This window comes from Phaeobacter sp. JH20_26, assembly GCF_048056275.1.
Classification (GTDB): Bacteria; Pseudomonadota; Alphaproteobacteria; order Rhodobacterales; family Rhodobacteraceae; genus Phaeobacter; species Phaeobacter bryozoorum.
Genome location: NZ_JAYMWL010000013.1, coordinates 169,626 through 227,296, shown reverse-complemented (window position 1 = coordinate 227,296; position 57,671 = coordinate 169,626). Strand labels below are relative to the sequence as shown.

General features: G+C 61.9%; 50 protein-coding genes and 1 tRNA gene (2 of these 51 cut by a window edge). 26 read left to right on the top strand and 25 right to left on the bottom strand.

The genetic code is table 11. The features are described 5' to 3' along the window. The 5 genes in view from VWY60_RS06895 to VWY60_RS06875 are tightly spaced (at most 41 nt apart) and all read right to left on the bottom strand, a layout consistent with a single transcriptional unit that may run on beyond the window. A protein-coding gene (locus VWY60_RS06895) for a carbohydrate ABC transporter permease (RefSeq protein ID WP_416534881.1) crosses the window boundary here: on the bottom strand, positions 1-687 show its 5' portion. It extends 165 nt beyond the left edge of the window; 687 of the gene's 852 nt are visible here — the first part of the coding sequence; it begins with the start codon at positions 685-687; the stop codon falls past the left edge of the window. 8 nt (positions 688-695) lie between these two features. After that, positions 696-1,646 (bottom strand): carbohydrate ABC transporter permease, encoded by a 951-nt coding sequence (locus VWY60_RS06890; RefSeq protein ID WP_416540132.1) that lies wholly within the window; start codon positions 1,644-1,646, stop codon positions 696-698. Beyond that, on the bottom strand, positions 1,628-2,884 hold the full coding sequence (locus tag VWY60_RS06885; RefSeq protein ID WP_416540131.1) for an ABC transporter substrate-binding protein: 1,257 nt from the start codon (positions 2,882-2,884) through the stop codon (positions 1,628-1,630). Before VWY60_RS06885 ends, VWY60_RS06890 begins: the two co-directional genes overlap by 19 nt. A 41-nt stretch (positions 2,885-2,925) precedes the next feature. Further along, positions 2,926-4,080 (bottom strand): aminotransferase class I/II-fold pyridoxal phosphate-dependent enzyme, encoded by a 1,155-nt coding sequence (locus VWY60_RS06880; RefSeq protein ID WP_416538800.1) that lies wholly within the window; start codon positions 4,078-4,080, stop codon positions 2,926-2,928. Then, the gene (locus VWY60_RS06875; RefSeq protein WP_416538801.1) at positions 4,070-4,816 is read right to left on the bottom strand and encodes a FadR/GntR family transcriptional regulator; all 747 of its coding nucleotides are present in this window, start codon (positions 4,814-4,816) and stop codon (positions 4,070-4,072) included. The genes VWY60_RS06880 and VWY60_RS06875 overlap by 11 nt, the downstream gene beginning before the upstream one ends. A gap of 424 nt (positions 4,817-5,240) precedes the next feature. Between VWY60_RS06875 and VWY60_RS06870 the strand changes: the two genes are divergently transcribed. Further along, positions 5,241-6,416 carry an MFS transporter gene (locus tag VWY60_RS06870; protein WP_416540129.1) on the top strand — a complete coding sequence of 392 codons (1,176 nt, stop codon included), beginning with the start codon at positions 5,241-5,243 and terminating at the stop codon, positions 6,414-6,416. A 196-nt stretch (positions 6,417-6,612) separates the two neighbouring features. Here VWY60_RS06870 and VWY60_RS06865 read toward each other — a convergent pair whose 3' ends face one another. The 5 genes from VWY60_RS06865 to pdxH all read right to left on the bottom strand — a co-directional run bounded on the left by VWY60_RS06865 (position 6,613) and on the right by pdxH (position 12,970). Continuing rightward, positions 6,613-10,257, bottom strand: coding sequence for a vitamin B12-dependent ribonucleotide reductase (locus tag VWY60_RS06865; protein ID WP_340545680.1), 3,645 nt, complete (start codon positions 10,255-10,257; stop codon positions 6,613-6,615). Between the two features lie 806 nt (positions 10,258-11,063). Further along, positions 11,064-11,140, bottom strand: a tRNA-Pro gene (locus VWY60_RS06860). Between the two features lie 43 nt (positions 11,141-11,183). Next, positions 11,184-11,705: a DUF192 domain-containing protein gene (locus VWY60_RS06855; protein ID WP_416540128.1), complete on the bottom strand. Its 522-nt coding sequence runs from the start codon at positions 11,703-11,705 to the stop codon at positions 11,184-11,186. Positions 11,706-11,709: 4 nt separating this feature from the next. Next, entirely contained in the window at positions 11,710-12,246 is a 537-nt protein-coding gene (locus tag VWY60_RS06850) for a cold-shock protein (protein ID WP_340545682.1), read from the bottom strand. 118 nt (positions 12,247-12,364) lie between these two features. Continuing rightward, positions 12,365-12,970, bottom strand: a complete 606-nt coding sequence (gene pdxH / locus VWY60_RS06845; protein WP_416534875.1) for a pyridoxamine 5'-phosphate oxidase — start codon at positions 12,968-12,970, stop codon at positions 12,365-12,367. Between the two features lie 169 nt (positions 12,971-13,139). Here pdxH and fabI point away from each other — a divergent pair, with 169 nt between their 5' ends. The 6 genes from fabI to trpE all read left to right on the top strand — a co-directional run bounded on the left by fabI (position 13,140) and on the right by trpE (position 20,149). Continuing rightward, a complete protein-coding gene (gene fabI, locus VWY60_RS06840) occupies positions 13,140-13,958 on the top strand; it encodes an enoyl-ACP reductase FabI (protein WP_340545684.1) in 819 nt (272 codons plus the stop codon). Between the two features lie 97 nt (positions 13,959-14,055). After that, positions 14,056-14,670: a LysE family translocator gene (locus VWY60_RS06835; RefSeq protein WP_340545685.1), complete on the top strand. Its 615-nt coding sequence runs from the start codon at positions 14,056-14,058 to the stop codon at positions 14,668-14,670. 50 nt (positions 14,671-14,720) lie between these two features. Further along, entirely contained in the window at positions 14,721-15,224 is a 504-nt protein-coding gene (gene gpt, locus VWY60_RS06830; RefSeq protein ID WP_340545686.1) for a xanthine phosphoribosyltransferase, read from the top strand. A gap of 207 nt (positions 15,225-15,431) precedes the next feature. Next, on the top strand, positions 15,432-16,622 hold the full coding sequence (locus VWY60_RS06825) for an aminotransferase (RefSeq protein ID WP_416540127.1): 1,191 nt from the start codon (positions 15,432-15,434) through the stop codon (positions 16,620-16,622). Between the two features lie 158 nt (positions 16,623-16,780). Then, positions 16,781-18,622 (top strand): SurA N-terminal domain-containing protein, encoded by a 1,842-nt coding sequence (locus VWY60_RS06820; RefSeq protein WP_416540126.1) that lies wholly within the window; start codon positions 16,781-16,783, stop codon positions 18,620-18,622. Positions 18,623-18,637: 15 nt separating this feature from the next. Continuing rightward, on the top strand, positions 18,638-20,149 hold the full coding sequence (gene trpE / locus VWY60_RS06815) for an anthranilate synthase component I (protein WP_416534872.1): 1,512 nt from the start codon (positions 18,638-18,640) through the stop codon (positions 20,147-20,149). Positions 20,150-20,314: 165 nt separating this feature from the next. Here the strand turns inward: trpE and VWY60_RS06810 are convergent, their stop codons facing one another. After that, positions 20,315-22,018 (bottom strand): divergent polysaccharide deacetylase family protein, encoded by a 1,704-nt coding sequence (locus VWY60_RS06810; protein WP_416540125.1) that lies wholly within the window; start codon positions 22,016-22,018, stop codon positions 20,315-20,317. A gap of 199 nt (positions 22,019-22,217) precedes the next feature. On the opposite strand from VWY60_RS06810, the gene VWY60_RS06805 reads away from it, so the two are divergent. The 7 genes from VWY60_RS06805 to lexA all read left to right on the top strand — a co-directional run bounded on the left by VWY60_RS06805 (position 22,218) and on the right by lexA (position 27,781). Next, positions 22,218-22,799: an anthranilate synthase component II gene (locus VWY60_RS06805; protein ID WP_416534870.1), complete on the top strand. Its 582-nt coding sequence runs from the start codon at positions 22,218-22,220 to the stop codon at positions 22,797-22,799. Beyond that, a complete protein-coding gene (gene trpD / locus VWY60_RS06800; protein ID WP_340545692.1) occupies positions 22,796-23,827 on the top strand; it encodes an anthranilate phosphoribosyltransferase in 1,032 nt (343 codons plus the stop codon). Before VWY60_RS06805 ends, trpD begins: the two co-directional genes overlap by 4 nt. After that, complete coding sequence (locus VWY60_RS06795) at positions 23,824-24,477, top strand: uracil-DNA glycosylase (RefSeq protein WP_416540124.1); 654 nt, start codon at positions 23,824-23,826, stop codon at positions 24,475-24,477. Before trpD ends, VWY60_RS06795 begins: the two co-directional genes overlap by 4 nt. A 14-nt stretch (positions 24,478-24,491) precedes the next feature. Beyond that, positions 24,492-25,304 (top strand): indole-3-glycerol phosphate synthase TrpC, encoded by an 813-nt coding sequence (gene trpC, locus VWY60_RS06790; RefSeq protein WP_416540123.1) that lies wholly within the window; start codon positions 24,492-24,494, stop codon positions 25,302-25,304. Next, the gene (gene moaC / locus VWY60_RS06785) at positions 25,304-25,777 is read left to right on the top strand and encodes a cyclic pyranopterin monophosphate synthase MoaC (RefSeq protein WP_416538810.1); all 474 of its coding nucleotides are present in this window, start codon (positions 25,304-25,306) and stop codon (positions 25,775-25,777) included. The genes trpC and moaC overlap by 1 nt, the downstream gene beginning before the upstream one ends. Beyond that, the gene (gene glp, locus VWY60_RS06780; protein WP_416540122.1) at positions 25,778-26,950 is read left to right on the top strand and encodes a gephyrin-like molybdotransferase Glp; all 1,173 of its coding nucleotides are present in this window, start codon (positions 25,778-25,780) and stop codon (positions 26,948-26,950) included. A gap of 153 nt (positions 26,951-27,103) precedes the next feature. Further along, positions 27,104-27,781: a transcriptional repressor LexA gene (gene lexA / locus VWY60_RS06775; protein ID WP_416540121.1), complete on the top strand. Its 678-nt coding sequence runs from the start codon at positions 27,104-27,106 to the stop codon at positions 27,779-27,781. Positions 27,782-27,849: 68 nt separating this feature from the next. Here lexA and VWY60_RS06770 read toward each other — a convergent pair whose 3' ends face one another. Beyond that, on the bottom strand, positions 27,850-29,910 hold the full coding sequence (locus tag VWY60_RS06770; protein WP_416540120.1) for a ComEC/Rec2 family competence protein: 2,061 nt from the start codon (positions 29,908-29,910) through the stop codon (positions 27,850-27,852). Between the two features lie 79 nt (positions 29,911-29,989). Between VWY60_RS06770 and gltX the strand changes: the two genes are divergently transcribed. The 3 genes from gltX to VWY60_RS06755 all read left to right on the top strand — a co-directional run bounded on the left by gltX (position 29,990) and on the right by VWY60_RS06755 (position 34,031). Next, on the top strand, positions 29,990-31,390 hold the full coding sequence (gltX, locus tag VWY60_RS06765) for a glutamate--tRNA ligase (protein ID WP_416540119.1): 1,401 nt from the start codon (positions 29,990-29,992) through the stop codon (positions 31,388-31,390). Positions 31,391-31,516: 126 nt separating this feature from the next. After that, entirely contained in the window at positions 31,517-32,812 is a 1,296-nt protein-coding gene (locus VWY60_RS06760; protein ID WP_340545700.1) for a citrate synthase, read from the top strand. A 331-nt stretch (positions 32,813-33,143) separates the two neighbouring features. Then, positions 33,144-34,031 (top strand): calcium-binding protein, encoded by an 888-nt coding sequence (locus tag VWY60_RS06755; RefSeq protein ID WP_416540118.1) that lies wholly within the window; start codon positions 33,144-33,146, stop codon positions 34,029-34,031. 151 nt (positions 34,032-34,182) lie between these two features. On the opposite strand, the gene VWY60_RS06750 is transcribed toward VWY60_RS06755, so the two are convergent. From VWY60_RS06750 to VWY60_RS06705, 10 genes are all read right to left on the bottom strand, one after another. Then, complete coding sequence (locus VWY60_RS06750; protein ID WP_340545702.1) at positions 34,183-34,959, bottom strand: enoyl-CoA hydratase-related protein; 777 nt, start codon at positions 34,957-34,959, stop codon at positions 34,183-34,185. 181 nt (positions 34,960-35,140) lie between these two features. Beyond that, on the bottom strand, positions 35,141-35,635 hold the full coding sequence (locus tag VWY60_RS06745) for a cytochrome c-type biogenesis protein (RefSeq protein WP_416540117.1): 495 nt from the start codon (positions 35,633-35,635) through the stop codon (positions 35,141-35,143). After that, positions 35,632-37,596 carry a heme lyase CcmF/NrfE family subunit gene (locus VWY60_RS06740; protein ID WP_416538815.1) on the bottom strand — a complete coding sequence of 655 codons (1,965 nt, stop codon included), beginning with the start codon at positions 37,594-37,596 and terminating at the stop codon, positions 35,632-35,634. The genes VWY60_RS06745 and VWY60_RS06740 overlap by 4 nt, the downstream gene beginning before the upstream one ends. A 107-nt stretch (positions 37,597-37,703) precedes the next feature. Next, the gene (locus VWY60_RS06735; protein WP_416540116.1) at positions 37,704-38,312 is read right to left on the bottom strand and encodes a holin family protein; all 609 of its coding nucleotides are present in this window, start codon (positions 38,310-38,312) and stop codon (positions 37,704-37,706) included. After that, positions 38,303-38,914, bottom strand: a complete 612-nt coding sequence (locus tag VWY60_RS06730; RefSeq protein ID WP_416540115.1) for a holin-associated N-acetylmuramidase — start codon at positions 38,912-38,914, stop codon at positions 38,303-38,305. The genes VWY60_RS06735 and VWY60_RS06730 overlap by 10 nt, the downstream gene beginning before the upstream one ends. Before the next feature lie 130 nt (positions 38,915-39,044). Next, the gene (gene ccmE, locus VWY60_RS06725; RefSeq protein ID WP_340545707.1) at positions 39,045-39,488 is read right to left on the bottom strand and encodes a cytochrome c maturation protein CcmE; all 444 of its coding nucleotides are present in this window, start codon (positions 39,486-39,488) and stop codon (positions 39,045-39,047) included. Between the two features lie 51 nt (positions 39,489-39,539). Further along, on the bottom strand, positions 39,540-40,568 hold the full coding sequence (gene argC, locus VWY60_RS06720; RefSeq protein ID WP_416540114.1) for an N-acetyl-gamma-glutamyl-phosphate reductase: 1,029 nt from the start codon (positions 40,566-40,568) through the stop codon (positions 39,540-39,542). Positions 40,569-40,695: 127 nt separating this feature from the next. Further along, positions 40,696-41,505, bottom strand: coding sequence for a glutamate racemase (locus tag VWY60_RS06715; RefSeq protein WP_416540113.1), 810 nt, complete (start codon positions 41,503-41,505; stop codon positions 40,696-40,698). Between the two features lie 20 nt (positions 41,506-41,525). Further along, complete coding sequence (locus tag VWY60_RS06710; RefSeq protein WP_416540780.1) at positions 41,526-42,446, bottom strand: lysophospholipid acyltransferase family protein; 921 nt, start codon at positions 42,444-42,446, stop codon at positions 41,526-41,528. 280 nt (positions 42,447-42,726) lie between these two features. Beyond that, positions 42,727-46,146, bottom strand: a complete 3,420-nt coding sequence (locus tag VWY60_RS06705) for an indolepyruvate ferredoxin oxidoreductase family protein (RefSeq protein WP_416534857.1) — start codon at positions 46,144-46,146, stop codon at positions 42,727-42,729. A 169-nt stretch (positions 46,147-46,315) separates the two neighbouring features. Here VWY60_RS06705 and VWY60_RS06700 point away from each other — a divergent pair, with 169 nt between their 5' ends. The 7 genes from VWY60_RS06700 to grxD all read left to right on the top strand — a co-directional run bounded on the left by VWY60_RS06700 (position 46,316) and on the right by grxD (position 52,230). Further along, positions 46,316-47,221, top strand: a complete 906-nt coding sequence (locus VWY60_RS06700; RefSeq protein ID WP_340545711.1) for a LysR family transcriptional regulator — start codon at positions 46,316-46,318, stop codon at positions 47,219-47,221. Between the two features lie 532 nt (positions 47,222-47,753). Continuing rightward, a complete protein-coding gene (locus tag VWY60_RS06695; RefSeq protein WP_340545712.1) occupies positions 47,754-48,149 on the top strand; it encodes a hypothetical protein in 396 nt (131 codons plus the stop codon). Between the two features lie 255 nt (positions 48,150-48,404). Next, complete coding sequence (gene purL, locus VWY60_RS06690; protein WP_416540112.1) at positions 48,405-50,570, top strand: phosphoribosylformylglycinamidine synthase subunit PurL; 2,166 nt, start codon at positions 48,405-48,407, stop codon at positions 50,568-50,570. Positions 50,571-50,667: 97 nt separating this feature from the next. Further along, the gene (locus tag VWY60_RS06685) at positions 50,668-51,216 is read left to right on the top strand and encodes a hypothetical protein (protein ID WP_416540111.1); all 549 of its coding nucleotides are present in this window, start codon (positions 50,668-50,670) and stop codon (positions 51,214-51,216) included. A 66-nt stretch (positions 51,217-51,282) separates the two neighbouring features. Beyond that, positions 51,283-51,519 (top strand): BolA/IbaG family iron-sulfur metabolism protein, encoded by a 237-nt coding sequence (locus VWY60_RS06680; protein WP_340545715.1) that lies wholly within the window; start codon positions 51,283-51,285, stop codon positions 51,517-51,519. An 18-nt stretch (positions 51,520-51,537) separates the two neighbouring features. Beyond that, positions 51,538-51,756 carry a hypothetical protein gene (locus VWY60_RS06675; protein WP_340545716.1) on the top strand — a complete coding sequence of 73 codons (219 nt, stop codon included), beginning with the start codon at positions 51,538-51,540 and terminating at the stop codon, positions 51,754-51,756. A gap of 111 nt (positions 51,757-51,867) precedes the next feature. Next, entirely contained in the window at positions 51,868-52,230 is a 363-nt protein-coding gene (gene grxD, locus VWY60_RS06670; protein WP_340545717.1) for a Grx4 family monothiol glutaredoxin, read from the top strand. A 172-nt stretch (positions 52,231-52,402) separates the two neighbouring features. Here grxD and VWY60_RS06665 read toward each other — a convergent pair whose 3' ends face one another. Both VWY60_RS06665 and VWY60_RS06660 read right to left on the bottom strand, forming a co-directional pair. Continuing rightward, positions 52,403-52,801, bottom strand: a complete 399-nt coding sequence (locus tag VWY60_RS06665; RefSeq protein ID WP_416534854.1) for a cell division protein ZapA — start codon at positions 52,799-52,801, stop codon at positions 52,403-52,405. Then, complete coding sequence (locus tag VWY60_RS06660; RefSeq protein WP_416540110.1) at positions 52,801-53,856, bottom strand: hypothetical protein; 1,056 nt, start codon at positions 53,854-53,856, stop codon at positions 52,801-52,803. The genes VWY60_RS06665 and VWY60_RS06660 overlap by 1 nt, the downstream gene beginning before the upstream one ends. 282 nt (positions 53,857-54,138) lie before the next feature. Here VWY60_RS06660 and tkt point away from each other — a divergent pair, with 282 nt between their 5' ends. Beyond that, positions 54,139-56,160, top strand: coding sequence for a transketolase (gene tkt, locus VWY60_RS06655; protein WP_416540109.1), 2,022 nt, complete (start codon positions 54,139-54,141; stop codon positions 56,158-56,160). A 68-nt stretch (positions 56,161-56,228) separates the two neighbouring features. Beyond that, complete coding sequence (locus VWY60_RS06650) at positions 56,229-57,017, top strand: transglycosylase domain-containing protein (protein ID WP_416540108.1); 789 nt, start codon at positions 56,229-56,231, stop codon at positions 57,015-57,017. Positions 57,018-57,091: 74 nt separating this feature from the next. Here the strand turns inward: VWY60_RS06650 and VWY60_RS06645 are convergent, their stop codons facing one another. Continuing rightward, on the bottom strand, positions 57,092-57,671 hold the 3' portion of the coding sequence (locus VWY60_RS06645; RefSeq protein WP_416540107.1) for a DUF808 domain-containing protein. Its footprint extends 392 nt past the window's final position; only the last 580 of its 972 coding nucleotides appear in the window; the start codon falls outside the window, past its right edge; it ends in the stop codon at positions 57,092-57,094.

The following is a 57,671-nucleotide window of genomic DNA, read 5'->3' as shown; positions in this document are numbered from 1 at the left end:
CGCGTCATTTTTGGAAATCAGCATCAGTGCAAACAGCAGCTCGGACCAGGCGGCGGTAAAGACAAACCCAAGCGTCGCCCCCAGCCCCGGCAGGGTCAGCGGAAACACCACCGTGCGCAGCGCCTGAAACCGGGTGCAGCCATCCATCATCGCGGCCTCTTCCAGATCCTTTGGGATCCCGTCAAAGAAGGATTGCATGAGGAAGGTCGCAAATGGGATGTTGAAGGCGGTGTAGACCACGATCAGCGAGGTGAGCGAGTTCAGCAGGCCCAGATCAGCCACGATCTTGTAGATCGGCGCGATGATCATCAGCAGCGGGAACATCTGGGTGATCAGCATCACACCGATGATGATCCGCTTGCCCGCAAAGACAAATCGCGAGAAGGCATAGCCCGCCCCGGCCGCAATCAGCGTGGTGAAGAACGCCGTGCCGAGCGAGACTGTCAGAGAGTTGCGGAAATAGGCCAGGAACTCGGTCTCAAACAGCACGGTGGCGAAATTCTCGAACGTCACTGCACTGGGCAGCATCCGCGTGCCCTCGGAGAAGATCAGCGCATCGGGCGTAACGGCGATTTTCATCAGCCAGTAGAGCGGAAACAGCGCAAAGCCGAGATAGAATGCGATGGCGGCATATTTCCCAAGCGCCAGCGCTGGATGACGTCTGGATGAACGCGCGATATTAGCCATGGTGATCCTCAGATCTTGACCAGCCGTCTGCGCATCCACAGCAGGATGACAGCATAGGCCAGAAGGATGATCAGCAGCGCCACCGCAATGGTCGAGGCATAGCCGAAATCCAGTTTGCGGAACGCGGTGGTAAAGATGTAGGTGGACAGGATCTGCGTTGAATTGGCCGGACCACCCCCGGTCATCACAAAGATCAGATCGGCAAAATTGGCGATCCAGATGGTGCGCAGCATCACCGTGATGGCAATCATCGGCGCCAGGAACGGCAGGGTGATCTTGGTAAAGCTCTGCCACGCGCTGGCGCCGTCGATTTCGGCAGCCTCGTACAGCTCACCCGGAATGGACTGCAGCGCAGCCAGCAGCGTGATGGCGAAAAACGGCACGCCAAACCAGATATTGGCGGTGATCGGCCCCCAGATCGCCAGATCGGGATCACCCAGGATATTGTAGGGCTCCGAAAGCACCCCAAGCGCGGCCAGCCAGTGCGGGATCGGTCCGATCACCGGGTTGAACAGCCAGGCCCATGTCAGGGCTGACAGAAAGGTCGGCACCGCCCAGGGCAGAAACACCAGCGCCTGAAACAGCTTCTTGCCAAAGAACTGCGTGTTCAGCAGCATCGCCAGCCCCAGCCCGAGAAAGAACTGAAAGAAGATCGACCAGAACGTCCAGAAGAAGGTGTTCTCAAGCGCGATCCAGAATTTGCGATCCGTCCAGAGCTTTTGATAGTTTTCAAACCCAACCCAGCCAGTGTCGAAAGGATTCAGCAGTTCAATGGCCTGAAACGAGTAGGATACCCCGACAACCAGCGGCATCAGCATGACGCTGCCGATCAACAGGATCATCGGCGACAGGTAGAGAAACGGCTCCACCATATAGTGCCAGTAGAGCGAGCGCCGTGCCCCGGTTCCCCCGGGCACGACGTTTTTTTGGGCGCGCGCAATCACTGCTTTGCCTGCCATTTCGCATATTCGCCGGTCAGGAAATCCGCCCATTCATCGGCCAGATCCTGTGCGCTGCGCTGACCAAGAAGCGCTTCCTGGCTGGTTTCCAGAACCACGGTGCTTGCAAAATAGCCCCATTTCTCCAGAAAGGTCGGCATGGTGGTCGGCTCATACTGCTCACCGTTCAACTCCTTGAACCAGCCTGCAAATTGCTCGGTCTGGAAATAGGGATCCTGATCGGCGCCCTTATGGACCGGGATCACACCAACTCGCTTGGCCCAGGTGCCATTGGCCTCAGGTGCAGACAGCGCCGCCACCAGATCAAAGGCCTCGTCCTCATGCTTGGTCGCATTGAAGATCGACCAGCCTGCAAAACCGATGGTCGGGAATGCCTTGCCGGAGGGGCCGACAGGCATAGGGATCACCGCAAAATCCTCGGCTGGCATCCGCTCCGAAATCGCGATCAGCGCGTCAGGATCCTGATCGAGGAAAGCGCAGGTGCCAGAATAGAAACCGGCGACGATCTCATTGAAGCCCCAGCTGACCGCATCCTTCGGGGCATAGCCCTTCTGGTAGAGATCAAGCATGAACTGGATGCCCTCGACCGAGCCTGGCTCATTCATGCGGCTCTTGCCATCATCGGTGAAGAAGTCATTGGTGCCGTTCATCGCAGCCGCCATCATCACCCAGCCGTTGGTGCCACCCGGACCACCGCGCAGGCAGTAGCCTGACTTGCCGTCCAGTTCCGATACCGCAGCCGATGCCGCCATGAAGTCTTCCATGGTTTCGGGCGGTTCGACACCGGCTTCGGCCAGCAGTTTCTTGTTGTAGAACATCGCGCGCAGGTAGAACCCGTAGGGGATCATGTAGAGATCACCCGCCTGGCTACCCATTGTGATCGTCTTGTCTGTCAGCGTTGCGCCATGCTCCCAGTCGGCGACATGATCGGCGAGGCTTGCCAGCTGGCCGGAGCCTGCATAAAGCGCCTGCCAGGTGTCGGGCATTTCGACAACGTCGGGGATATCGCCGCCGGCAACCATGGTCGCCAGCTTCTCAAACGCCTGCCCCCACGGCAGGCTGATAATTTCGACGGAAACATCGGGATGGGCGGCCTCGTAGCCGTCAACGATGCTCTGCAGCACCTTGGTGCGTTCCGGGCTGGTGATCACCTCAACCAGCTTGAGCGTCGTCTCCGCGTAGGCGGCGCTGCCCATCAGCATGGCCGCCGTCGTGATCCCTGTCAGAATTTTTTTCATGTTGTCCTTCCCCTTGTCGTGTGACGGTGCACACGGCCCTGTCAGACCGTGCTAGTCGCGAGGGCGGATGTTATATCCGCCCACAGGTCCTCGGCCTCCTCCAGCCCGAGGTTCAGCCGAACGAGGTTCGGCGAAACTCCAAAACGTTGCATCGAGTTCTCTTCGCCGATCTGCGCAAGCCCGACGCGGGCCGGCAGGATCAGGCTTTCAAATCCACCCCAGCTGACGCCCAGCCGGAAATGGGTCAGCGCGTTGGCAAATGCCGGGATATCCACGCTGTCATCAAATTCGACCGACATCAGACCGGACCGCCCGGTGAGACCCGGCACGTCGTTTGGGCCCGGAGAATGCACCCGGCGCACCTGCGGCAAGGCCGAAAGACGGTCGATAAAGAGCGTCGCCGTGGCCTCGTGCTGGCGCATCCGCACCGCCAGCGTGCGCAGGCCTCGGGTCAGCAGAAACGCCTCGAACGGCGCCAGCTTACCACCCAGCAACGGCAACGTGAGATCACGGATCCGGTCGATATTCGCCTGCGAAGACACCACCACCCCCGCCACGGTATCGGAATGGCCGGAGATATATTTCGATGCTGAATGCAAAACGATATCAATGCCTTGGGTCAGGGGTTTTTGAAACACAGGGCTGGCCCAGGAATTGTCGATCATCGTCAGCACGCCATGCCGTTTTGCATGGGCTGCAACCTTCATGAGGTTCAGAGGCTGGAACACCACCGAGCTGGGGCTTTCCAGATAGGCCAGCCGCACGCCCTTGAGCAGGTCCGGCTCCTCTTCCAGCTGCTTCGGCGCGTAATAGTCGATTTCAACCCCAAAGGGCCGCAACAGCCGTTCCATGAAACGATAGCTGTCGGGGTAGACATGTTCGACGCAGGCAATCCTGTCACCCGGTTTCACAAAGGCAAGAAGCGTCGAGGAAATCGCCGCCATCCCGGAGGCAAATCCGCAGGCCGCCTCGCCCTGCTCGGCCTTGGCCATCAACCCCTCAAAAGCCGCCACCGTCGGGTTCTGGACCCGTGTGTATATCGCCGTATCGCTGCGCCCGGCCATGCGATCTTCAAACGCTTCGTAGCTGTCAAAACTGAACAGCGATGTCTGTACGATCGGCGGGGTGATCGCGCCGTTGCGATCCTCCAGAACAGCCGCCATCAACGTGGCCAGGCCCAGGTCCTCAGTCATCATGTCCCTCCACCATCGCCTGCATCGACTCGCGGATCTCCGCTTCGACCATGTCGAGAATGCGCTTCATCACTTTCATCGCCTCCTCCTCATTGCCCGCGACCACCGCTTCGGCCAGCGGCAGGTGCAGCGGGATCGAGGATTCCCCCAGATGCGGCTTGCCGAATGGCGCTTCGTAAACCTCGTTGAACCCATGCTGGATCTGCTGGATCAGCTGACCGAACAACGGGTTGCCGCAGGCCTCCTGCAGGGCTTCGTGAAACCGGTAATCGGAGGCGCGCCAGTCCTCTCCGGCACCGTGAATCGCGATCAGCTCGGTCACACGGCCCATGATGATACGGGCGCTTTGCGGGGTGATGTTGCGGGTTGCCAGGCGGACGGTTTCCAGTTCCAGCGGGCGCCGAACCGCATGGGTTCGCATAAGGCTCTCGGCCTCCAGCTTGACCATCACCGGCAGATGGATGGCATTTGACACCACCTCCGTCGCCAGTCGCGTCCCGGCCTTCTTGTTGCGGGTCACGATGCCCATGTTCTGCCAGGCGGTCAGCGCCTCGCGCACCTTGGACCGGCCTACGCCCAGCTGACGGGCGATCTCCACTTCTGGCGGCAGGCGATCGCCCACACCCAGCCCGTCAGCCTCGATCATGCGGATCAGCGCTTCAAGGACATCCCGGCTAGTGCTGCGCGCCGGAAGCGGCGCCATGTGATGGGATGTCTGGTTCGGATCACGCGCTGCCATGCTGTGCCTTTCATGCGATCTGGCGCTGGCCAGACCCGGTTCCTGTCACAGCATGGCAATAATGTCGGACATTATCAACAGTATTGTCGGACATTATATAAACACGCATATTCAATGCGTTATAAAGACATGTTAAGGCACCACGCAGAGATCGAAGCCGGATCAGAACAGACGCTCTTGCCAATCAACAGGCCCCTGCCGACGTCGATTCGATCCATCTACCGCGCCGAATACGGCCCGAATAAACCACCCGGGCACCTGCCGCACATTGGGCCAAAACCGCTTGCACCGGCATTGAGTTCCAATCACTCTGCGAAAATCCTGGCGAGGATTTGTCAGCGCCAAGTGGTCCCGTCAGATGTCCCAAGCCGGTATGGGCCCGCCAGATTTGAGACCTCAGTTTCTACCGTAAAAAGGATTTCGCGTGCCCGTAACCAGCCCTCACCCGACCCGTCCGTCTTCCCGGTTCCGGCTACGCACGCCATGGCGCGCGGTTGCGGCGATGTTTGTGCTGAACGGCGCCCTGTTTGGGATCTGGGCGTCGCGCATCCCCGCCGTCGCCGACAGCCACGGGCTGACGCCCGGCGCGCTGGGGTTGCTGCTGTTGCTAATGGCCGCAGGCGCGATCCTCTCCTTTCCGCTTGCCGGACGGGCGGCAGATCGGATGGGGGCCGCCCATGTCACCCGCCGGGTGGCGCTGGCCTATGTCCTCGGGCTGGTGCTGCTGGCGCTGGCGCCGAGCCTGCCACTGCTGGCGGCCGCGCTCTTTGTCTTTGGTGCCGCCCATGGCAGCATGGACGTAGCGATGAACGCATGGGCAAGCGAGGTGGAGAAACGTGCCGGACGGCCGATGATGTCGTCCTTTCACGCGATGTTTAGCCTTGGGGCCGGGCTTGGTGCGCTGTCTGGCTACGGCGCGGCCTCCGTCGGGGCAGAAATCCCGTTGCATTTCCTGCTCGCCGGGGGGATCGCAGCGCTTCTGACGCTCTCTGTCGCACAGATCCCCTGGACTGCCGACCCCGCCCCCAAGAATCCGATGACAAAACCATCGCTTCTGCCCCGTGGACCGCTGGTTGCGGTGGGATTTGTCGCCTTTTGCGGGGCCGTTGGCGAAGGCGCAATGGCCGACTGGAGCGCGATCTTTCTGGTGCTGACGACGGGCGCCAGCGAAGCGGATGCCGCGCTTGGATTTGCCGTTTTCTCGGTCGCTATGGTGGCAATGCGGCTGATCGGCGATCTTGTGGTCGCGCGGCTCGGGGCCGTCAGCGCCGCTCGCATGGCCGGTGCCAGCGCCTGTCTTGGCGCATTGATCGCGGTGGTGTTTGGCAGCTACGCTGCTGCCATGATTGGCTTTGCCCTGATGGGTATCGGCTATGCGCTGGTCATGCCGCTCGCCTTCAGCCGCGCGGCCAGTGATCCCGAACTGCCCGCAGGCGCTGCCATCGCCAGTGTCGCGACATTCGGCTACGGCGGCATTCTGATCGGTCCACCCATGATCGGCATTACCGCCGAGTTGCTGTCGCTGCCTGCCGCATTTGTGATCCTTGCAGCGCTTTCAGCGTTTATCGTTATATTTTCAACGGTTCTAAAACACAGCTAAACCAAGCACCGGACCCAAAAAAAAGAAGGGAGGCGCTGTGGCCTCCCCCTCCCAGGTGCACGGATCAGGTGGTTCTTGTTACCGCCCGAGGTTGTTGCCTGTGTCCCGATCCGTGTCGGGGTGAGCGCACCCACCCCGGGTTTCCGACCAGCGCGACAGCATCGCCGCGACGGTCACAGTCCAATTCCATCAGCACTCAGCTACAGCCAGAGGTGCCGCCGCAGGTGTTGCATTTCATGCAGGTGCCATTGCGTACCAGCGTGTAATTTCCGCAATCGCCGCAGGCCTCGCCCTCGTAGCCCTGCATCTTGGCCTTGGTGCGGGCATCCATGCCGCCGGACGCGGCAGGCGCAACGGCTGATGTCTCAGGCACCAGCGACTGCAAGGCAGCGACCGGATCGCCCCCGATGTTGGCCAGCAGCTCGGTCTGCCCGCCCTGCAATACGACCAGTTCCTGCGGCAGACGCTTACGCAGATAGCCGGTGGAGGAAATCTGTTTCAGCACCTCCAGCGACCGCGTCGCAGCGGTTTCGCTCAGTTCCGAGAGATTGGAGACACCCTCTTCCTCGCCCCGGCCCAGATCGTCAAAGCTGGCGCCTTCCGGTTTGACATGAGCCAGATCGGTCCGATCGAGATAGCTGACCGCCAGCTCACGGAACACATAGTCCAGAATGGAGGTCGCATTCTTGATCGAGTCATTGCCCTGCACCATGCCCGCGGGCTCAAACTTGGTGAAGGTGAAGGCGTCGACAAACTCCTCCAGCGGCACGCCATATTGCAGGCCAACCGATACCGCGATGGCGAAATTGTTCATCATCGCCCGGAAACCGGCACCTTCCTTGTGCATGTCGATGAAGATCTCGCCAAGGTTGCCATCCTCATATTCGCCGGTGCGAAGGTACACTTTATGGCCCCCAACCACCGCCTTCTGGGTATAGCCCTTGCGGCGCTGCGGCATCTTGGTGCGATGCGATTTCACGATTTCCTTGATGACCACCTTCTCGACGATCTTCTCGGCAAGGGTGATGGCCTTTTCCTGCTGCGACCCGCTTTCGAGAATTTCGGCCGCCTCATCGTCGTCTTCAACCAGTGCCGCCGCCAGCGGTTGGCTCAGCTTGGAGCCGTCACGGTACAGCGCATTGGCCTTCACCCCCAGCGACCAGCTGAGTTCATAGGCCTTCTGGCAATCCTCAATGGTGGCGTCATTGGGCATGTTGATGGTCTTGGAGATTGCACCGGAGATAAAGCTCTGGGCTGCGGCCATCATCAGGATATGGCTATCAACCCCCAGATAACGCTTGCCTTTCTTGCCACAAGGATTGGCGCAATCAAAGATGTGATAGTGCTCTTCCTTCAGATGTGGCGCACCTTCCAGCGTCATGGATCCGCAGACATGGTCATTCGCCGCCTCGATATCGCGCTTGCTGAAGCCCAGATGGCGCAGCAGGTCAAAGGTCGGATCGTTCAGCTTTGTCGTCGGGATGCCCAGAACACCGGTGCAGAAATCCTCGCCCAGCGTCCACTGATTGAACACAAAGCGGATATCAAAGGCCGACTCCAGCGCCGCATCGACCTTCGCAAGCTCATTGGGGCCAAAGCCGTGACCGGCCAGCGAGGTGTGATTGATTCCCGGCGCATTGCCGATGGTGCCATGGCCCACGGCATAGGAGACGATCTCTTCGATCTGGGCCGGGGAATAGCCCAGCCCCTCCAGCGCGGCGGGGACCGAGCGGTTGATGATCTTGAAATAACCGCCGCCGGCCAGCTTCTTGAACTTCACCAGCGCAAAGTCCGGCTCGATCCCGGTGGTGTCGCAATCCATGACCAGACCAATGGTGCCGGTTGGGGCCACCACGGTGGCCTGCGCATTGCGGAACCCGTGACGTTCGCCCAGCTCCAGCGCCTCGTCCCAGCTGCTCATCGCCAGTTCCGCCAGACGCGGGTCCGGGCAGTTGGCACTGTCAAGCGGCACCGGCTTCACGGCCAAGCCTTCGTAGCCGTCGACCGCGCCGTGCGCGGCTGCGCGATGGTTGCGGATCACCCGCAGCATGTCGCTTGCGTTCTGCTCGTAGCGGGCAAACGGCCCCAGCTCGGAGGCCATCTCGGCGGAGGTGGCATAGGACACGCCGGTCATGATCGCCGTCAGCGCACCGCAAAGCGCGCGCCCTTCGGCGCTGTCATAGCCGTAGCCCATGTTCATCAGCAGGCCGCCGATATTGGCATAGCCAAGACCCAGCGTGCGGAAATCATAGGAACGCTGCGCGATTTCCTTGGACGGGAACTGCGCCATCATCACCGAAATTTCCAGCGTCACCGTCCACAGACGGCAGGCGTGCATGTAATCCTCGGCCTGGAAGACCCCGTCCTTGAGGAAGGTCAGCAGGTTCAGAGACGCGAGATTACAGGCGGTATCGTCCAGGAACATATATTCCGAACAAGGGTTTGAGCCGCGAATCTCACCGTCGGAGGGGCATGTGTGCCACTCGTTCACTGTGTCGTGGAACTGGATGCCCGGATCCGCGCAGGCCCAGGCCGCATGACCGACCTTTTCCCACAGATCCCGCGCCTTCACGGTTTTGGCGACCTTGCCATCGACCCGGTTGATCAGCTGCCAGTCGGCGTCCTTCTTCACCGCATGAAGAAAGGCGTTGGTGACCCGGATCGAGTTGTTGGAGTTCTGACCGGAAACCGAATTATAGGCGTCGCTGTCCCAGTCGGTGTCATAGGTCGGGAATTCAATCGAGGTGTGCCCCTGCTTGGCATAGTCCAGCACGCGCTTCACATAGGTCTCGGGGATGGCGACCTTCTTGGCTTCGCGAATTGCCTTTTTCAGCCCATCGTTGACGGCCGGATCATAGGCGTCAGCCTCGGCCCCGTCCCAGCTGCGAATGGCCTCGAAGAGACCGTTCAGCATCTTCTCGTGCATCTTGGAGCCTGCGACGATGGAGGCCACCTTCTGCTCTTCGATCACTTTCCAGTCGATGAACTGTTCGATATCCGGGTGATCTGCATCGACGATCACCATCTTGGCGGCGCGACGGGTGGTGCCACCGGATTTGATCGCGCCGGCTGCCCGATCACCGATCTTGAGGAAGCCCATCAGGCCAGAGGATTTGCCACCGCCGGACAGCGGTTCGCCTTCGCCGCGCAGGTGGCTGAAATTGGTGCCGGTGCCGGAGCCATATTTGAACAACCGCGCCTCACGAACCCAAAGATCCATGATGCCGCCGTCCTGCACCAGATCGTCAGAGACCGACTGGATAAAGCAGGCATGGGGCTGCGGGTGCTCATAGGCGCTGTCAGATTTGGTCAGCTGGCCGGTTTTGTAATCGACATAATGGTGACCCTGTGCTGGGCCGTCGATGCCATAGGCCCAATGCAGACCGGTGTTGAACCACTGCGGGCTGTTCGGCGCGGCGCGTTGGGTCGCCAGCATATAGCGCATCTCGTCGAAATAGGCGCGCGCGTCTTCCTCGGTTGAGAAATAGCCGCCTTTCCAGCCCCAGTAGCACCAGGCGCCGGCCAGACGGTCGAACACCTGTTTGGAGGAGGTCTCGCCGCCAAATTCCACATCATCACCGGCCGGAACCGAGCGCCATAGGAACTCGGGCACGCCTTTTTCACGGAGCTTTTTCAGTTTGCTCGGGACACCGGCTTTACGGAAATACTTCTGCGCAATCACATCGCTGGCGACCTGGCTCCAGCCCGCCGGAACCTCGACGCCCTCAAGACGGAACACAATGGTGCCGTCTGGATTGCGGATCTCCGACGTTGCAGGGACAAAGTCCAGATCGGCATATGCGTCCTGCCCAGATTTTGTAAATTTCCGTTCAATCTTCATGCCATCTGCCTCTTTTTTGCAGTCCCACTGTCACAAATCACGCCTTTTGGCCGACGCGTCTCTTCTCGTTCTTCGCCGCAAAACACCCTGCTGCGCACCTCACATAAGATGCGTGCCAGGGCCGAGGCCCCATATCCGCCAGCGCTAAATGCTTTGCTTGGTCTGGTGTAGCACCGGGTGAAATCCACCATATTTTGTGCTACATCATCCGACGTACACAATTTGACGTATTCAGGCATATGGGGTCAACGGCATTTTTAGGCTTTCGTAACCATCTTTTTCGTTGACGATAGCTTAATGGTCTGCGGTCGATCACGAAGCTGCGATTCAGAGTTGATCACTTTACCTGGCACGGTCCCAAGAGCCCCATCCATCCGACGCGATAAATCCCCTTGCGGAGAGGGGCTTGCCGCATGTCACGCCGCAGCAACGGCAGCAGCGGACTCTTCTGAAACAGAAATCACTCAACCAGGCCGAGGGTTGAAAAAATGAAATACACGCCCTCCAGATAGAAGGCGTGCCGAGGTGTTTTTTTTCCCTGTTGGCACGAAGCGTAAAAGGAAATCGACGCCAACCCGCGTCAGTTGGTTAAGCAAGCCTTAACAGACACAGCGAGACGCCCGATTTGGTCATAATTTGGAAACCAGTCCGAATCTCCTCAGCGAGCCCTCAGGGACTGAACAGCGCCCCTGCCCGTCCGCGGATGACGGATCTGCGCCCCCATCGGATCGGTCAGCTGGAACGCGAAACGCCGACAGCCCTGTGACAGGCATGTCGGCGTCTACGTCACATCCAGATGGATGAAATGGTCGGGGCGGCGAGATTCGAACTCACGACCCCCTGTACCCAAAACAGGTGCGCTACCAGACTGCGCCACGCCCCGGACCGTGCGCCTTCCTAGCGTTGCCGATCTGATTTGAAAAGCCCTAACAGGGCCAAATTGCGCCTGTCGTTGAAAAAACTTCATGGCGCAGCTGGGTGCCGACTGAAATCCCATAAAGCGCGGCAAGACCGCCGTTGATTTCCAGCACGGCATAGACGTTGTCACCACCCGGAATCGGCGTCAGGTCCCCGGGAATGGCGCGATGGTGAATATGGCGCACCGTGCCGCTGCTGTCGACAAACAGCATGTCCAGCGGAATGAGCGTATTCTTCATCCAGAAGCTGGCGCGCTGCGGCGCCTCATAGACAAACAACATGCCATTGCCACGCGCCATATGGGGCCGGTGCATCAACCCCTGCGCGCGTGTTTCTATGGTATCGGCGATTTCTACAGAGAACTGCGCCTGCCCCCAGGGGCCGCGCAGGCTGACCAGATCAGGGCGGCAGGCCTCTTCGGCCTGCACCGCCCCGGCCGCCACAATCGCAGCGACCGACATAATAGAGAGAGCGGCGGCTCTGGCTCCTGTTGTCATCCTGTCTGACAATCGGGTCCAGGCGCGCCGCATCACCTTAGTCCTGCTTTTCCAGAAGCGCCGCTTCCCAGGCCAGCACCTCGACCGCCATGCGGCCGCGTTTGCCGTCGATCACCCGCATCCCAAGCGCCTCGCCCGGTTGCAGTTCCGACAGACCCGACTGGCGCAGAACCTCAACATGAAGAAACACGTCTTCGTCGCGGCCAAACACATTGGCAAAACCAAAGCCCTTGCCTTTGTCGAACCATTTCACCCGCGCGGGGACCAGTGGCTCGGCGCTCAGCGTCTCGGCATCAATCTCCGCGAAATCGCTCAGAACTGGACTGTCGTCGCGAACCGGCGGCGTGATCGACAGGACTTCCACCGCCTGAACACCACGCTCGGTGCGATGCGTCACCAGTTCAACCTCGGCCCCGTCCGCGATGGAACTCTGGCCGAAGTTACGCAGCACGTTCACATGCAGCAGGATATCTGGTCCGCCCTCATCAGAGACGACAAATCCGAACCCTTTGGTCGGATCGAACCATTTCACCAGCCCGCGTATTTGCTGCAAACTGCTCAAGTCTTCTGCCACTGCTGTAGTCCACCGTGTTCTTCAGTTTTTAACCAGTAGGTGATGCTCTATTCTCGGTTCTGAGTTCAAGCCAAAAACGGACACCAATATCACAATTCTGCTATTTTCCGATAGTGACCTAAGGGCACAACCGCTCCACCGTCCAAAGCGCTTCGGGTGTTTCGCGCCGCCAGACAAAGCGATCATGCAGACGAAACGCGCCATCGGCCCAGAACTCGATCTCAAGCGGCGTCAGACGGTAACCGCCCCAGAATGGCGGGCGCTCGGGATTTGACCCTTTGGTGGCTGTGACCTTGGCCACCTCCGCCATCAGCGCACCCCGGCTCGACAAGGGGCGCGACTGCGCCGAGGCCCAGGCCCCCAGTCGGCTCTTGAGGGACCGGGATTTGTAATAGGCATCGGCCTGCGGGCCGTTCTCGCGACTGATGATCCCGCGCGCGCGCACCTGGCGTCGCAGCGATTTCCAATGCATGACAAACGCCGCCTTGCCAGCGCCATCCAGCTCCTGCGCCTTGGCGCTTTCGTAATTGGTATAAAAGACAAAGGCTGCGTCCTCGATCTCTTTCAGCAGGACCATCCGGCAATTGGGCAACCCATCGGCATCCACCGTCGACAATGCAATCGCATTGGGATCGTTGATCTCGCTCTCTTCCGCCTCGCTCAGCCAGCTGCGCGCGATGGCAAAGGGATCCTCCCCCGCAAAGATACCGCTGCGATCGGACATGGCGCACCTCTTGGACTGTTATTATATGGGTCTGGCTGGCGCGATAATGCGCATGGCTGACAGCAACCTAGGCCGAGACAGGACAAACGACAAGAGACAGCGCTCTTGAAGCGCCTCGCCTGACAGACTAAACGTCGTCTAATTCGAATATCACAGGCGGAGAACCTGCATGTCTAGTCAACTGATGGCCGGCAAACGTGGCCTCATCATGGGCCTTGCCAATGATAAATCCATCGCGTGGGGCATTGCCAAAGCCTGCGCCGACGCCGGCGCCGAGCTTGCGTTTTCCTACCAGGGCGATGCCCTGAAGAAACGCGTCGACCCGCTGGCGGCGCAGCTTGGCAGCGATATCGTCCTGCCCTGCGATGTGGCCGATGAGGGCTCCGTTGATGCGCTGTTTGCAGCGCTGGAAGAAAAATGGGGCAAACTGGACTTTCTGGTGCACGCCATCGGCTTTTCCGACAAGAACGAGCTGCGCGGTCGCTATGTCGACACCACCCGTGGCAACTTTCAGATGACCATGGATATCTCGGTCTACTCCTTCACATCGGTGATGCAGCGCGCCGAGAAGATGATGTCCGAGGGCGGCAGCGCGGTCACACTGACCTATTACGGCGCCGAACAGGTGATGCCACATTATAATGTCATGGGTGTCGCCAAGGCCGCGCTCGAAGCATCGGTCAAATACCTTGCCGAAGATCTGGGCAAGGACGGCATCCGCGTCAATGCGATCTCTGCCGGACCGATCAAGACGCTGGCCGCCTCGGGCATTGGTGATTTCCGCTACATCATGAAATGGAACGAATATAATTCGCCGCTGCGCCGCAACGTGACCATTGATGACGTGGGCAAATCCGCGCTCTATCTGCTGTCGGATCTGTCCTCCGGCGTGACCGGCGAGAATCTGCACGTGGATGCCGGCTATCACGTCGTCGGGATGAAGGCGGTTGACGCCCCTGACATCGATGCGGCAACCGGGCGCAAATAAACACGGGTCCAGCAGATGCTGCGCACATCTGCACCACAGAGAATGACACAGCAGGCGCGCGGCCCACGCGCGCCTCTTCCAATGACAGGGACCCACCATGACACTCGCCGCCTTTACCGCTTCCGTCCTCCTGTGCCTGATGGCCGCCATCAGCCCCGGCCCCGCCGTTCTGATGGCTGCGCGCGTCGGCCTGGCCCATGGCTGGCGCAGTGGTCTGGCGCTGGCGATTGGCATCGGCGCGGGGGCAGTATTCTGGGCCTCCGCCGCGCTCTTCGGGCTGAACCTGCTGTTTGACTATGCCCCCTTCCTGCTGACCCTGCTGAAAATCGGCGGCGCCATGTTCCTGATCTACATGGCCTGGAACATGTGGCGCCATGCCAGTGAACCGATGTCACAGGACAGTGACGCTCAATTGCCGCAGACTGCTTTTGCGGCCTTCCGTCTTGGGATCTTCACCCAGCTGGCCAACCCCAAGCCGGCCGCCTTTTTCGGCGCCGTTTTTGTCGGCACCGTTCCCGAAGGCAGCAGCAGCCTGGCCCTTGCCGCGCTGCTCACCTGCATCTTTCTGGGTGAAGTCACTTGGAACACCCTCGTGGCCCGTATCTTCTCCTTTGAGAAAACGCGCCGCGGGTATATCAATCTGAAACATGTGATCGACCGGGTCTTTGGTGGTCTGCTGGCCGCCCTCGGCGTCAAGATCGCCGCCCTCTGAGGGCAGATGCACGATCCCGGACGCCAGACCCTAACAGGAGCATCAAAAACATGACCGATCGTCTGCCTCATGAAAAAGGCTTTCATATTTCCTGGGACCAGCTGCACCGCGACAGCCGCGCACTGGCGTGGCGTCTGGACGGGCAAGGCCCCGACGAAGGCGCCTGGCGTGCCGTTGTCGCCATCACCCGTGGCGGCATGGCTCCGGCCATGATCGTCAGCCGCGAACTGGATATCCGCATCGTCGACACGATCGGGGTGAAATCCTATCATCATCAGGATCAGGGACAGGCGGAGGTGCTGAAAGCCCCCGACGCCGAACTGATGGGCAACGGTGAAGGCGTGCTGATCATCGACGATCTGGTCGACAGCGGCAAAACTCTGGAACTGGTGCGCCAGATGTATCCCAAGGCGCATTTTGCCACCGTCTATGCCAAACCCAAGGGTCGGCCGATGGTCGATACCTTCATCACCGAGGTGAGCCAGGACACCTGGATCTTCTTCCCCTGGGATATGGCGCTGCAATATGTCGAACCCTATCGCGGGACCGACTGATCATCGACTGACGGACCACCAACCGTCACACGACGCATGGAAAGACGCACCTTAGGGGGCGTCTTTTTTCGTTTCCGCGCCGGGGATCTGCTGGGATTTTTCCGGCGCAGGTCAAACCCCCTTACAAAACCGGCGCAGTTGCGGCGGAGTGGCCAAAGCGCGCCATGGCTCTGGCCGGTGACGCGCCGACGCAAGACAGGACACCCGATGCCACAGGCCCGATTTCCCCACGCCCGCACCAAAGACACCTTTGTCTCGCCCATCGTCGATTCCCGGCGCTGGTTGGAGGGGCTGACCCTGCCTGCTGACATGCCGCTCCTCAATCTCAGTCAGGCGGCGCCTGCGGACCCGCCCCCCGAGGGGCTGCGCCGCGCCATCGCCGAGGCCGCCCTTGGCGACGACAGCAGCCACCTTTACGGGGCGGTACTGGGCCGGGACAGCCTGCGCGCCGCGCTCGCCGCAAAAATGGGCCGCCACTATGCGGCCGACCTCACGGCGGGTGATGTCGCCATCACCTCCGGCTGCAATCAGGCCTTTGCCGCGACCATCGCGGCGCTTTGTGGTGAGGGTGATCAGGTCATTCTCCCGACCCCCTGGTATTTCAATCACAAAATGTGGCTCGACATGCAGGGGGTCGAAACCTGCCCGCTGCCGGTCGGCGCAGCCATGCTGCCCTGCCCGGATGCCGCTGCAAAGCTGATCACCGACCGGACCCGCGCCATCGTTCTGGTCACACCCAACAATCCCTGCGGGGTCGAATATCCCGGCGGTCTGGTACAGCGGTTCTATGATCTTGCCCGTGCCCACGGTCTTGCCCTGATCGTGGATGAGACCTACCGCGACTTTGACAGCCGGGATGGCCCACCCCATGGGCTGTTTCAGGATCCCGGCTGGTCCGACACGCTGATCCACCTCTATTCTTTCTCCAAGGCCTATCGGCTCACCGGACACCGGCTGGGTGCCGTGGCCGCGCATCGCGATCACCTGCAGGAGATGGAGAAGTTCCTCGACACGGTCACCATCTGCCCGGCGCAACTTGGTCAGGTCGGCGCGCTCTGGGGGCTGGAAAACCTCGACGACTGGCTCGCCGCAGAGCGTCAGGAACTGCTGCGCCGCCGCGCTGCCATCGAGTCCGGGTTTGCGCCGCTGGCGGCGCTTGGCTGGCAGCTGCTAGGCTGTGGCGCCTATTTCGCCTATGTGGCCCACCCGTTTGACCAGCACAGCGACCCGCTGGCCCGGCGTCTGGTAAAAGAGGCAGGCATCCTGATGCTACCCGGCAGCATGTTCACGCCCAAGGGTGATCCATCGGGCACGCAGCAATTCCGTATCGCCTTTGCCAATGTCGACACATCCGGCATCCGGACCCTGTTCGACCGGCTGGCAAACTGGGCCCCGTGAGCTGAGGCCTCCGCAATCTCACCCTCTCACCCGCTCTGAACGCAGGCACAGATCAGTCGTCCCTTGCCCCTTTCAAGGTGGCAGCGTATTCAGAGCCTCGACATTTCAGCATTCCCGGCTGCCCCGTGCAGTCCGGCGACCGGCAATACGAGGACATCATGGCTGCAGGCATGAAAAAACTATCAAATACATTTGTCTGGATCCTGATGGGGATGCTGATCATCGGCCTCGCCGGCTTTGGTGCGGTCAATTTCACCGGATCGGTGAACTCGGTTGCGGTGGTCGGAGATCAGGAGGTCTCGGTCGATGACTACGCTCGCGAATTGCAGCGCGAACAGCGCGCGCTGGAGGCCCAGACCGGCCAGCGCATTCCTATCGCGCAGATGACAGCGCTTGGTCTTGATCGCGTGGTACTGGGACGGTTGATCGCCATCGCCGCACTCGATCAGGAAAGCAGCAATCTGGGCCTGTCCATCGGCGATCAGAACCTGTTCGACGAAATCAGCCGGATCCCGGCGTTCCAGGACGGCAGCGGCGCCTTCCATCGCGACACCTATCAATATGCGCTGGACAATATCGGCCTGAGCGAAGCCGCCTTTGAGGCCGACCTGCGTCGCGAATCCGCCCGCACCCTGGTGCAGGGTGCGATCATGGCAGGCACCGAAATGCCCGACACGCTGCGCGACACGCTCACCAGCTATGTCGGTGCCCGTCGCAGCTTTGACTGGCTGCCGGTCAGCCCCGACAGCCTCGCCCTGACGGCCGTCGACCCCAGCGAAGAAGAGCTGCGCAGCTTCTATGAGGCGCATATCGACCGCTTCACCCTGCCCCGCACCAAGGTCATTACCTACGCCGCCCTGCGCCCCGATGCGCTGGTTGACGAAATCGAGATCGACGCCGCCGCGCTGGAACAGCTGTTCAACGAGCGCAGCGATGAATATCAGGTGCCCGAGCGCCGTCTGGTGGAACGTCTGGTCTTTGCCAACACCGAAGCGGCCGCCAGCGCCAAGGCGCAGCTCGACATCAATGGCAGCACGTTTGAAGCACTGGTCGCCGATCGTGGTCTCAGCCTGCAGGACGTGGATCTGGGCGATGTGACCATGGGCGACCTCGGCGGCGCCGGACAGGACGTCTTTGCCGCGCAGGTCGGCGATGTGGTTGGCCCGCTCGACAGCGATCTCGGCCCGGCCCTGTTCCGCGTCAATGGCCGTCTTGAGGCACGCCTGACCAGCCTTGATGATGTCAAGGACGAGCTGCGCGCCGAGCTGGCAACCGACCGCGCCCGCCGCCTGATCGAAACCCGCGCCGAGGACATCAACGACATGCTCGCCGGTGGTGCCACGCTGGAAGAGCTGGTCAACGAACCCGGCATGGAGCTGGGCAAGATCGACTGGCACAACGGCAGCACCGATGGCATCGCCGCCTATGACGGGTTCCGCACCGCCGCTACCGCTGTCAGCACCGAAGATTTCCCCGAGGTCGACTTCCTCGAAGATGGCAGCCTCTTTGCCATCCGCCTGGATGAACAGCTTGAGCCACGCCCCGAACCCTTTGCAGAAGCTCAGGACAAACTGCGCGCCGCGTGGCAGGAGCAGCGCCTTCAGGATGCCACCGTCACCGAAGCCGAGCGTCTGGCAGACCTGCTGAAGAGCGGCGATGCGCTGCCCGAGGGCGTTGAGCTTACATCCGAAACCGGCCTCACCCGCGCCGCCTATATCGACGCAGCCCCGCAGTCGCTGATGGCCCGAGTCTTTGATCTGGCCGAAGGCGAGGTCGCCGTGGTCAGCGATGAAAGTGCTACTGTTGTTGTGCGCCTCACCGAAACCCTGCCGGTGGCCGACACACCTGAGATGGCTGCGCTGGCCGAGGCGATGGGCACCCAGCTGGATCAGGCGCTTGCTCAGGCCCTGTTCGAAGCCTTCGTGCAGGACGCCCAGACCCGCGCCGCGCCGCGCATCGACCCGCAGGCGCTCAATGCCGTGCAGGCCAACTTCCAGTAATCAAGGCAGATCCAGATGGCCCTGACCCCCGATTTCGAGACCTTTGCCAAAGCCTATGAGGCCGGTGAAAACCAGGTTGTCTACACCCGGCTTGCCGCCGACCTCGACACACCGGTGTCGCTGATGCTGAAGCTGACAGGCGCCCAGAAAGACGCCTTCATGCTGGAGTCCGTCACCGGCGGTGAGGTACGCGGGCGCTATTCGATCATCGGCATGAAACCGGATCTGGTCTGGCGTTGCCACGGGGAGCGCTCGGCCCTGAACCGCTCGGCGCGGTTTGATGCGGATGATTTCACCGCTCAGGACGGCAACCCGATGGACAATCTGCGGGCGCTGATCGCCGAAAGCAGGATCGAGCTGCCCGATGATCTGCCGCAGGCGGCGGCCGGTCTTTTTGGCTATCTCGGCTATGACATGATCCGGCTGGTCGAACATCTGCCGAACGTGAACCCGGATCCGCTTGGCCTCCCCGATGCGCTGATGCTGCGCCCCTCGGTGATCGCCGTGCTCGACGGGGTCAAGGGCGAGGTCACAGTGGTCTCCCCCGCATGGGCCAGCGAAGGCCAGTCGGCCAAGGCCGCCTATGCCCAGGCTGCCGAGCGGGTGATGGACGCGGTGCGCGATCTGGAACGTGCCATGCCCGCCGAAAGCCGCGACCTTGGCGACGCCGACGAGGTTGCGCCCCCGGTGAGTAATTTCACCAAAGAGGGCTATATGGCCGCGGTGGAGAAGGCCAAGGACTACATCCGCGCCGGTGACATCTTCCAGGTGGTGCCGGCACAGCGCTGGACACAGGCCTTCCCGCAGCCGCCTTTCGCGCTTTACCGCTCCCTGCGCCGCACCAACCCCTCGCCCTTCATGTTCTACTTCAACTTCGGCGGTTTCCAGGTGGTCGGTGCCAGCCCCGAAATCCTGGTCCGCGTCTTCGGGCAGGAGGTCACCATCCGGCCGATCGCAGGCACCCGCCCGCGCGGCGCCACGCCCGAGGAAGACAAAGCGCTGGAACTGGATCTGCTGGCCGACAAGAAAGAACTGGCCGAACACCTGATGCTTTTGGATCTGGGCCGCAACGACACCGGCCGGGTGGCGAAGATCGGCACTGTACGCCCCACCGAAAAATTCATCATCGAACGCTACAGCCACGTGATGCACATCGTCTCCAACGTCGTGGGCGAGCTGGCGGAGGACAAGGACGCGCTGGATGCCTTCTTTGCCGGCATGCCCGCAGGCACCGTCTCCGGCGCGCCAAAGGTGCGCGCGATGGAAATCATCGACGAACTGGAGCCGGAAAAACGCGGCATCTACGGCGGCGGTGTTGGCTATTTCTCGGCCGGCGGCGACATGGACATGTGCATCGCGCTGCGTACCGCCATCGTCAAGGATCAGACCCTCTATATCCAGGCCGGCGGCGGCGTTGTCTATGACAGCGACCCGGAGGCGGAATATATGGAGACCGTCCATAAATCCAACGCGATCCGCCGTGCCGCGGCAGATGCGGCCCGCTTTACCGGCAATGGCAACGGCTAGCCCCAGACAGGACCGCAGCCCCCGAGTTTCTGCGCGCCCGGCATCTCATGCGCGCGGCATCTCGACCGCCTGTCATCTTTCCCAAAATACTCTCGCCGAAGGCAAAAAAGGCGTCCCTCGTTCAGAGGGGCGCCTTTTTCACGCGGGCTCAGCCCGGCGCGCCGATCACTCGGCCTGCACCTGCGCCCGCAGAGAGGCCGACACCGGCGCCAGCGCCACCCGGTTGGCACGATCCTGAAGCCCCCAGATCAACAGTGCCGAAATCGTATCCGGCTGTACCCGACCCAGCATGATCACCGCACCTTCCTGCCCGGCGCGGAAGGCTGCCTGATCCAGGAACCGGCGAATGGCCCGGGGATCCTGTCCGGCGCCATCGAAATCACGGAAGACCACACCGGCCGGCACCCCCTCACGCAGCGCCAGTTTCTGCACGGTATTCAGACCGGCATCCTGCGTCACCATCCCGTAGCCCATCGCGCCAAGCGCCGTGGCCATCTGATCGGCCAGCGGGCGGTTGCCCTGAAACCCGGTCTCGACCCCTTCCAGCACGGCGACAGCCTCCGGCAGGGTCTCCAGCCAGACCTGCAAGGCTGTTTCGGCATCCTGTGGCCCCGCATCGCGCGGCAGATCCGCCACCACCATGACCTCGAAACCAGCCGCGCGATGGCGGGCCATCTTGGCTGCGGCCTCGGGATCTTCGGGATCCAGCGCAAAGGTCAGCGGATAGGGGAAATCCTGCAAGGCTTCGGCGCCGATGGCCTTCGCATCGTCAATCAGGACAATCGACATCAGCGCGCGCCCGTCCTCCGGGGTAAAGGGCTGGGCATTCTGCTCAAACGGCACCCCGGAAGATGGCGTCGCAATCTGGCTGCCAGCGGCAGGGGCCTTGGCGTCATCGCGTTCGGTCAGCGGGCGCACCGGCGTGCCGATCTGCGGACGGCCAGCACTCTCAGAGGCTGAAGCGGATGGTTCTGGCGTGGAATTCGTGGTCGGCAGATCCGCAATCCGCCGCGTCGCTGGCGCCGTCGATGCTGCTGACCCGGTTCCGGCACTTTCTGGCTGGCCGACGCTTTCTGGCTGCGAAGGCTTGGCCTGGGCATCACTGGCCGCTGGCTGCGTGCCCACCTGCGCTGGTCCGGCGCGGCCGGGCGCCGGCAGTACAGGTGTCGGTGTCGGCCCGGGGGCTGCCCCAAGCGCCGGACCTGACGCCCCGCCCGTGGCTGGGCTGCTCAGCACCGGATCACCGGTTGTAATATTCGGCACCGGCAGACGGCTGGCGGCTGCGCTACCGCTTGGCTCCTCGTCGCTGGGTGCAGCTGTAGCCGCGGTGCGGCTGTCGCCACCCGGATTGGCCTCAGTGCCCTGATCCGGGGTGGAGGCCAGCCGGGCTGGGGCTTCGCTTGCTGCCGCAGGCACCGGCGGCTGCGCCGGATCCGACACCACGACAAGCCTCTGCTCCTGGCTGGGCGCATTGGGGGCCGGCAGGGCCTCAACTGGGGTAACAGGCGCATCGCGCCCGACATCAATGGCAGGCGCGCCGACACCGCCCGGAGCAGCACGGGTGCCGCTCCCCAGTTCGGTGCCGACCTCAGGACGTTCCGCCGGACCCGTATCGGCATCGGCCAGCGCCGCCAGATCATCGCCCACGACCTGCGGATCCAATGCAGCGGGCGGCGCCTCCACCAGATCTGGATCGGTGCCGCCACCGTCAACCGGCGTTTCCGCCGCCGGAGCCTGCACGACGCTGCGCGCCGGTTCAGCCACGCTGACCTCGACCGATTTGGGCAACGGCACCGACAGCGACCACACCACGGCGCCGCCTGCGGCCACCAAGGCCCCGAAACTCACGCCTCCAAGAAACCCTCGCATCTCTGTCCTGCCTCTCGTTGCCTTCTGGAACCGGTCGCATTCTGTCGGTCAAGCCGCCCCAACACCCCGTGGCCCGATTGGCCTGGCCGCTGCTAGTGATGTGCACTTGACGCTGCCGCGCAACCCTGAACATGTATGTTGCGACCACTATACTGCGGCGCGGCCCCGGCCCGCCAGCCCTTAAACGAGCCCCGCGACTATGCTGCTGCTGATCGACAACTACGACTCCTTTACCTACAACCTCGTGCATTATCTGGGCGAATTGGGCGCTGATGTGCAGGTCCATCGCAATGATGCGCTGAACGTACAGGATGCGATGGCGATGAACCCCGCCGGCATCCTGTTGTCGCCGGGACCCTGCGACCCCGATCAGGCCGGTATTTGCCTGGCCCTGACCGAAGCCGCCGCCGAGACCAGGACCCCGCTGATGGGCGTCTGCCTTGGCCACCAGACCATCGGTCAGGCCTTTGGCGGCAAGGTCGTGCGCTGCAAGGACATCGTTCACGGCAAGATGGGCACCATGCACCACAACAACACCGGACTATTTGCCGGTCTGCCCTCCCCCTTTGAGGCGACACGCTATCATTCGCTGGTGGTGGAGCGCGACAGCCTGCCGGACAGTCTGGAGATCACCGCAGAGCTGGAAGATGGCACCATCATGGGGCTACAGCACAAGACTCTGCCGATCCACGGCGTCCAGTTCCACCCGGAATCCATCGCCTCCGAACACGGCCATGCGCTGCTCAAGAATTTCCTCGACGTGATGAAGGTGCCCGCATGAGCAATCAGATGAAGCCGCTGATCGACGCCGCTGCGGATCGCCCTCTCAGCCGGGCCGAAGCAGAGGCCGCCTTTACCCATCTGTTCGAAGGCAATGCCACGCCCAGCCAAATGGGCGGCCTGCTGATGGCCTTGCGCACCCGTGGCGAGACGGTCGATGAATACGCCGCCGCCGCCGCCGTCATGCGCGCCAAATGCAATCCCGTGGTGGCACCTGCGGGCGCGATGGACATTGTCGGCACCGGCGGTGACGGCAAGGGAACGCTCAATATCTCCACCGCCACCGCCTTTGTCGTGGCCGGTGCCGGAACCGTTGTCGCGAAACATGGCAATCGCAACCTGTCGTCAAAATCCGGCGCTGCGGATGCGCTTGGCCAGATGGGCATCAATGTCATGGTCGGCCCGAAAGTGGCCGAACAGGCGCTGCGCGAAGCAGGCATCTGCTTCATGATGGCGCCGATGCATCATCCGGCCATCGCCCATGTCATGCCCACCCGGCAGGAACTGGGCACGCGCACGATCTTCAACATTCTCGGCCCGCTTACCAACCCGGCCGGTGTCAAACGCCAGCTCACCGGCGCCTTCAGCCGCGATCTGATCCGCCCGATGGCCGAAACCCTCGGGCAGCTGGGATCCGAACAGGCCTGGCTGGTCCATGGCTCCGACGGCACCGATGAGCTGACCATCACCGGCGTCAGCTGGGTTGCGGCACTGAACCCAGGTGGCAATGTCACCGAAATGGAGATCCACCCCGAGGACGCAGGCCTGCCGGTTCATCCGTTTGAGGCAATCGTTGGCGGCACACCCGAAGACAACGCAAAGGCGTTTGAGGCGCTGTTGTCAGGCGAAGCATCCGCCTACCGGGACGCGGTGTTGTTGAACTCTGCCGCCGCCCTGCTGGTGGCAGGCGCCGCGGATGATCTCAGAACCGGCGTCGAAATGGCGCGCAGCAGCATCGACAGCGGCGCCGCACGGGGCAAGATTGAGGCGGTCGCGCGGATCACCACAGCAGCTGCTGACAGCAAATGACCCCAGACCTCCCCGTTCCGGGTGGCTGGGGTGACCTGCCGTTTTTTGCCAATGATTATGCAAGCATCGCCAAGGCGGTGGCGGATGATCCACGTCAGATCCTGCCGCCCGTGGCGCAGCGGCTGGCGGCGCTGGAACTGACGCCGCCCGACCGCACCCGCGTTGTCATCCTCGGTCAGGATCCCTATCCGACGCCGGGTCATGCTCATGGTCTGGCCTTCTCGGTGGAGCCGGATGTCCGCCCCTTACCGCGCTCCTTGAACAATATTTTCAAGGAGTTAAGTGCTGACCTTGGTGTCGAGAAACCCAATGGCGACCTGCGCGGATGGGCCCGTCAGGGTGTCTTGCTGCTCAATACCGTGCTCAGCGTGCCCGCAGGTGAGGCCAACGGCCACAAGCATCTGGGCTGGCAGGCGCTGGCCGATCAGGTGCTGGCCCGGAGCAGTCAGCGCCCGACGGCCTACATATTATGGGGTAAACAGGCCCAAGGGCTTGAAAAACATATTCAACCGGGCGATCACCTTATTCTGAGGACGGCCCATCCTTCACCCCTCTCGGCGCGCCGCGGCTTTTTCGGATCGCGCCCGTTTTCGGCGGTGAACAGCTGGCTGGCCCAACGCGGGCAGCCGCAGATTGATTGGAACGCGTGACCGGAGGCGTCAAGATGACTGAAACTGTGCTGGACAAGATCAAGGCCTATAAGCTGGAAGAGGTCGCCGCCGACAAGGCCGCCAAACCGCTTGAGACCGTCGAGGCCGAGGCCCGTGAAGCCGATCCGGTGCGCGGCTTTGCCAAGGCGTTGATGGCCGCCGGCCGTCAGGGTTACGGGCTGATCTCCGAGATCAAAAAAGCCAGCCCCTCCAAAGGCTTGATCCGCGAAGACTTCGATCCCGCAACCCTCGCCAAAGCCTATGAGGACGGCGGCGCAACTTGCCTGTCCGTGCTGACTGACACGCCCAGTTTTCAGGGGGCAAAGCCGTTTTTGCCAGCGGCCCGCAATGCCTGCACCCTGCCGGTGCTGCGCAAGGACTTCATGTATGATACCTATCAGGTGGCCGAGGCCCGTGCCCTTGGCGCCGATTGCGTCCTGATCATCCTCGCTTCCGTCTCCGACATGCAGGCCGCCGAACTGGAGGCCGCTGCCTTTGAATGGGATATGGATGTGCTGCTTGAGGTTCATGACGAGGAAGAGCTGGACCGCGCCTGCAAGCTGAAATCGCCCCTCCTCGGCATCAACAACCGCAATCTCAAGACCTTCGACACCACGCTCGACACCACGCGCACCCTGTCGCGGCTGGTGCCTGCGGATCGTACCATCGTCTGTGAAAGCGGTCTTGCGACGCCCCAGGATCTCTCCGACATGGCGCGGTACGGCGCCCGCAGTTTCCTGATTGGCGAAAGCCTGATGCGCCAGGCGGATGTGACCGCCGCAACCCGTGATATCCTCGCAAACCCGCTGATGCCGGGTGCCATGTGATGGCGCCGCTTACACATTTCGACGGCAAGGGCGATGCCCATATGGTCGACGTCTCCGACAAGGCGGTGACGGCGCGGATCGCCACCGCCGAAGGCCACATAAGCATGGCGCGCGAAACCTTTGATATCATTTCGGAAGGTCGGGCAAAGAAAGGCGACGTTCTGAGCGTTGCCCGGCTGGCAGGCATCATGGGCGCCAAGAAAACGCCCGATCTGATCCCGCTCTGCCACCCGCTTCCGGTGACCAAAGTTGCCGTCGAACTGTCGCTCGATCCGGACCTGCCGGGGGTGCGCGTCGAAGCCACCGTAAAAACCACGGGCCAGACCGGCGTCGAGATGGAGGCGCTTACGGCTGTCTCCACCGCCGCGCTCACCGTCTATGACATGGCCAAGGCGGTGGATAAGGCGATGCAGATCGGCGGCATTCGCGTAACATTGAAAGACGGCGGAAAATCAGGCCGTTACGAGGCGTAGATGATCTCAGTATCCGAGGCCCTCGACACAGTTCTGAAACTGGTGGCCCCGATGCGGGTCGAAACGGTGCCGCTGCGCGCCGCAGCCGGTCGCGTTCTTGCGGCGCCGGTCTCGGCCAATCGCGACCAGCCGCCCTTCGCTGCCTCCGCGATGGACGGCTACGCGGTAAAGGCCGCCGAGGTTGAGCGTGACGCCATGTTCAAGGTGATCGGAGAAAGCGCCGCCGGTCATGGCTTCAAGGGCCGCGTCGGCCCCGGTCAGGCGGTCCGTATCTTTACCGGAGCGCCAGTGCCCGAAGGCGCTGATTTTGTGGTTATCCAAGAGGATACAAGCCGCACCGGATCCCTGATCACGATCTCGGATCATCCGGGGCCCGGCAACAATATCCGTCCCAAGGGCGGCGATTTTCAGCTCGGCAGCACGATCGCGGCGCCGCGTCTGCTGTCGTCTGCCGATATCGCGCTGCTGGCCGCGATGAACATCGCCGAGGTGCCGGTGCATGTACGTCCGACCGTTGCCCTGATCTCGACCGGCGATGAACTGGTGCTCCCCGGCGATACGCCCGGCCCCGACCAGATCATAGCGTCCAACACCTTTGGCCTCGATGCGCTGCTCACGGCGGCTGGCGCCCGCGTCCGCATTCTGCCAATCGCCCGCGATACCGAAGGCAGCCTGCGCATGGCCCTGGATCTGGCCCGCGAGGCAGATCTGATCGTGACGATTGGCGGGGCCTCGGTGGGCGATCATGATCTGGTGGCCGGGGTAACCGAAAGCCTGGGTATGGCGCGCGCCTTCTACAAGGTTGCGATGCGCCCGGGAAAGCCGCTGATGGCCGGGACACTAGGCCGGTCCGCCATGGTCGGCTTGCCGGGAAATCCCGTGTCTGCAATGGTTTGCGGCCATGTCTTCCTGTTACCAATGCTGCGCACCATGCAGGGGCTCCCGCCCCATGATCCGCAACCGGCCGAGGCCCCCCTGGCGCAGGACCTGCCGGCCAACGGCCCGCGTACCCACTACATGCGGGCGCAGCTCAGCGCGGCGGAGCTGCATGTGTTTGACGATCAGGACAGCGCCCGGCTGACATTGCTTGCCGAGGCCAACGCGCTTGCCATCCGTCCCGCCAATGATCCGCCCCGCGCCAAGGGCACGATGCTTGCCTACCTTCCGATCTGATCGGATACGGCGATGCACGTCGGCGGATTTCACTTTGCCAACAATTCAGCATCAATTCGGCTGCGTTTGACAGGTTTCATGCGACATGCCGTTGACACAAAACGGGAACATGCGTAGAACAAAGCGAAACATCGAGCGGCTGAGAGGGATGTCATGCTGACGAAGAAGCAACTGGACTTGCTGGATTTCATCAACACACGTCTGCAAAAGGATGGCGTCCCCCCAAGTTTTGACGAGATGAAGGTGGCGCTTGACCTGCGCTCGAAATCGGGCATCCACCGGCTGATCACCGCTTTGGAAGAACGCGGATTTATCCGCCGCCTCGCACATCGTGCCCGCGCGATCGAGATCATCCGCCTGCCGGACAGCCTCGGCAGCGCCCAGCAGATGACAGAGGCAGCGTCATCCGAACCGGCCAATCAGGTCTCCGCCCCGGCAATGATCGCCGCGATGGAGCTGCCCGTGATGGGCCGCATCGCCGCCGGTGTCCCGATTGAGGCGATTAACCAGGTCTCCCATCAGGTCGCGGTCCCGGCCTCCATGCTGTCAGCCCAGGGGCAGCATTTCGCGCTGGAGGTCCGTGGTGATTCAATGATCGAAGCCGGCATCAATGACGGCGATATCGTTGTCATCCGCGAAACCTCCGTGGCTGACAATGGCGATGTGGTGGTTGCGCTGGTCGATGGACAGGAAGCGACGCTGAAACGCATCTACCGCAAAGGCAGCACCATTGCGCTGGAGGCGGCAAACCCCGCCTATGAGACCCGCCAGTATCCGCAGGATCAGGTAAAGGTGCAGGGCCGCCTTGTCGGACTTATCCGCACCTATTGACCAGAGGGTCGCCCTCGAAGAGGGCCCGCCCCAAGAAACACGCCTTTGAAAGAGGCTGTCGAGGATTATCACCTGTCGCGCTGCGGAGTATGGCTCCACAGTCGGTCACCAACCACGTCACTTGCCGAGATCCAGCGCCCGTCCGGTTGCAGTTGCACACTGCCAAGGGTGCGCAGGCTATCAGCATCAAACACCCTGCAGCCCCCCACCGGTGACAGTGGTTTAGCGCTGACCAGCACCGCGTCCGCCGAACAATCGCTCAGCGCTTCTGCGGCCGCCTTGCCAATCACATGGATCAGCTGCTGATCAGAGAGCGCGAGATACGCCGACACCGATTTGCCCGCAACGCTGGGCGCCGCCACCGCGATCCGGTGCCACAGCAGCGCACGCTCGGCCTGGGTTAGCAGGCTGCCGTCGTTCTCCGCCCATCGCTCAGCCGCATAGCCATGCCCTTTTGCGCGGGACAAGGCGCGGCCCTGCGCTGTCATCACGCCAACCAGCCCACCATTCGGCGCGATCAGGACCACGGGTCGGGGATGTCCGTACCAGAGCCACGCTGCCGTCAGCAGAACCGGCAGACCAACCCAGCGCAGCCGCCCCCGCCAGAGGGCAAGCAGCAGCGCGCCGAGGGCTACCAGCGGCAACACCACGGCGGGCGGCATCTGGACCGCCCCCTGCGCGCCCTCCAGTCCGGCCGCCCAATTGGCAACCGACAGGATCCAGCGGATGCCGAGGTCCATCAGCGTCAACCCGACACCGGATGCCCCGACCGGTGCGAGGCAGAGCGCCAGCACCGCCGCAGGAACCACCAGCAACCCCATAACCGGCACCGCCAGAACATTGGCCAGCAACCCGTAGTGAGACAGCATATTGAAATGCGCCGCCCCAAAGGGGGCCGTGGCAACGCCCGCAACCAGGGACGACAGCACCACCCCACCCACCATCCGCAGCCAGCGCGCGCCACCCGGCGCAACGTGATCCCGCAGCGCGCCGAAGACGACCACCAGCGCCGTTGTCGCCGCAAAACTCATCTGAAACCCGGGGCCAAGCAGGCTTTCCGGGCGGATCGCCAGGATCACCAGTGCCGCAAGCGCCACCGCCCGCAGCGACAGGGCGCGCCGATCCAGCAGCACCGCGCCCAGCATCATCGCCACCATGACATAGGCACGGGTACTGGCGACCTGCATGCCTGACAGCAGCAGGTAGGCGCTCGCCGCAAGCAGCGCACCAACCGCGGCCAATTTCTTGGCGTTTACCCGCTGAGCATAGGCCGGAACCAGCGCCATCAGCAGCCGCAGGCCGCCAAAGACGACGCCCGCCAGAAGCCCCATGTGCAGCCCTGAAATTGCCAGCAGATGTGCAAGGTTGCTGGCTCTAAGCGCCTCCAGTTCCACCTGCGGGATGGCAGAGCGATCCCCGGTGGTGATGGCCGCGGCAAAGCCACCTGTGGCTTTCGGCATCTGGTCACGGATACGGTCGGAAATCCGCTGTCTCAGCTGCTGTACGGGCAGATCAGACCGGCTCGGCTGAACGCGCAGAACCGGCACCCGAGTATAGCCAACAGCCCCCAGGCGCTGAAACCAGGCGTGCCTGCGAAAATCAAAGCCATGGGGCTCCACCGGTCCCTGCGGCGGCATCAGATGTGCGGTGGTCATGACCCGGTCGCCGATACCCGGCAGCGCGGCCCCGACCGGCAGCGACAGCCGCACCCGTGCCGGGGTGGCCCCAGCCGCCAGACGGTCCAGCACAGGCTGATCGAGGGTGATGCGCAGCCGGTCCCGGGCGGAGCGATCTATCGCGATTACCCGCCCTTCGACCGGGCCGTAATAGCGAAAGCTCAGCACCGGGGCGGCAACCGAATGGGCGCGCATCCCGGCGGCCGCAAAGCCAAGCGCCATTGTCACAATCGCCCAGCCCAGAAACACCAGCCCGTCCTGCCGGTCACCACGTCCCAACAGCAGCGCCCCACCCAGCGCAACGCCGCCCAGGCCAAAATAGTGAACCGCCACAGGTTCAAACCGCAGAGAAAAGAAAAAACCGATCCCGGTGCCGAACAGGACCGGCACCCAGGGAAACAGCTCCCCGCGCTGGGATTGCAGCAGACTGTCAAGAATGCCCAGGGCGCGCATGCTTGCTCCTTGCCTTCTGGCTCGGTAGACAGGCGACAAAACTACCCTTTCCATGGTTTCCAAAAGGTAAATCACCCCCATGTCCAAACCGGTCGTCACCCGTTTCGCCCCCTCTCCCACCGGCTATCTGCATATCGGTGGTGCGCGCACCGCGCTGTTCAACTGGCTTTATGCCCGTGGGCGCGGCGGCAAATTCCTGCTGCGTATCGAGGACACCGACCGCGAGCGCTCCAACCCCGAGGCGACCGCCGCCATTCTGCAGGGCATGGCCTGGCTGGGTCTGGATCACGATGGCGAGGTGGTCAGCCAGTTCGAAGGTGCCGAACGTCATGCCGCCGTTGCGCGTGAACTGCTTGAGGCGGGCAAGGCCTATAAGTGCTTTGCAACGCAGGACGAAATTGCCGCCTTCCGCGACCAGGCCAAGGCCGAGGGCAAATCGACGCTCTATCGCTCGCCCTGGCGTGACGCCGATGCCAGCAGCCATCCCGATGCGCCCTATGTGATCCGCATCAAGGCGCCGCAGCAGGGCAGCACCGTCATCCGAGACGAGGTTCAGGGCGATGTCACCATCAAGAACGAGCAGCTTGACGATATGATCCTGCTGCGCTCGGATGGGACGCCCGTCTACATGCTGGCCGTGGTGGTGGATGATCACGATATGGGCGTCACCCATGTCATCCGGGGCGATGACCACCTCAACAATGCCGCGCGCCAGATGATGATCTACGAAGCCATGGGCTGGGATGTTCCGGTCTGGGCCCATATCCCGCTGATCCATGGCCCTGATGGCAAGAAACTGTCCAAACGCCACGGCGCCCTCGGCGCGCAGGAATACCAGGCGATGGGCTATCCGGCTGCGGGCATGCGCAACTATCTGGCGCGTCTCGGCTGGAGCCATGGCGATGACGAATTTTTTACGGATGAGCAGGCCCGTGACTGGTTCGACCTTGACGGTATCGGCAAAAGCCCGGCACGATTTGACACCAAGAAGCTCGAAAACCTTTGTGGTCAGCACATTGCGATCAGCGATGATGCTGCGCTGCGGAATGAGCTGCAGGCCTATCTTGCCGCTGCTGGCAAGCCACAGTTAAATGACGTTCAGTCAAACGATATTGAACGTGCGATGTATTGCCTCAAGGACCGGGCCAAGACTTTTCCGGAGCTGCTTGAAAAGGCTCATTTTATTCTGGCTTCACGCCCGCTCGATCTCGACGAGAAGGCGGCAAAGGCCCTGACATCTGTATCCGACGGTATACTGAGTGAATTGACGCCGCAGCTGCAAAATGCTAGCTGGTCCCGAGACGATCTGGAGGCGCTTCTGAATACATTTGCAGAAGCACGGGATACCAAGTTCGGCAAACTGGCAGGCCCGTTGCGGGCAGCGCTGACAGGCCGTGCGGTAACACCTTCAGTTTTCGATATGATGCTGATTCTGGGCCGGGACGAAACACTGGCCCGACTCGCCGACGTTGCCGACTGACCCCATCGTTAACCGCTGGGTAAGCCGGTACAGCTATGACCTCACCTGCGCGGTTGCCGTGCAGGTGCTGCCTGCACAAGGCGGGGGCCTCCCCCGCTTTCGCGCCTGTATCAGGAAGGGACATCTATGACCGATACAAAGAAAACCGCCCAGCTCAGCCTGAATGGCGAAACTTACGAGCTTCCCATTTTTTCGCCGACGACCGGGCCCGATGTTCTTGATATCCGCAAGCTCTACAGCCAGGCCGGTGTGTTCACCTATGATCCCGGTTTCACCTCGACCGCAAGCTGCGACAGCACGATCACCTATATCGACGGCGGCAAGGGTGAGCTCCTGCACCGCGGCTATCCGATCGACCAGCTGGCATCCAAATCGCACCACCTCGAAGTCTGCTACCTGCTGCTTTATGGTGAACTGCCGACCGCAGCCCAGCTGGAAGATTTCGAGACCCGCGTGACCCGTCACACCATGGTGCATGAACAGATGCACAACTTCTTCCGTGGCTTCCGCCGCGACGCGCATCCGATGGCGACCCTGGTGGGTGTTGTGGGTGCGATGTCGGCTTTCTATCACGACTCCACCGACATCAATGACCCCTGGCAGCGTGAAGTGGCCGCGATCCGCCTGATCGCCAAACTGCCCACCATTGCTGCGATGGCCTATAAATATTCCATCGGCCAGCCGTTTGTGTATCCGCGCAACGATCTGGATTACGCGGCCAACTTCCTGCACATGTGTTTCTCGGTACCGGCAGAGGAATATCACGTCGACCCGATCCTCGCCCGCGCGATGGACCGGATCTTCATTCTGCACGCCGATCACGAGCAGAACGCGTCGACCTCGACCGTGCGTCTGGCGTCCTCGTCCGGCGCGAACCCCTTTGCCTGTATCGCTGCGGGCATCGCCTGCCTCTGGGGTCCGGCCCACGGCGGCGCCAACCAGGCCTGCCTGGAAATGCTGAAGGAAATCGGCTCCGTTGACCGGATCCCCGAATTCATCGAACGCGCCAAGGACAAGAACGATCCGTTCCGTCTGATGGGCTTTGGCCATCGGGTCTACAAGAACACCGATCCGCGCGCCAAGGTGCTGAAACAGTCCGCTGATGAGGTTCTGGAGTTGCTGGGCGTTGAAAACAACCCGCTGCTGCAGGTCGCCAAAGAACTGGAGCGCACTGCGCTCAACGATGAGTATTTCATCGAGAAGAAACTGTTCCCGAACGTCGATTTCTACTCCGGCATCATCCTTGAGGCGATGGGCTTCCCGACCTCGATGTTCACCCCGATCTTCGCGCTGTCGCGCACCGTCGGCTGGATTTCGCAGTGGAAAGAAATGATCGCGGATCCGCAGAACAAGATCGGTCGCCCGCGCCAGCTCTACCTCGGCGAAACCGCCCGCGATTACGTCGACATCGAAAAGCGCTGACCGGCAGCCGGTCTGCCCAGACCTCGCTGACCATCACAGATATGAGCCCTGCCTCCTAGGAGGCAGGGCTTTTTCATGGCCCCAACCTCGCAACCCCCAAGGCGCGCGCCCGCGCCGCAGCGCAACACATCTTTAGATTGCAGGTCCGCGCCTTTCGGATAGGTCAACAATCAAAAGGTTAGGTCCGGGATGTTTCCAATGCAGAAACCTGGTTAACCCTTTTCATCGCATTTTACTCAACTACGAAGGGTTTCGATTGACGAATTTTGACCTCGGCAATAGGCATAATCGCAATTGCTAATTAAACCTTAACGGGAGACGCACCGTGCTAATGCTTATGACAATGTTGGGGGTCGGCCTGCTGGCGGGTGTGATCATCAACGATTCCGACGATTCCGACAGCAATGACTCCAACGCAGATGAAAGCGGTAACGAGGAAAACGCGACCGTGATCGAGGGCAGCGAGGGTGCCGACCTGCTGTTCGGCACCACCGGCAGCGAAAACCTGCTTGGCGGTGAGGGTGACGACAATATCGACGCACGCGGCGGTCCCGATACGATCGAAGGCGGCGCAGGCGACGACCGGCTGGACGGTGGCTCGGCAAATGACAACGTCTTTGGTGGCGATGGTGATGACACTCTCATCGGTGGCAATGGCGATGATTTCATGCGCGGCAATGCCGGTGACGACACGCTGATTGACACCCGCGGCGCGGATCATCTGGTCGGCGGTCAGGGCAATGACCTGATCATCGCCGCAGGCATTCTGGACGAAGGCGCCTATGAAGACATCGTTCAGGGCCGCGAGACGCCGACCTCCGCAGCCGAGGTCAACGCCCTGCTGAACTTTGACTACACGGTCGATCAGGACGCTGCTGGCGATACCATCAATGCCGGTGCCGGTGACGACTCCGTGCTCTTTGGTCTCAACGATACGGTGACCGGTGGCAGCGGCAACGACAGCTTCGAAACCGGAGCCTGGCTGACCGAGGATGAACAGGCGACCATTACCGATTTCACGGCGGATGATGACCGGGTGGTCTATTACTACGACGAAACCGAAGACGAGCCGGAGCTGGAGGTGATCACCCGCGCAAATGAGGACGGCGGCACCGATGCCTATCTCGTTGCAGACGGCGAGGAGGTCGTGCGCCTGATCAATGCCGGTGCCAGCTTCAACCTGGCCGAACATGTCGCCCTGGTGGCCCGCAGCAGCTGACCAGGTGATCTGCCGGGCCGGGTCAATTGATCCGGCCCGGTCCGGCAGGACCGTTGGCGCAAAAAGAAACCCGCCCCCGCGCAGTCGATGCGCATCAGGGGCGGGTTTTGCATTTCAGGAACGGCATCAGCCGATCACGGATTGCACCGTCTTAGCGGCCTTCGAACTTCGCGGGGCGTTTTTCCATAAAAGCGGTGACCCCTTCCATGAAGTCCCGGGTCTTGCCGCATTGGCCTTGCAGATGGGCCTCCTCGGACAGCTGCTCTGGCAGGCTGTTGCCATAGCCATCGCGGATCGCGCTCTTGATCGCGCCGAACGCACGGGTCGGGCCATTCGCCAGATAGGCCGCACGGGCGCGCCAATGGGCGTCAAATTCGGCGTCGGGAATGGCTTCCCAGATCATGCCCCAGTCGCTCGCCTGTTTGGCGGAGATCTTATCAGCAAACAGCGCGGCCCCCATTGCCTTGGCCATGCCCATCTGACGCGGCATGAACCAGGTGCCGCCGGCATCCGGCATCAGGCCAATACGGGCAAAGGCCTGCATGAAATAAGCGCTCTCGGTGGCGATCACCACATCGGCGGCCAGCGCCAGATTGGCCCCCGCGCCCGCAGCCGGGCCGTTTACCGCGGCAATGGTGGGCACCGGGCAGTTATAGATCGCCTCCAGCATCGGGGTGTATTCATCCCGCAGCGTCCGTTCCAGATCCAGCTTGCCCTGGCTTGCGGCGTCGGACAGGTCCTGCCCCGAACAGAATGACACGCCGGAACCGGTCAGGACCACCGCACGGGCCTCTTTGCCCGCGCGCTGCATCGCATGGGTGATCTCCGCCCGCGTCAGACCGGTCAGCGCGTTCATCTTTGCGGGTCGGTTCAGCGTCACAACGGCCAAGCCGTCTTCCAGCGAGAACAGAATTTCCTTGTAATCCATCAAAGGGCCTCGTGGTTAAAGGTTTTTCGCAGACTTGCCTATGCAAGCCCGCAGGAAAAGGCAAACGCCGCGTAACCTCTTACTGCAAAACCACCCGCGGGGGGGCTCTGGCCGGCGCTGTGCCGCTGCGGTTGTATGGGCGGTCCTACCGCCTCCCACCCGCGCGGCGCGTCTTGGTGGCTCAGTCTTTCAGGATGCGATCGAGCTGCGCACGTTCCTGCGCGCTAAGGCTGTCGGCGCCGGGGTCCTCCGCCTCCGGCGTGCGGCTGCGGGCGCGGATATAGCCCCCGGCCAGCAGCAGCGCCATCACCAGCATCAGCGGACCGGCAGCATAAAGCAGCCAGTTGGCACCATTTGCACGCGGGCTGAGCAACACATATTCGCCGTAGCGCTCCACGATGAAGGCCATCGCCTCGGCGTCGCTGTCACCGGCCACCAGCCGCTCGCGCACCAGCAGGCGCAGATCACGGGCCAGATCGGCATTGCTTTCGTCGATATTCTCGTTGCGGCAGACCAGACAGCGCAGATCCTTCGACAGCTCACGCGCGCGACCTTCCAGAACCGGATCATCAAGAATTTCGTCAGGTTCAACCGCCAGCGCCGGGGTGCCGGTGGCAACCATCGGAGCCAGCAGCGTCAACGCCAGCAATAGCCGAGCAAGAAACAGCCGTGTCATTCGGCGGGCACTCCTTCACGCGGGGCGCGGCGCGCCCCTGCCGCAACGCGGAAACGACGGTCACTCAGGCTCAGCAGACCACCCAAGGCCATCAACAGGCAGCCACCCCAGATCCAATTCGCCAGCGGTTTGATATAGGTCCGTACCGTCCAGCCACCATTGGCCTGCTGGTCGCCGATCACCACGTAGAGATCGCGCAGGAACCGGTAGTCTATCGCCGCCTCGGTGGTCGGCATCCGCGACACCGGATACTCACGCTTCTCCGGGTTCAGCAGCGCCACGAACCGCCCTGCCCGGGTCACTTCGATATCCGCCATGGTGCTGAAATAATTCGGCCCCTGCACCCGGCGCACGGCCTGCAGCTCCAGCGTATAGGCGCCGACGTCGAAGGGCCGGTTCACCTCGGCCACGCGAATGTCTTCGTCCTGCCAGGCGGTCAGCCCGGCGATGGCAAAGATGGTGACACCCAGACCGGCATGGGCCAGCGCCTTGCCCCAATCCGCACGCGGCAGGCGCAACAGACGCTGCCAGCGCCCGGTCGCGCTGCCCCGCAGCCAGAGGTCAGCAAAGGCGCCAACCACGATCCACACCCCGAGGAACAGCCCGATCGGCCCCAGGCCGGACCGGCCGGTCTGCATCGCCCAGGCCAGCACGCCAAACGCCACCGCCAGCGCAAAGACAAAACGCAGCCGCCAGGCCGTGCGCGCCAGAAGGCCGCGTTTCCACGGCAGCATCGCACCCACCGGCAGGATCGCGCCGAGCACCACCATGAAGGGGGTGAAGGCTGCGTTGAAGAACGGCGGACCCACACTCAGCTTGCGGTCAAAGGCCATCTCCGCCACCACCGGCCAGAGCGTGCCGAAGAAGACGACAAAACAGCTCACCGCCAGCAGGATGTTATTGGCCACCAGCGCGGTCTCGCGGCTGACGAGGCCAAAGACCCCCTTGGCCTGCATCGCCTGTGCGCGCAGCGCGAACAGCAGCAGAGCGCCACCGGTGAAAATCGCCAGAATATAGAGGATGAACACCCCGCGCTCTGGGTCGCTGGCAAAAGCATGGACCGAGGTCAGCAGGCCGGATCGCACGATAAACGTGCCAATCAGCGAAAAGCCAAAGGCAAGAATGGCCAGCAGGATGGTCCAGCTTTTCAGGGCTTCGCGCTTTTCCACCACGATGGCGGAATGCAGCAGCGCTGCCGCCAGCAGCCAGGGCATGAAGGAGGCATTTTCCACCGGATCCCAGAACCAGAAGCCGCCCCAGCCCAGCTCGTAATAGGCCCACCAGGACCCCAGCGCGATACCGATGGTGAGAAAGATCCAGGCCGCCAAGGTCCAGGGCCTGACCCAGCGCCCCCACGCGGCGTCAATCCGCCCCTCGATCAGCGCCGCCACGGCAAAGGAAAACGCCATGCTCAGGCCGACATAGCCAAGGTAGAGGAACGGCGGATGAAAGGCGAGACCGGGGTCCTGCAACAAGGGGTTCAGCCCCTGCCCGTCAAACGGCGGCACCGCAAGGCGCAGGAACGGGTTTGAGGTAAACAGGATGAAGGCAAAGAACGCCACGCCAATCGCCGCCTGTACTGACAGCACCCGGGCCTTCAGCGTTGGCGGCAGGCCATTGCCAAAGACCGAGGCCACGGCGCCAAACAGGCTGACAATCAGCACCCAGAGCAGCATCGACCCTTCGTGATTGCCCCAGGTGCCGGAGATTTTGTAAAGCATCGGCTTGGCGGAATGGCTGTTCAGCGCCACCAGCCGCAGCGAGAAATCCGACGTGATAAAGGCCCACATCAACGCCCCAAAGGAAAAGGCGGTAAAGAAGAACTGCGCCTGCGCCGCAGGCTCGGCCACCGACATCCAGCCGGGCCAGCGGAAATGGGCGCCAACCAAGGGCACCACCATCTGCACGGTGGCAATCACAAAGGCAAGGATGAGGGCGAAGTGACCGAGTTCTGTAATCATAGCCTATCTATAGGGCGATCCGGCAAGGCCGCCAATCGCAATCGGCGCGTCCTCACGCCGCAGTGTGCGCTGTTCTGAGGGCACAGGCATCGCGTACACCACCCCTGTCACCTGGCTGCTCGGGAGAGGGCCATCCAGTCCTCCAGCGCTGGATTTTCAACGAGATCATAATCACTTGCGTCGACATCACCATGCAGCACCGGTGAGTTTGCCGATGCCGGGGCCTGAGGGTCAGCGCGGCGCAGCGCGTCGATCCGGGCGACATTCGCCGCGACCGCCGGAACCTGCGCGAGGCTTTCGGCGATCTCGCGCTGGAACCCCTGGCTTTTGAGCTGCTGGCGTGCCCCGAAATAGAAGGAGACGATCACGCCCAGCAACCACCACAGCGGCTCCGGGACCAGCGCCAGCCCCTGCATTCGGGCCGCAAACCACACGGGATCCACCATCGCCGAGCCGAGCAGCGCGAGCGTCGACAGCGCCAGCAAGGGCCGCGGCAGCCGGTTCAGCCCGTCCATCCAGCGATCGAACCAGCCTCTGGGCGCGCTGCTGCCGCCACGGGCAAATTCCGCCGCCAGCTGGGCCAGCGCATCCGCGCGGCGCGCCTGATCCCGCTCCGCACCGGCTTCGGCGTTCTCGCGAAACACCTCCAGCGTTTCGACAACGACATTCCGCTCCCGGCCGAACAGGCCCCGCAGCACATCCGCAATCAGCCCCATGTCGCCACCCGTGCCTGAAATTCTGCCGGGCTGAGGTGATATTGCGGCGAGATGAAGCTTTCGGCCCGCAGGATCCAGCCACCCTTGCCGCCCTTGCGGGTTCGGGCATATTTGCGGCTGGCCGGACGCCGGTCGGCAATGCGAAAGTAATAGTTCCGCCGGGCCACGCCATAGGCGTCCCGCAGCGCAACGCGGCCGATCTTGGCCGCCGCGCGGGCCGCCGTGGCGGTCTGCGGGCCGATCCGCCCATCCACGGCCAGCTCATAGCCCATCTGCGCCAGCAGGCGCTGCAAAATCCGCACCGCATTCGCGCCGGCATTTACATACATGTCAAAGACCGAGGGCTGAAGCACCTCCGGCAGCGCCGCGATCCGGGGCCGGTCGAAGTAATGCAGGATGTAGAGATCCACCGCCTGCGCCTCGCTGACAGCCGCGACATCCGCCTTGTCGATGTCCCCATCGCCGGTCAGATCCATGCCGAGGCGCTGGAGCGTGCCAAGGGTCACACCGTGTTTGGTGGCGCCGCCGGGATCATCCGGGTCGTCCACATAGCCGCCTTCGCGGGCAATGATTTCCTGAGCGATGGCTTTGATGTCCTGCATGGGTCAGTCCCTTTGATTGGTTCGGGACACCAGCATGACAATGAAAAATGAGCGCACCCGGACCTCGGCGCGCGCTCGGATCGCAACACCCGATCCGAGCGCGTGATCGGGTGTCAAGAAAACTGGAGAATCAGCTCTCCGGGGCCTGATACACGCCTTGTTCCTTTAGCGCGTCCATGACCTCTTTCGGCATATAGGTCTCATCATGTTTGGCAAGTATTTCAGAGGCTTCAAACACGCCATTGATGTAGCGACCGGTGCCGACCATACCCTGGTTCTCAGAGAACAGATCCGGCAGCACACCGGTATAGGTGACCGGGACTGAGGCGCCGCCATCCGTCACCACAAAGCGCAGGGTCTCGCCCTGACCACGTACGATGCTGCCCTCCTCGACCAGCCCGCCGATGCGAAAGACCTCGCTTGCCTCCGGTGGCGCCGCAATCACCTGGCTGGGCGAGCGGAAGAAATTGATGCCGTCGCGCATGGCGTAGCCAATCAACGCCGTCGCCACCACCAGCGCCACAGTGGTGAGCGCGATGATCTGGATACGGCGTTGTTTCTTCAGTGACTTCATCGGAGCCTCTTGGGTGCGGTCCGGCGCCGGAGGGCGCCAGACAATCGGGTATCAGGGGAACAGCGGCGCCATCATCAGCCCCGTGGTCTCCTCTTCACCTAACATCAGGTTGGCGTTCTGCAAGGCTTGCCCGCTGCTACCTTTTGTCAGGTTATCAAGTGCCGCAACAATGATGGCGCGGCCTTCGATCCGGTCTGCGGCGACCCCGATGTGGCAGAAGTTGGAGCCACGGATATGCCGCGTGGAGGGCGCCTCACCAAAAGGCAGCAGCTCGATGAAGGGCTCATCCGCATAAGCGCTGGCAAAGGTCTGATGGATCGTCTGTGCGTTCCCTTTGACATAGACGGTGGCCAGAATGCCGCGGTTGGCCGGCACCAGATGCGGGGTGAACTGCACCTTGACCGGGCGGCCTGCGATCTTGGAAAACTCCTGGTCAAACTCGCCCAGATGGCGGTGCGTTCCACCGATGGCATAGCCGTGGTACCCTTCGCTCAACTCGGCGTGCAGCAGGTTTTCCTTCAGGCTGCGGCCAGCGCCGGAAACGGCGCATTTCAGGTCCAGAATGATGTCATCGAGATCAATCACCCCGGCCGCGATCAGCGGGCGCAGCGCAAACTGGCCCGTGGCCGCATTACAGCCGGTGCCGGCCACCAGCCGCGCGGATCTGATTTCCTCGCGGTAGAATTCGGTCAGGCCATAGACCGCCTCTTTCTGCTGCGCCAGCGCGGCATGGGGGTTGCCGTACCATTTTTCATATTCCGCAGGATCGCGCAGCCGGAAATCCGCCGACAGATCCACGATCTTCAGATCCTGCGGCAGGGCGGCAATCACGTCCTGGCTGGTCTTATGCGGCAGCGCGCAGAAACACAGGTCAATACCCGCAAAGTCGATTTCGTCAATCTTGCAGAGCACCGGCAGATCCATATGGCGCAGATGCGGGAACACCTCGGCCATGGTCATGCCTGCCTTGCGGTCGGCAGAGAGGGCGGCAATTTCGATCATGGGGTGCTGATCAATCAGCCGCACCAGTTCAGCGCCGGTGTAACCGGAGGCGCCCAGAATAGCTACTTTATGGGTCATCATGGACCTCTTTGAAACGAGGGAAGAACGAGATGCCGCGTCGAGATTGCGGCAGTGATAGCAAAGACGGTGGTGCCCAGAGTTGCGGCAGATCAAACAATCGCCGAAATCCGCTCACCGGCGCGGCTCAGGCCGCCTGAAAGATCATCTCTCGTCGCAAGAACTGCGTGGCGCGATCGCTGACGCGGCTCGGCACACCGGTGGTGTAGAACCCGCCCTGCCCCGCGCCCATCATATGGGGATGACGCTCGAGATAGTCGGCAAGGCTCTCGGCCACCAGTTTGCCCTGGCTGAACACCTGAACCCCGTCGCCCAGAGCCGCCTGAAAGATATCTTCCATCAGCGGGTAATGGGTGCAGCCAAGGATCGCCGCCTGCGGCTGTGGCATCTTGCGCTTCAGCGCATCGACATGGCTGCGCACCAGCGCCTCGGCAAGGATCATGTCGCCGTCTTCGATGGCATCCACAACACCACCGCAGGCCTGCGCCTCGACATCGACGCCGATGGCGCGGAACGCCAGTTCACGCTGGAACGCGCGGCTGGAGACGGTGGCGGGCGTTGCAAACAGCGCGACATGTTTCACCGCAACTTCGCGCGGCGGCGAATTGTCGCCCCACTGCCGCTCGGTCAGCGCTTCGATGAGGGGGACAAACACACCCAGCACGCGCTTGCCCTCGGGCAGCCCGCCTTCCTGCATCCGGCGCAGCGCCGCCGCCGAGGCGGTGTTGCAGGCCAGAATGACCAGATCGCAGCCCTTGGACCACATGTCTTCAACTGCGGCCTTGGTCAGCTGGTAAATGTCTTCGGCATCGCGCACGCCATAGGGCGCATGGGCACTGTCCGCGTAATAGAGGAAGTCCACATCCGGCAGCCGCTCCTGCGCGGCATTCAGAACCGTCAGCCCGCCAAGGCCGGAATCAAAGATACCTACAGCCATCTGTCTCTCTCGCTCACCGCTCAGGCGCGGTGTTTCTCCTCAAACTCATACCCATAGTCATAGGATTTGAGTGGTTTCGGAGACAGCTCATACGTGGCTTTGCGCAGGAAATCCATCATTGCTTTTGCGTCACCTGCCAGCGGATCGAGGATCTCGCGCCCGATCGGGCTGCCGATGGCGACCCGGACCGGCGTATCCACCCGTTTGCGAAACTCCTTGATCAACAGGCCCATACGCAGAGTCGGGTGGACATGGCTGGCGATCTGGAACAGCCGGGAGGTATGCCCGTCGAAGTAGATCGGCACCACAACCGCGCGGGATTTGGCGATCATCCGCGCAGTAAAGCCACGCCAGACCGGATCCATCGGCGGCACCATCGGCCGCAGAAAGGGCCGCGCGGCGGTGGACACCGTGCCGCCCGGAAAGATGCCGATCGCGCCACCCTGCCCCAGATAGTCCAGCGCGGTCTTGCGGGTCTCCAGATTGGTCTTCAGTGCCGCCTTGGTTTCGGCAAAATCAATCGGCAGGATAACGCGGGACAGATCGTCGGCCTTGCGAAACACCTGATGCGCCAGAATGCGGAAATCGCCCCGCGCCTCGGACAGGATATGCCCCAGCATCAGACCATCCAGTATACCGTAGGGATGATTGGCGATCACCACCACCGGCTGATCCTTCGGGATATTGGCAAGCGTGCCTCCCAGCAGCTCCAGCTGCAGCCCGTAGCGGTCGCGCATGACAGTCCAGAAGCTCTGCCCGGCGGCGACATCCGCCTCATAGCCTTCGGCACGTTTGATCAGCTGTAGCCGCCCGGTGGCATTCTCCATCACCCGGATCATCGCCCGTCCGGGCCGGGTCTGGGCGGAATACGCATAAGAGAGATCGCGTGCGCTTCGTATCGCCTCACGTCGTGATCCAGTGTCTCTGGCATAACTGTTCATGTTGCCGGGCGTGCTGCGGATGGACGACATGGCGAGCCTCGTGGTCTCAGTCTCTGGTTTACGCAGGGGCAACCAGCCCCCGCTCCGGCTATAGGGCCTGTGCCCCGGTCTACACAACCAGGGTAACGGCGATGCGACAGCCGGTTGGGAATCTGTGTCTTTCCGGTTCCAGATCCCCCGGATCAACGACAAAGGGCGCCCCCGATCCGACCGGTGACGCCCTTCCGAAGTGGTCTGGCCTAAGTGGCTCGGCCAGGACGACCGCCAGCAGCGGCCCGGGTTATTCCGCGGCCGTCTTCAACTCGCTGCCGCCCTGACGCAATGCGGCCAGCAGCTCCTCGCGGCGTTTGGCGGCCTTGGTCTCGTTGGCCTGTTTCACCGGACCAAAGCCGCGGATTTCCAGCGGCAATTCCGCCAGCGCAATCAGCGGCGCCATGATCTCAGGCGATGCCTTGGGCAGCCATTCCTTCATGTCGGCCTCATACTGGCTGATCAGCGCCCGCTCCATCTTGCGCTCGGCGGTATAGCCAAACACATCCAGCGGCGTGCCGCGCAGGCCTTTGAACTTTGCCAACAGCCGCAGCCAGCGTTCCAGACCCGGACCAAACTTGCGCTTTTTCGGGCGCCCGTTGGGATCGGTACCAGTCAGCATCGGCGGCGCGAGGTTGTAGGAGATCTTCAGATCGCCCTCGAACTCGGCCTCGGCTTTCTCACGGCTCGACAGCAACAGCCGCGCCACCTCATATTCATCCTTGTAGGACAACAGTTTGTGGTAGCCCTTGGCCACAGCTTCCTTCAGCGCCTTGTCAGAAATGCCGTCCAGCATCTTGCCATAGCGCTTGGCCAGACGCGGCCCCTGATAATCGACCAGCTGCGCACTGCGGAAGGCGATCTGATCCTCCAATGTCTTGGGCAGTTCGACCACATTGGGGGCAATCAGCTTCTGCACCTCCTGCGGATATAGCACCGCCCAGCGACCGATATCAAAGGCGCGCAGATTGCGCTCAACCGCAGCCCCATTGAGGGTGATCGCCTCGCGAATGGCCTCCAGGCTGATCGGCAGCAGACCGCGCTGCCAGGCGGCGCCAAAGATCATCATGTTGGAGAAGATCGAGTCGCCCATGCTGGCGCGCGCCAGTTCGGAGGCGTCAAAAAGATCCAGACGATCCCGCAGACGGGCCTCAAGCGCGACCTGAAGCCGATCACTCGGGATCTGGAAATCCGTGTCGCGGGTGAAATCACCGGTGATGATCTCATGGCTGTTCACCACCGCACCGCTCTTGCCGGTTTTCATCAACCCGATCGTTTTTGCCCCGGCAGACACAACCAGATCGCCGCCGATCAGCGCATCACATTCGCCAGTGGCCACGCGGATGGCGCTGATGTCTTCGGGTCTGTTGGCAATGCGGCAGTGGATATGCACCGCGCCGCCTTTCTGGGCGAGACCGGCCATTTCCATCATGCCAGCGCCCTTGCCATCAATCTGGGCGGCCTGCGCCAGCACGGCACCGATGGTGACAACGCCGGTGCCACCGACGCCGGTGATCACCACGTTGTGGGTGCCATTGATGCTCGGCAGCTCAGGCGTGGGCAGGTCCGGCAGGTCCAGTGCGGCAGTCGGCTCCTTGCGGATCTTTGCCCCTTCGATGGTCAGGAATGACGGGCAGAAGCCTTTGACGCAGCTGAAATCCTTATTGCAGGACGATTGATCAATGGCGCGTTTGCGGCCCAGTTCGGTTTCCTTCGGCACGATGGAGACGCAGTTCGATTGCACCCCGCAATCGCCACAGCCCTCGCAGACGTCGGAGTTGATGAACACGCGCATGTCGGGATCGGGGAACAGGCCCTTCTTGCGACGGCGGCGTTTTTCGGCGGCGCAGGTTTGAATGTAGATGATGGCGGAGACGCCTTCGACCTTCTCAAACTCCTTCTGTACCACCATCAGCTCCGCCCGCTCATGCATCCGCATACCTGCCGGGAACAGCTTGGCGTCGACGTCTTCCTTTTCGTCATAGACCACCGCGATGGTTTTCACACCCATCGCCGTCAGCTCATGCGCGATCTGCTGGGCGGTCAGCCCGCCCTCGGCCTCTTGTCCGCCGGTCATGGCGACTGCGTCATTATAGAGGATCTTGAAGGTGATATTGGTGCCTTCGGCCAGCGCCGCGCGAATGGCCTGCACGCCGGAGTGATTGTAGGTGCCGTCGCCAAGGTTCTGGAACACGTGCTTGCGGTTGGAGAACGGCGCCTCACCGACCCAGTTCACACCTTCGCCGCCCATATGGGTGAAGCCAGTGGTCTCGCGGTCCATCCACTGTACCATGAAATGGCAGCCAATCCCGGCATAGGCGCGGGAGCCATCCGGCAGCTTGGTCGAGGAGTTATGCGGACAGCCCGAGCAGAAATAGGGCAGACGGGCAGCGATTTCCTCGGCATTGTCGGCACGCTTCGCCTCATCCAGCGCCGAGAGACCAGCACGGATCGCCTCGGTCTCGCGGCCCTCTTCGATCAGGATCTGGCCGAGCTTTTCGGCAATCATGATCGGGTCGAGCGCATATTTCGTCGGGAACAGCTCGTCGCGGTGCATCCCGCCTGCGCCGCCCTTGTACCAGCCGTAGACGCGGCGGCCCTTGCGCTCGTCAAACAGGGCTTCCTTGATCTGGATCTCGATCAGCTTGCGCTTTTCCTCGACCACAACGATCAGGTCCAGATCTTCGGCCCAGGCGTTGAACCCCTTCATGTCCAGAGGCCAGGTCTGGCCAACCTTATAGGTTGTAATCCCCAGCCGTTCGGCCATGGTCTCGTCGATGTTAAGCAGCGACATCGCGTGGACCAGATCCAGCCAGTTCTTGCCCGCCGCGACAAAGCCGATCTTGGCGCCCGGCTTGCCCCACATGCGCTTGTCCATCTTGTTGGCGTGGCTGAAAGCCTCCGCCGCAAAGCGCTTGTAGTCGATGATCCGGTTTTCCTGACGGAAACGGTCATCATCCAGACGAATGTTCAGGCCATCGGCCGGCATGTCGAACTCCGGCGTGACCAGCTGCATACGGTCCGGGTTGCCATCGACGACCGATGTCACCTCGATCGTGTCCTTCATGGTTTTCAGACCAACCCACAGCCCCGAAAAGCGGCTGAGCGCAATGCCGTAGATCCCGTAATCAAGGATTTCCTGCACGCCAGCCGGGCTGACGATGGGCAGGTAACAATCCATCAGCGACCATTCCGACTGATGCAGCACGGTGGAGCTTTCGCCGGTGTGGTCATCGCCCATCGCCATCAACACGCCGCCATATTTCGACGAGCCGGCCATATTGGCATGACGGATGGCATCGCCAGAGCGATCAACCCCCGGCCCCTTGCCGTACCACAGGCCAAAGACGCCGTCATATTTGCCCTCGCCGCGCACCTCGGCCTGCTGGGCACCCCAGAGGGCGGTCACGGCGAGATCCTCGTTCAGACCGAATTGAAAGGTGACATCGCTTGCGGTCAGATGTTTTTCCGCCCGCTTCATCTGCATGTCGACAGCGCCAAGCGGCGAGCCGCGATAGCCTGTCACCAGACCAGCCGTGTTCAGCCCCGCCGCCTTATCCCGGTGTTTCTGCATCAGCATCAGACGCACCAGCGCCTGGGTGCCATTCAGCATCACCGGTGATTTTGTCAGATCGAATTTGTCGTTCAGAGAAATCTTCTGCGTGCTCATCCTGGGCCTCCCCAACCTCGATTAGCTTGCACTTCTTGGCGATATATTAGGTCATACTTGCTGACCTGTATACTGTTTTCTGCCGGAATATGTTTCTGACCGCCCTATCAAATTGAAAGTTTCGATACATTTCATATAGGCTACATCAGAGGCATCGAAAGTGACGGGTATGGATTGGGATAAGCTTAGAATATTTCACGCGGTGGCGGACGCAGGCAGCCTCACCCATGCAGGCGACAAGCTGAACCTGTCGCAATCGGCAGTCAGCCGACAGATTCGCGCATTGGAAGAGAGTCTGAGCTCGACGCTGTTTCACCGCCACGCGCGGGGGTTGATTCTCACCGAACAGGGGGAGCTGCTGTTTGACGCGACGAAATCGATGTCAAAACGGCTGGAAGCCGCCTCTGCCCGCATTCGCGACAGCGAGGAAGAGGTGTTTGGCGAATTGCGCGTCACCACCACCTTTGGCTTCGGCACTCTGTGGCTGGCGCCGCGCCTGACCAAGCTTTATGAACATTACCCCGATCTCAAGATCGACCTGATGCTGGAGGAGCGGGTTCTTGACCTGCCCATGCGCGAGGCCGATGTGGCGATCCGCATGAAGGAGCCGAGCCAGGCCGACCTGATCCGCAAGCGGCTGATGACGGTGCAGATGAAGCTTTATGCTTCCCGTGCATATGTCGAACGCAACGGCGCGCCGGAACAGGCGGAGGATATCGCAGATCACCGGCTGATCTGCCAGAACCCGCGCTCGGCGCAGGTTGGCTCCGCGGCTGTCCTGGTACAGAAACTGATGACCTATAACCCCTCTTCGCTGCTCACCGTGAACAATTACTTCGGTGTCTTGCAGGGCGTTATCCACGATCTGGGCATTGGCGTTCTGCCCGATTACGTGACCGAGGACTTCCCGGATCTGGTGCCGGTGCTTCAGGAAGAGGATACCAGCGACGTGCCGGTCTACCTCGCCTACCCGGAAGAATTGCGCCACTCCCGGCGGATTTCCGCATTCCGCGATTTCGTCCAGAATGAGATTATTGCACATCGCAAGCACATGAAAGAACTGGGCAAAATCTAGCCAGACCCGAGCCATGCGCACAGCGCATAGCGGCCTTGCCATTTTCCGGGTCTGTTAACTCTTGATCGAGGCGCGCTGCCCCCCTAAATCACATCTCGAAGGCAGCGACGCTGTCGCCCTTCATACCTCCCTGTTGGACTTCGGCCGAGCTTAGTGCTCGGCCTTTTTTTTGGTTCAAACGTCGACGGCGTGATCCGTAGCACTGGCCGCCGGATCAAGGCTTCGCTCGGCGTTATCCTAACGATCGGCACTCACAGGCCGACTGGCAATGACTGGTCTGCGTGTAGCGTCGCCAGCGCCCCGCCTGCCGTCAACGGGCCTGCCGCCGCGCGCCATATTCAGGCAGCATATTTCCCCGGAATGCCGCAATTTTCACCGCAGCTGCTGGAAATCCGATCAGCCTGTGCAGATCACCGCCGATATGCCGATCACCCCCATCATCGCGCGAAAAAACTCAGGAACCTTTTGTCGGTCTCCTCCGTTGAGCCGCCAGAACGCAAGACAAATGCAACTGACTTGAAGGAGAGCCGCTATGCTCCGCATGACCTCTATCGCCGCCCTGATCGCAATGACCGGCGCCGCCAGCGCCGAGGTGCTGACCGAAAACGCCACCCCGAACGATGCGGGCGAGACCTTTCTTGAAGAAAACATGGAATTCATGGGTGCCCCCGTGGTTGACGTCAACGGTGTCTTCTTGGGCAAAGTTGTTGAGGTCGGCACCGAGCCGGGCCCTGACCGCAAGATCTTGGTGGAGTTCCGAGACAGTTTCTCCGACAAGCTGAGCGGCATGCGCTTCACGCTGGACGGCATGTGGGAAACCGATGGCGTGCTGCGCATGGGTCAGACCACGGGCGAGCTGCGCACCATGCTGGAAACCTTTGCCAGCGAAAACCCTGAGAAACTGACCGACGGTTCCGTTCTGAACTGATCGCCACCGTCTGAGGGTCACGCCCTGCCGCAGCGCGGGACCGGGGACCATCATAAGGTCAGAGCCGTCGTGGCTCTGGCCTTTTTCATGGGATCTGGCGCATCGCCCGCACCGTGATGCGCGCCCGCCGTGCCGAAATCCGCAGCATCGGCACGGCCAGGCCCGCCGCCGCCTGCAAGTCTGCGCTTTTTCCTTCCCCCTTGGCCCTGCTTGCCCTAAAAGGCGCGCAATCGCAGCCATTGGGGACGTTTACGGATGCAAGAACCCGCCATCACGCCTGAACTGATTGCCAACCACGGGCTGAAGCCCGAGGAATATGATCTGATCCTCGACATCATCGGGCGGGAGCCAACCTTTACGGAGCTGGGGATTTTCTCCGCGATGTGGAACGAGCACTGTTCTTATAAGTCCTCCAAGAAATGGCTGCGCACCCTGCCGACCGAAGGCCCCCAGGTGATCTGCGGCCCCGGCGAGAACGCAGGTATCGTGGACATTGGCGACGGCGATGCCGTTGTTTTCAAAATGGAAAGCCACAACCACCCCTCCTATATCGAACCCTATCAGGGTGCGGCGACCGGGGTTGGCGGCATTCTGCGTGACGTCTTTACCATGGGTGCACGCCCCATCGCGTCAATGAACGCGCTGTCCTTTGGCGAACCCTCCCACCACAAGACCCGGCGACTGGTCAACGGCGTGGTTGAGGGCATCGGCGGCTATGGCAACTGCTTTGGCGTGCCATGCGTCGGTGGTGAAGTGCGCTTCCACCCCGCCTATAACGGCAACTGCCTTGTGAACGCCTTTGCCGCTGGTCTGGCCAAGACCGACGCGATTTTCTACTCCGCCGCCTCGGGGGTTGGTATGCCGGTGGTCTATCTAGGTGCCAAGACCGGTCGCGACGGCGTTGGCGGTGCCACCATGGCCTCGGCGGAATTTGACGACACTATCGAAGAAAAACGCCCCACCGTGCAGGTCGGCGACCCCTTCACCGAAAAACGCCTGATGGAAGCCACGCTGGAGCTGATGCAGACCGGCGCGGTGATCTCCATTCAGGACATGGGCGCCGCGGGCCTCACCTGCTCTGCCGTGGAAATGGGCGACAAGGGCAAACTGGGCGTCCGTCTGGATCTCGAAAACGTGCCGCAGCGCGAAGAGAACATGACCGCCTACGAGATGATGCTGTCGGAATCCCAAGAGCGGATGCTGATGGTGCTGAAGCCGGAGCTGGAAGCCGAGGCGCGTGCAGTGTTCGAAAAATGGGATCTCGATTTTGCCATCGTCGGCGAAACCATCGCCGAGGACCGCTTCCTGATCATGCACAACGGCGAAGTGAAGGCCGATCTGGTGCTGTCGAAACTGTCCTCTACCGCGCCGGAATACGACCGCCCCTGGGTGGAAACTCCCGCGCCCGAGGCGCTGAGTGATGCCGATGTGCCGACCATTGATCCGATCGACGGGCTAAAGGCTCTGATCTCCAGCCCGAACTATGCCGGCAAGCAGTGGGTCTATGAACAATACGACACCACGGTGATGGGCGACACCGCCCGCCGCCCGGGCGCAGGTTCCGGCGTCGTGCGGGTCCATGGCACCGACAAACAGCTGGCCTTCACGTCCGACGTGACGCCGCGCTACGTCAAGGCAAACCCCTATGAGGGCGGCAAGCAGGCGGTGGCCGAGGCCTACCGCAACCTGACCGCTGTCGGCGCCAAACCCTTGGCAACCACCGACAACCTGAACTTCGGCAACCCCGAAAAGCCCGAGATCATGGGCCAGTTCGTCGGCGCGATCAAAGGCATCGGCGAGGCTGTGGCTGCGCTGGACATGCCGATCGTCTCCGGCAACGTGTCGCTCTATAATGAAACCGACGGTCAGGGCATCCTGCCCACCCCGACGATTGGCGCCGTTGGCCTGATCGCGGCAGGCGAAGAGGCCATCACCGGCGAAGTTCGCGACGGACATATCGCGCTGTTGATCGGCGAAACCATCGGCCATCTGGGCCAGTCGGCGCTGCTGGCGGAGGTTTTCAACCGCGAGGACGGCGACGCACCGGCAGTGGATCTGGAAGCAGAGAAGCGCAACGGCGAGTTCATCCGCGCCAACCGCGATCTGATCAAGGCCTGCACCGATCTGGGCGATGGCGGTCTGGCGCTGGCGGCGTTTGAGCTGGCCGAAGCGGCCGGTGTTGGCGTCCAGCTCGACGCAGGCGACACCCCGACGGTTTTTGGCGAGGATCAGGCGCGCTACCTCGTGGCCTGCAACTTCGATCAGGCCGAGGCCCTGATGATGGCCGCAGGTCAGGCCGGTGTCACCATCACCACCGTCGGCAAATTCGGCGGCGACATGGTGAAAATCGGCGGCTCCGAAGCGCCACTGGCCGAGTTGGCAGACATCTTCCGCAGCAGCTTCGCTGCTGCCGTTGCCTGAGCGCAGGCCGCGTTGGGGCATGGTCCTCGACACGATGATACCGGGTGGGATGGCATCGCCGTCCCACCCATTTTTTTGATGTCTCGCAGGTGACCCCATGCCCCTGTCCGGCCAAACTCCTGATATCGACCTCCCCGAACTGACAGCAGATTGCAGCCGCTGCGCCGCGCTCTGCTGTGTGGCCTACCCGTTTGAGGAGGACGAGGATTTCGCGATCCTAAAGGAGACCGACACCCCCTGCCCCAACCTCTCGCAATCCTGTTTCAGCTGCACCATCCACGCCAGTCTGAATACCCGTGGCTTTGGCGGCTGTATTGCCTATTCCTGCGCGGGCGCCGGGCAGCGGGTGAGCGAGGTGCTGTTTCAGGGCGAGACATGGCGCGACGATCCTGACCTTCTGCCGCATATGACCCACGCCCTGCGTGTCCTGCGCCCCATCCATGAGGCGCTGTTGATCCTGCGCGAGGCAGCCGGCCTGCCGCTGCCGGACGCGCTGCGGGCCGATCTGAATGTTCTGTTGGCGACGCTGGCGGTCAGCGACGGGCGCACCATCTGGGACTTTGAGGAGCCGCAGGTCCAGGAGGCCCTGGCCGAGGTGCCCGCCTTCATCCCGCGCCTTGCTCCCTATGTGACGCTGCGCGGCTAATCCGCCTTGCAGAGGTCCCCGCCGCACCCTACATTTTTGATAAGCTAGAAATAAGGACACCCCCCAATGCCGATGCAAGCCCAAGAAATCGAAGACCTGCTGCGCGAGACATTTCCCGATGCGGAAATCCAGGTTGGTGGCCATGACGGTGTGCATATGTCCGCGATGGTCATCGACGAAAGCTTTCGCGGCAAGAACCGTGTCCAGCAGCAGCGCGCCGTCTATGCAGCCCTGAAGGGCAAGATGGACGGCGCCAACGGCGAGCTGCACGCGCTGGCCCTGACCACCAAGGCGCCTGAGTAACCTGCCATGTCGCTGTTCATGTCTCTTCTGATCCTTGGCATTGTTGTCATGACGGCGGTTGTTGCCCTCGTTGGGCAGCGCCGTGCGCCACTGGAGGAGGATGACAACGACCCAAATTACCACACCCTGCGCTCCGACTATCAGTCGGGGATGGGCGGCGGCTCCATGCGCACATGGAAGGTGCCCAAGGACCCGGACGAATACGCCCGTTTCTTTGTTCCAAGAGGGAAAAGATAGCCGCAGAGCCGCTCGCCGCGCCAACTTAGCGCCCCGGATTGGCAAGCCGCATGTAATTGCCTATATCATGGCCAACTGATCAACGGCACATTCGCCGAGAGGAAGACGAAAATGACCGACGTAAAAACCCGTATTGATGAAACCGTCAAAGCCAGCGACGTGGTGCTCTTCATGAAAGGCACCAAGGACATGCCGCAATGTGGCTTCTCTTCCCGCGTGGCTGGCGTGCTGAACTACATCGGCGTCGAATACACCGATGTAAACGTGCTGGCGGATGAGGAAATCCGCGCGGGCATCAAGGAATATTCCGACTGGCCGACGATTCCCCAGCTCTATGTCAAAGGCGAGTTTGTCGGCGGCTGCGATATCATCACCGAGATGACCCTCTCCGGTGAACTGGACGGCATGTTTGCTGAAAACGGTGTCGCCTTTGACAAGGATGCCGCCGACAAGATCCGCGAAGCCAACGGCTAAGCCTGTCCCCGCTCGCCTTTTGTTGTGGCTGGCGACCAGAAGATCCGCACCCTCGGCGTTGGCCGGGGGTGTTTTTATTAAGCACCGTTTGGTTCCAATATCATAGAAAACCGCCGCAATGGGGCTGACCCATGCGGCGGTTTCAAATCTGAGCGTCGCGGTTCGCGGCCTGTCAGCCCGCGGCCGCCTGCTCTTCCAGTTCCTGCGCCAGCGCTTCGCTGCGGGCGGCCAGCTCGGCGAGGGTTTCGGTCACCAGCGGCGGCACCACCGGCACCTCGATCCGCTCAGGCTCCGGTGCCGGGGCGGCGCGCAGCTCGGCCAGCTCGGCGGTGCGCTCTGCCAGTTCGGCCTCAACCTCCTTGATGCGATCCTCGACCGCTGCGGTTTTATCCGCCAGCATCAGCCCCGCCATCAGCAGCATCCGCGCCTCGGGCATACGGCCAATCTGGTCCGACAGCACCTGGGCCTCATCGTCCAGCATCTTGGCCGCCGAATGCAGATAGCTTTCTTCGCCTTCCTGGCAGGAGACTTCGAAACCGCGCCCCCCGATATGAATCGTAACCTCGGGCATCATACATCCTCCCCTTCGGGCATAGGCTGGGCGGTTCGCGGCTGCGTGATCGGCGCCTGGGGCACCTGGGGCGCTGCGGATGCAGGCATCACATCGACGGGCGCCGCCGTCTGCGCAATCGGCGCCGCCTCAGCCGGGGCTGCGGGGGCCGCGCCCTGCGCAGGCTCAGCCGCCAGTAGGGGTTCCAGTTTGGCCAGCACCGCATCGACCTCGGCCTGATCGCTGGCGCGCGCTGCGGTCAGCGCGTCGATATCGGCCTGAAGCGCTGCATTGATCAGCGTCGCATCACCAACACCAGCGGCATTGGCCTCTCGCAGCGCCGCATTGGAGGCCCGCAGCTGATCATTGCTGTGGCGCAGCTCCTGCAGCGTGGCATCCAGACGCAAGAGCGTCTCATTCTGCTGCGCAATCTCTTCGGCACTGGGACCTGCGGGCCGCGCCGCAAGGGTGGCCGTCGCCTGGGCCAGCTCGTCCTGAGCCCGGGCCAGCTGACCGCGCAGCGCCTCCGCTTCGGCCTCAAGCGCGGCTGTATCCACCGCCGCCCCCAGATCATCGGGCTGCTCGGCCAGCTCTTCCTGTAGCCGCGCCAACGAGGCCTGCGCCTCATCCAGCTGATCCTGCAGGGTTTCGCGGGCGGTGGCCGCCTCGTTGCCCTGCACTTCCAATTCCTGTTTCAGCCGCGCCACTTCGGACTTCAGCGCGTCTTTCTCGGCGGTATTGCCCACCTCGTTGCGCAGCAGCTCGACCTCGGCCTGCAACGCCGCCAGTTCACCGATATCGGCGCCCTGCGCGGGGGCCGCATTGGCTTCGGCCTCCTCCAGCTTGGCGCGCAGAACCTTCAGCCGTTCTTCCAGCTGGGCATTGGCGATCTTTTCCTCTTCCAGCGCGCGGCTGAGGTCGCTCTGCGCAGCAGCCGTCCGTGACTGCGCCTCCGCCTGGGCCTGCGCATGCGCTTCTGCCGAAGCCTGTGCGCCGGCCTGCAATGCTGCGGCACCTGCGCCAATCCGGTCCATTGCCGCCAGGATCCGACCCTGCAATTCTTCGATCTGCTCCATGCCTGCCCCTTTACGACCCCGTGAGTATCTGCCGGTCTTTTCCGCCGGACCCTGCGCCGCGCCATCGCCCCGTTTTTCCGCTCGTCTCCGTAAACGGAGGGCGAATCAAGAGGGATCCGGCGCTGCACATCCAGCTTAGTTCATGCAGGGATAAATTACCCCCTGTTTGCTTTCAACCACTTGCAGCGTCAACTTCGCGCAGGAAGCCGCGCAAACGCTTGATCTTTGCCATATCACTGCTATTGAGCGCTCAGTCTGCCGAAAACCCAGAGGAAAAATCCAGTGGATCTGACAGCCCTGCGCAACGCAAACCCCGAACATTGGACCAAGGCTGCGGCCATCCGTGCCCTGACCCTTGATGCCGTTGCCGCGGCAAATTCCGGCCATTCCGGCATGCCGATTGGCATGGCCGATGTCGCCACCGTCCTGTTTGAAAAACACATGAAGTTCGATGTGGCGAACCCCCAGTGGCCAGACCGCGACCGGTTCATCCTGTCCGCCGGTCACGGCTCCATGCTGATCTATTCGCTGCTCTATCTCATGGGCGATGCACAGGTGACGCTGGATCAGGTCAAGAATTTCCGCCAGATGGGCGCGCTGACAGCCGGTCACCCGGAAAACTTCCTGATTGATGCCGTCGAAACCACCACCGGCCCGCTGGGTCAGGGCATTGCCAATGCCGTTGGCTTTGCCATGGCCGAGGAAATGCAGCGCGCGCATTACGGCCGCAAGCTGGTCGATCACCACACCTATGTGATCGCAGGCGACGGCTGCCTGATGGAGGGCATCAGCCAGGAGGCCATCGGCCTTGCCGGTCGCCACTCGCTGGGCAAGCTGATCGTCCTCTGGGACAACAACAACATCACCATCGACGGCACGGTTGAACTCTCCGACCGCACCAATCAGGTGCAGCGCTTCAAGGCCTCCGGCTGGCAGGTCATCGAAATCGACGGTCACGATCCCAAGGCCATCGACGAGGCCCTGACCGCGGCGAAGAAATCGAAGAAACCCTCGATGATCGCCTGCAAGACCCACATCGCGCTGGGTCACGCTGCACAGGACACCTCCAAGGGTCACGGCGCGCTGACCGACGCCGAACAGATGAAGGCCGCCAAGGCCGCCTACGGCTGGACCACCGGCCCGTTTGAGGTGCCCGCAGATGTGAAATCCCAGTGGGAGGCCATCGGCCAGCGCGGCGCAGCTGAGCGCGAAGCCTGGGAAGCCCGTTTTGCCGAAGCCTCGCAGCAGAAACAGGACCGCTTCAACCGCGCCTATGCGCTGGATGCGCCCAAGAAGCTGTCGGCCACCATCAAGGCGCTGAAAAAGCAGGTCTCCGAAACCCAGCCGAAGGTGGCCACCCGCAAATCCTCCGAGATGGCGCTGGAAGTGATCAATCCGATCATGCCCGAAACCGTGGGTGGCTCTGCTGACCTCACCGGCTCCAACAACACCAAGACCGGCGATCTGGGCGTATTTGACACGGATAACCGCAAGGGCCGCTACGTCTACTGGGGCATACGTGAGCACGGCATGGCCTCGGCGATGAACGGCATGGCGCTGCACGGCGGTATGCGCCCCTATGGCGGCACTTTCTTCTGCTTCACCGACTACGCGCGTCCTGCGATGCGTCTGGCGGCTCTGATGAAGATCCCGACCGTCTTTGTCATGACCCATGATTCCATCGGCGTTGGCGAAGATGGCCCGACCCACCAGCCGGTGGAGCATCTGGCGATCTGCCGCGCGACCCCGAACACCTATGTGTTCCGTCCCGCCGACACCGTGGAAACCGCAGAGGCCTGGGAAATCGCCCTGACCTCGAAGGACACCCCCTCGGTGATGACCCTGACCCGGCAGAACCTGCCCACCGTGCGGACCGAGCATAAGCTCAGCAACCTGACCGCCAAGGGCGGCTATGTTTTGGCAGAGGCCGAGGGCAAGCGTCAGGTGATCCTGATCGCCACCGGTTCTGAGGTCTCCGTCGCGCTGGAGGCGAAGGCGAAGCTGGAGGCCGACGGCATCGGCACCCGCGTTGTCTCCATGCCCTGCATGGAACTGTTCGCCGAACAGGACGAAGCCTACCGCCGCAAGGTCCTGCCCGCAGGCCCCGTCCGCGTGGGTATCGAAGCCGCCATGCGCGCCGGCGGCTGGGATCGCCTGCTGATGGGCGAACGCGGCCAGGAAAAGAAAGCCGGTTTCGTCGGCATGGACCGCTTCGGCGCCTCCGCCCCCGCAGGCGAGCTGTTCGAGAAGTTCGGTATCACTGCCGACAACACCGTTGCGAAGGTGAAAGAACTGGTGGGTTAAGTCTAGCGACAATACAATAAGAGGAAGGGCACCCAACCGGGTGCCCTTTTTGCTGTGGAATGGCTGCTGTGCGGGACAAAGCGCCAATTCGCTGCGGCTGCGCGAACGGCGGCTTGCCGGCTTTGGAGAAACGACTGACAACTGCGTTTTTCAGATCGGCTGGCTATCCATTGCCTTTGACTCTAACCTTCAAACAAACTTGTCTGATGGGCTTCCTTATGCGCCTTTTTCCACACTTGCTTCCTAGTATTTTTGCCATCGTCGTCGCGGCGACTATTGCCAGAGGCGACAACACAGGTTCAGAGCTTCCACGCCCAGATCAAATACGCGAGCACTATCAAGAATCGGCAGCCAATTGGTCAACGATACCCCGCACCGCCCAACTGGCGTTTGTCGCGGCAGAAGATCGCTACTTCTTTGAACGTCCACCTCAAAACTCAACCATCACACAACAGATTGGACGTTGGTATCTTCAACCACGTGCAGGGAAACTCCAAAGATTAGCGGTTGCATTTGTGATAGGTGAAGCGCTCTCACATGATGAGGTTCTGAGCTGGTACCTGAACCAGATTTTCCTAGGGCAAACCTGCTTTGGCATTTCTGGCGCGGCTATGGCTTACTTTGGAAAACCTGTTGCAGATTTGGGACTTGAGGAAATCGCTTACCTAGCAGCTCTCCCCAAGGCCCCAGCGCATTTCCATCCTATTAGATCATACGACCGAGCCATTGAGCGAAGAAACTTCGTGCTGTCGGAAATGTTGAAAGCAGGGTTTATTTCAGACGATGAAGCTGAAAGTGCTATCCAGACGGCCTTAGTCACAAGCGTGCCGCTGGAACGCTGCGAATTGGAGAAATAGCTGACATTCATTCTCGGCGCAGCATCGGTCTATATGGGCTCACAACAGACATCGTTCCGATCACCGGTAGGCGATCAGTGCGCGGCTTTCTTCCCCGACACTGCCGCAATCACCGGTCCCACAACCTTAGTCGCCAGCGGGATCAGCAGCAGCCCCCAAACAACCCCAAATACACCGTCCATCGCCGCCTTGGCACTCCACTCGGCAAAGCCCATCCAGCCCGCAGGCACCGCGTGACCGACGGCGTAGGCCCAGTCGTGGATGTGATGGCCCAGCCAGCCAAAGCCCAGCACCTCCAGCCCGTGGATGATGATGGATCCGCCGACCCAGAGCATTGCGGCGGTGCCGACCACCGACAGGATCCACATCAGCACCGGCATGAATTTCACCAGCCCACGGCCAAGACCGCGCCCGATGGGCGTTGGTGCGTTGCCCGCAAGATACAGCCCCACATCGTCCATCTTCACGATGACCGCAACCGATCCGTAGACCGCCAGCGTCACCCCGATGGCGACCACTGCCAGCGTTGCTGCCTGCATCCACACAGTTGGTGCCTCGATCGCGGCCAGCGCGATGGTCATGATTTCCGCCGACAGGATGAAGTCGGTCTTGATCGCGCCCTTGATCTTCTGCTCTTCCAGATGGCCGGGATCC

What these genes read in the sequence shown, in the direction of transcription:
- VWY60_RS06730 (WP_416540115.1), bottom strand. Translation starts at nt 38,914, where the DNA reads ATGCAGGACATCAAAGCCATCGCTCAGGAAATCATTGCCCGCGAAGGC.
- VWY60_RS06745 (WP_416540117.1), bottom strand. Translation starts at nt 35,635, where the DNA reads ATGACACGGCTGTTTCTTGCTCGGCTATTGCTGGCGTTGACGCTGCTG.
- trpC (WP_416540123.1), top strand. Translation starts at nt 24,492, where the DNA reads ATGACTGAAACTGTGCTGGACAAGATCAAGGCCTATAAGCTGGAAGAG.
- VWY60_RS06660 (WP_416540110.1), bottom strand. Translation starts at nt 53,856, where the DNA reads ATGGAGCAGATCGAAGAATTGCAGGGTCGGATCCTGGCGGCAATGGAC.
- VWY60_RS06810 (WP_416540125.1), bottom strand. Translation starts at nt 22,018, where the DNA reads ATGCGAGGGTTTCTTGGAGGCGTGAGTTTCGGGGCCTTGGTGGCCGCA.
- VWY60_RS06665 (WP_416534854.1), bottom strand. Translation starts at nt 52,801, where the DNA reads ATGCCCGAGGTTACGATTCATATCGGGGGGCGCGGTTTCGAAGTCTCC.
- VWY60_RS06770 (WP_416540120.1), bottom strand. Translation starts at nt 29,910, where the DNA reads ATGCGCGCCCTGGGCATTCTTGACAGTCTGCTGCAATCCCAGCGCGGG.
- VWY60_RS06735 (WP_416540116.1), bottom strand. Translation starts at nt 38,312, where the DNA reads ATGGGGCTGATTGCGGATGTGCTGCGGGGCCTGTTCGGCCGGGAGCGG.
- purL (WP_416540112.1), top strand. Translation starts at nt 48,405, where the DNA reads ATGCAAGAACCCGCCATCACGCCTGAACTGATTGCCAACCACGGGCTG.
- VWY60_RS06755 (WP_416540118.1), top strand. Translation starts at nt 33,144, where the DNA reads ATGCTTATGACAATGTTGGGGGTCGGCCTGCTGGCGGGTGTGATCATC.
- VWY60_RS06680 (WP_340545715.1), top strand. Translation starts at nt 51,283, where the DNA reads ATGCCGATGCAAGCCCAAGAAATCGAAGACCTGCTGCGCGAGACATTT.
- VWY60_RS06750 (WP_340545702.1), bottom strand. Translation starts at nt 34,959, where the DNA reads ATGGATTACAAGGAAATTCTGTTCTCGCTGGAAGACGGCTTGGCCGTT.
- argC (WP_416540114.1), bottom strand. Translation starts at nt 40,568, where the DNA reads ATGACCCATAAAGTAGCTATTCTGGGCGCCTCCGGTTACACCGGCGCT.
- gltX (WP_416540119.1), top strand. Translation starts at nt 29,990, where the DNA reads ATGTCCAAACCGGTCGTCACCCGTTTCGCCCCCTCTCCCACCGGCTAT.
- fabI (WP_340545684.1), top strand. Translation starts at nt 13,140, where the DNA reads ATGTCTAGTCAACTGATGGCCGGCAAACGTGGCCTCATCATGGGCCTT.
- trpE (WP_416534872.1), top strand. Translation starts at nt 18,638, where the DNA reads ATGGCCCTGACCCCCGATTTCGAGACCTTTGCCAAAGCCTATGAGGCC.
- VWY60_RS06855 (WP_416540128.1), bottom strand. Translation starts at nt 11,705, where the DNA reads ATGCGGCGCGCCTGGACCCGATTGTCAGACAGGATGACAACAGGAGCC.
- VWY60_RS06805 (WP_416534870.1), top strand. Translation starts at nt 22,218, where the DNA reads ATGCTGCTGCTGATCGACAACTACGACTCCTTTACCTACAACCTCGTG.
- VWY60_RS06710 (WP_416540780.1), bottom strand. Translation starts at nt 42,446, where the DNA reads ATGAACAGTTATGCCAGAGACACTGGATCACGACGTGAGGCGATACGA.
- VWY60_RS06875 (WP_416538801.1), bottom strand. Translation starts at nt 4,816, where the DNA reads ATGGCAGCGCGTGATCCGAACCAGACATCCCATCACATGGCGCCGCTT.
- glp (WP_416540122.1), top strand. Translation starts at nt 25,778, where the DNA reads ATGATCTCAGTATCCGAGGCCCTCGACACAGTTCTGAAACTGGTGGCC.
- VWY60_RS06675 (WP_340545716.1), top strand. Translation starts at nt 51,538, where the DNA reads ATGTCTCTTCTGATCCTTGGCATTGTTGTCATGACGGCGGTTGTTGCC.
- VWY60_RS06885 (WP_416540131.1), bottom strand. Translation starts at nt 2,884, where the DNA reads ATGAAAAAAATTCTGACAGGGATCACGACGGCGGCCATGCTGATGGGC.
- grxD (WP_340545717.1), top strand. Translation starts at nt 51,868, where the DNA reads ATGACCGACGTAAAAACCCGTATTGATGAAACCGTCAAAGCCAGCGAC.
- VWY60_RS06865 (WP_340545680.1), bottom strand. Translation starts at nt 10,257, where the DNA reads ATGAAGATTGAACGGAAATTTACAAAATCTGGGCAGGACGCATATGCC.
- VWY60_RS06700 (WP_340545711.1), top strand. Translation starts at nt 46,316, where the DNA reads ATGGATTGGGATAAGCTTAGAATATTTCACGCGGTGGCGGACGCAGGC.
- moaC (WP_416538810.1), top strand. Translation starts at nt 25,304, where the DNA reads ATGGCGCCGCTTACACATTTCGACGGCAAGGGCGATGCCCATATGGTC.
- VWY60_RS06740 (WP_416538815.1), bottom strand. Translation starts at nt 37,596, where the DNA reads ATGATTACAGAACTCGGTCACTTCGCCCTCATCCTTGCCTTTGTGATT.
- VWY60_RS06835 (WP_340545685.1), top strand. Translation starts at nt 14,056, where the DNA reads ATGACACTCGCCGCCTTTACCGCTTCCGTCCTCCTGTGCCTGATGGCC.
- trpD (WP_340545692.1), top strand. Translation starts at nt 22,796, where the DNA reads ATGAGCAATCAGATGAAGCCGCTGATCGACGCCGCTGCGGATCGCCCT.
- pdxH (WP_416534875.1), bottom strand. Translation starts at nt 12,970, where the DNA reads ATGTCCGATCGCAGCGGTATCTTTGCGGGGGAGGATCCCTTTGCCATC.
- gpt (WP_340545686.1), top strand. Translation starts at nt 14,721, where the DNA reads ATGACCGATCGTCTGCCTCATGAAAAAGGCTTTCATATTTCCTGGGAC.
- VWY60_RS06820 (WP_416540126.1), top strand. Translation starts at nt 16,781, where the DNA reads ATGGCTGCAGGCATGAAAAAACTATCAAATACATTTGTCTGGATCCTG.
- VWY60_RS06825 (WP_416540127.1), top strand. Translation starts at nt 15,432, where the DNA reads ATGCCACAGGCCCGATTTCCCCACGCCCGCACCAAAGACACCTTTGTC.
- VWY60_RS06695 (WP_340545712.1), top strand. Translation starts at nt 47,754, where the DNA reads ATGCTCCGCATGACCTCTATCGCCGCCCTGATCGCAATGACCGGCGCC.
- ccmE (WP_340545707.1), bottom strand. Translation starts at nt 39,488, where the DNA reads ATGAAGTCACTGAAGAAACAACGCCGTATCCAGATCATCGCGCTCACC.
- VWY60_RS06795 (WP_416540124.1), top strand. Translation starts at nt 23,824, where the DNA reads ATGACCCCAGACCTCCCCGTTCCGGGTGGCTGGGGTGACCTGCCGTTT.
- VWY60_RS06715 (WP_416540113.1), bottom strand. Translation starts at nt 41,505, where the DNA reads ATGGCTGTAGGTATCTTTGATTCCGGCCTTGGCGGGCTGACGGTTCTG.
- VWY60_RS06705 (WP_416534857.1), bottom strand. Translation starts at nt 46,146, where the DNA reads ATGAGCACGCAGAAGATTTCTCTGAACGACAAATTCGATCTGACAAAA.
- VWY60_RS06890 (WP_416540132.1), bottom strand. Translation starts at nt 1,646, where the DNA reads ATGGCAGGCAAAGCAGTGATTGCGCGCGCCCAAAAAAACGTCGTGCCC.
- lexA (WP_416540121.1), top strand. Translation starts at nt 27,104, where the DNA reads ATGCTGACGAAGAAGCAACTGGACTTGCTGGATTTCATCAACACACGT.
- VWY60_RS06685 (WP_416540111.1), top strand. Translation starts at nt 50,668, where the DNA reads ATGCCCCTGTCCGGCCAAACTCCTGATATCGACCTCCCCGAACTGACA.
- VWY60_RS06760 (WP_340545700.1), top strand. Translation starts at nt 31,517, where the DNA reads ATGACCGATACAAAGAAAACCGCCCAGCTCAGCCTGAATGGCGAAACT.
- VWY60_RS06880 (WP_416538800.1), bottom strand. Translation starts at nt 4,080, where the DNA reads ATGATGACTGAGGACCTGGGCCTGGCCACGTTGATGGCGGCTGTTCTG.